This is a genomic window from Sphingomonas oligoaromativorans, from assembly GCF_011762195.1.
Lineage (GTDB): Bacteria > Pseudomonadota > Alphaproteobacteria > Sphingomonadales > Sphingomonadaceae > Solisphingomonas > Solisphingomonas oligoaromativorans.
This window is the reverse complement of record NZ_JAASQK010000005.1, coordinates 1-55,361: the sequence shown is the minus strand read 5'-3', so window position 1 is coordinate 55,361 and position 55,361 is coordinate 1. Positions and strand designations below refer to the sequence as shown.

At 67.5% G+C, this 55,361-nt stretch carries 59 protein-coding genes, 1 tRNA gene, 2 pseudogenes and 1 other annotated feature (1 of these 63 running past the window's edge); of the genes and pseudogenes, 38 read left to right on the top strand and 24 right to left on the bottom strand.

The features are described 5' to 3' along the window. The 12 genes from ftsZ to tatC all read left to right on the top strand — a co-directional run. On the top strand, window positions 1-732 hold the 3' portion of the coding sequence (ftsZ, locus tag FHS98_RS11005; protein WP_167104414.1) for a cell division protein FtsZ. The gene continues 705 nt to the left of window position 1, outside the view; 732 of the gene's 1,437 nt are visible here — the last part of the coding sequence; its start codon lies beyond the left edge, outside the window; the stop codon is at window positions 730-732. Window positions 733-895: 163 nt separating this feature from the next. Continuing rightward, window positions 896-3,106, top strand: a complete 2,211-nt coding sequence (locus FHS98_RS11000; protein WP_167104412.1) for an SPOR domain-containing protein — start codon at window positions 896-898, stop codon at window positions 3,104-3,106. Continuing rightward, entirely contained in the window at window positions 3,103-4,269 is a 1,167-nt protein-coding gene (locus FHS98_RS10995; protein ID WP_167104409.1) for a deoxyguanosinetriphosphate triphosphohydrolase, read from the top strand. Before FHS98_RS11000 ends, FHS98_RS10995 begins: the two co-directional genes overlap by 4 nt. 77 nt (window positions 4,270-4,346) lie before the next feature. Then, a complete protein-coding gene (locus tag FHS98_RS10990; protein WP_341786052.1) occupies window positions 4,347-4,823 on the top strand; it encodes a hypothetical protein in 477 nt (158 codons plus the stop codon). A gap of 74 nt (window positions 4,824-4,897) precedes the next feature. Continuing rightward, complete coding sequence (gene argS, locus FHS98_RS10985) at window positions 4,898-6,619, top strand: arginine--tRNA ligase (protein ID WP_167104406.1); 1,722 nt, start codon at window positions 4,898-4,900, stop codon at window positions 6,617-6,619. Between the two features lie 4 nt (window positions 6,620-6,623). Beyond that, on the top strand, window positions 6,624-7,466 hold the full coding sequence (locus FHS98_RS10980; protein ID WP_167104403.1) for an SPOR domain-containing protein: 843 nt from the start codon (window positions 6,624-6,626) through the stop codon (window positions 7,464-7,466). Window positions 7,467-7,485: 19 nt separating this feature from the next. Continuing rightward, the gene (nagZ, locus tag FHS98_RS10975; protein WP_167104400.1) at window positions 7,486-8,493 is read left to right on the top strand and encodes a beta-N-acetylhexosaminidase; all 1,008 of its coding nucleotides are present in this window, start codon (window positions 7,486-7,488) and stop codon (window positions 8,491-8,493) included. A gap of 20 nt (window positions 8,494-8,513) precedes the next feature. Further along, a complete protein-coding gene (locus FHS98_RS10970) occupies window positions 8,514-9,242 on the top strand; it encodes a segregation and condensation protein A (protein WP_167104397.1) in 729 nt (242 codons plus the stop codon). After that, window positions 9,239-9,817, top strand: a complete 579-nt coding sequence (gene scpB / locus FHS98_RS10965; protein WP_167104394.1) for an SMC-Scp complex subunit ScpB — start codon at window positions 9,239-9,241, stop codon at window positions 9,815-9,817. The genes FHS98_RS10970 and scpB overlap by 4 nt, the downstream gene beginning before the upstream one ends. A gap of 26 nt (window positions 9,818-9,843) precedes the next feature. After that, complete coding sequence (locus tag FHS98_RS10960; protein WP_167104391.1) at window positions 9,844-10,089, top strand: Sec-independent protein translocase subunit TatA; 246 nt, start codon at window positions 9,844-9,846, stop codon at window positions 10,087-10,089. 29 nt (window positions 10,090-10,118) lie between these two features. After that, window positions 10,119-10,511, top strand: a complete 393-nt coding sequence (gene tatB, locus FHS98_RS10955) for a Sec-independent protein translocase protein TatB (RefSeq protein ID WP_167104388.1) — start codon at window positions 10,119-10,121, stop codon at window positions 10,509-10,511. A 5-nt stretch (window positions 10,512-10,516) separates the two neighbouring features. Then, entirely contained in the window at window positions 10,517-11,290 is a 774-nt protein-coding gene (tatC, locus tag FHS98_RS10950; protein WP_167104386.1) for a twin-arginine translocase subunit TatC, read from the top strand. 64 nt (window positions 11,291-11,354) lie between these two features. On the opposite strand, the gene FHS98_RS10945 is transcribed toward tatC, so the two are convergent. The 3 genes from FHS98_RS10945 to FHS98_RS18675 all read right to left on the bottom strand — a co-directional run bounded on the left by FHS98_RS10945 (window position 11,355) and on the right by FHS98_RS18675 (window position 13,559). After that, window positions 11,355-11,492 (bottom strand): entericidin A/B family lipoprotein, encoded by a 138-nt coding sequence (locus FHS98_RS10945; protein WP_243847987.1) that lies wholly within the window; start codon window positions 11,490-11,492, stop codon window positions 11,355-11,357. 295 nt (window positions 11,493-11,787) lie between these two features. After that, the gene (locus FHS98_RS10940; protein ID WP_167104380.1) at window positions 11,788-13,239 is read right to left on the bottom strand and encodes a sensor histidine kinase; all 1,452 of its coding nucleotides are present in this window, start codon (window positions 13,237-13,239) and stop codon (window positions 11,788-11,790) included. Between the two features lie 131 nt (window positions 13,240-13,370). Then, window positions 13,371-13,559: a NepR family anti-sigma factor gene (locus FHS98_RS18675; protein WP_208402209.1), complete on the bottom strand. Its 189-nt coding sequence runs from the start codon at window positions 13,557-13,559 to the stop codon at window positions 13,371-13,373. 265 nt (window positions 13,560-13,824) lie between these two features. Between FHS98_RS18675 and FHS98_RS10930 the strand changes: the two genes are divergently transcribed. The 3 genes from FHS98_RS10930 (at window position 13,825) to FHS98_RS10920 (ending at window position 15,580) form a co-directional block, all read left to right on the top strand. Beyond that, entirely contained in the window at window positions 13,825-14,622 is a 798-nt protein-coding gene (locus tag FHS98_RS10930; RefSeq protein WP_167104377.1) for a response regulator, read from the top strand. A gap of 57 nt (window positions 14,623-14,679) precedes the next feature. Further along, a complete protein-coding gene (locus tag FHS98_RS10925) occupies window positions 14,680-14,817 on the top strand; it encodes a hypothetical protein (protein WP_167104374.1) in 138 nt (45 codons plus the stop codon). A 100-nt stretch (window positions 14,818-14,917) separates the two neighbouring features. Beyond that, a complete protein-coding gene (locus FHS98_RS10920; RefSeq protein ID WP_167104371.1) occupies window positions 14,918-15,580 on the top strand; it encodes a sigma-70 family RNA polymerase sigma factor in 663 nt (220 codons plus the stop codon). Window positions 15,581-15,593: 13 nt separating this feature from the next. Here FHS98_RS10920 and FHS98_RS18670 read toward each other — a convergent pair whose 3' ends face one another. Continuing rightward, window positions 15,594-15,767, bottom strand: a complete 174-nt coding sequence (locus FHS98_RS18670; RefSeq protein ID WP_208402208.1) for a hypothetical protein — start codon at window positions 15,765-15,767, stop codon at window positions 15,594-15,596. 73 nt (window positions 15,768-15,840) lie between these two features. On the opposite strand from FHS98_RS18670, the gene FHS98_RS10915 reads away from it, so the two are divergent. The 7 genes from FHS98_RS10915 to FHS98_RS10885 all read left to right on the top strand — a co-directional run bounded on the left by FHS98_RS10915 (window position 15,841) and on the right by FHS98_RS10885 (window position 23,827). After that, window positions 15,841-18,528: a bifunctional [glutamine synthetase] adenylyltransferase/[glutamine synthetase]-adenylyl-L-tyrosine phosphorylase gene (locus tag FHS98_RS10915; protein WP_167105358.1), complete on the top strand. Its 2,688-nt coding sequence runs from the start codon at window positions 15,841-15,843 to the stop codon at window positions 18,526-18,528. Then, on the top strand, window positions 18,528-19,007 hold the full coding sequence (locus tag FHS98_RS10910; RefSeq protein ID WP_167105355.1) for a peroxiredoxin: 480 nt from the start codon (window positions 18,528-18,530) through the stop codon (window positions 19,005-19,007). The genes FHS98_RS10915 and FHS98_RS10910 overlap by 1 nt, the downstream gene beginning before the upstream one ends. A gap of 8 nt (window positions 19,008-19,015) precedes the next feature. Beyond that, window positions 19,016-19,846 (top strand): ferritin-like domain-containing protein, encoded by an 831-nt coding sequence (locus FHS98_RS10905; RefSeq protein WP_167104369.1) that lies wholly within the window; start codon window positions 19,016-19,018, stop codon window positions 19,844-19,846. Window positions 19,847-20,038: 192 nt separating this feature from the next. Continuing rightward, complete coding sequence (locus FHS98_RS10900; protein ID WP_341786051.1) at window positions 20,039-20,740, top strand: M23 family metallopeptidase; 702 nt, start codon at window positions 20,039-20,041, stop codon at window positions 20,738-20,740. Window positions 20,741-20,783: 43 nt separating this feature from the next. Continuing rightward, window positions 20,784-21,134, top strand: coding sequence for an iron-sulfur cluster insertion protein ErpA (erpA, locus tag FHS98_RS10895; RefSeq protein WP_167104366.1), 351 nt, complete (start codon window positions 20,784-20,786; stop codon window positions 21,132-21,134). A 39-nt stretch (window positions 21,135-21,173) separates the two neighbouring features. Then, window positions 21,174-21,947: an exodeoxyribonuclease III gene (gene xth / locus FHS98_RS10890; protein WP_167104363.1), complete on the top strand. Its 774-nt coding sequence runs from the start codon at window positions 21,174-21,176 to the stop codon at window positions 21,945-21,947. Window positions 21,948-21,964: 17 nt separating this feature from the next. After that, a complete protein-coding gene (locus FHS98_RS10885; RefSeq protein WP_167104360.1) occupies window positions 21,965-23,827 on the top strand; it encodes a M20/M25/M40 family metallo-hydrolase in 1,863 nt (620 codons plus the stop codon). A gap of 7 nt (window positions 23,828-23,834) precedes the next feature. Here FHS98_RS10885 and FHS98_RS10880 read toward each other — a convergent pair whose 3' ends face one another. The 4 genes from FHS98_RS10880 to lptF form a co-directional block, all read right to left on the bottom strand. After that, window positions 23,835-25,004: an N-acetyltransferase gene (locus FHS98_RS10880; protein ID WP_167104357.1), complete on the bottom strand. Its 1,170-nt coding sequence runs from the start codon at window positions 25,002-25,004 to the stop codon at window positions 23,835-23,837. Window positions 25,005-25,078: 74 nt separating this feature from the next. Further along, on the bottom strand, window positions 25,079-25,792 hold the full coding sequence (locus FHS98_RS10875) for a sterol desaturase family protein (RefSeq protein ID WP_167105349.1): 714 nt from the start codon (window positions 25,790-25,792) through the stop codon (window positions 25,079-25,081). A gap of 185 nt (window positions 25,793-25,977) precedes the next feature. Next, window positions 25,978-27,096, bottom strand: a complete 1,119-nt coding sequence (lptG, locus tag FHS98_RS10870) for an LPS export ABC transporter permease LptG (RefSeq protein ID WP_167104354.1) — start codon at window positions 27,094-27,096, stop codon at window positions 25,978-25,980. Continuing rightward, entirely contained in the window at window positions 27,096-28,307 is a 1,212-nt protein-coding gene (gene lptF / locus FHS98_RS10865; protein WP_167104351.1) for an LPS export ABC transporter permease LptF, read from the bottom strand. The genes lptG and lptF overlap by 1 nt, the downstream gene beginning before the upstream one ends. A gap of 128 nt (window positions 28,308-28,435) precedes the next feature. On the opposite strand from lptF, the gene FHS98_RS10860 reads away from it, so the two are divergent. From FHS98_RS10860 to FHS98_RS10850, 3 genes are read left to right on the top strand one after another with little or no spacing between them, the layout of a single operon-like run. Continuing rightward, a complete protein-coding gene (locus FHS98_RS10860) occupies window positions 28,436-28,963 on the top strand; it encodes a DUF2141 domain-containing protein (protein ID WP_167104348.1) in 528 nt (175 codons plus the stop codon). Further along, entirely contained in the window at window positions 28,963-29,934 is a 972-nt protein-coding gene (locus tag FHS98_RS10855) for a diacylglycerol/lipid kinase family protein (RefSeq protein ID WP_167104345.1), read from the top strand. Before FHS98_RS10860 ends, FHS98_RS10855 begins: the two co-directional genes overlap by 1 nt. 6 nt (window positions 29,935-29,940) lie before the next feature. Beyond that, window positions 29,941-30,837 (top strand): hypothetical protein, encoded by an 897-nt coding sequence (locus FHS98_RS10850; protein WP_167104342.1) that lies wholly within the window; start codon window positions 29,941-29,943, stop codon window positions 30,835-30,837. Here FHS98_RS10850 and FHS98_RS10845 read toward each other — a convergent pair. The 10 genes from FHS98_RS10845 to hspQ form a co-directional block, all read right to left on the bottom strand. After that, a complete protein-coding gene (locus FHS98_RS10845; RefSeq protein ID WP_167104339.1) occupies window positions 30,794-32,830 on the bottom strand; it encodes an ATP-binding protein in 2,037 nt (678 codons plus the stop codon). The two genes, FHS98_RS10850 and FHS98_RS10845, sit on opposite strands and share 44 nt — an antisense overlap. A gap of 93 nt (window positions 32,831-32,923) precedes the next feature. Continuing rightward, window positions 32,924-34,168, bottom strand: coding sequence for a serine palmitoyltransferase (spt, locus tag FHS98_RS10840; protein WP_167104336.1), 1,245 nt, complete (start codon window positions 34,166-34,168; stop codon window positions 32,924-32,926). Next, window positions 34,165-34,413, bottom strand: coding sequence for an acyl carrier protein (locus FHS98_RS10835; protein ID WP_167104333.1), 249 nt, complete (start codon window positions 34,411-34,413; stop codon window positions 34,165-34,167). Before FHS98_RS10835 ends, spt begins: the two co-directional genes overlap by 4 nt. An 80-nt stretch (window positions 34,414-34,493) precedes the next feature. Next, window positions 34,494-35,420 (bottom strand): SDR family oxidoreductase, encoded by a 927-nt coding sequence (locus FHS98_RS10830; protein ID WP_341786050.1) that lies wholly within the window; start codon window positions 35,418-35,420, stop codon window positions 34,494-34,496. After that, window positions 35,417-36,544, bottom strand: coding sequence for a glutamate 5-kinase (gene proB / locus FHS98_RS10825; RefSeq protein ID WP_167104330.1), 1,128 nt, complete (start codon window positions 36,542-36,544; stop codon window positions 35,417-35,419). Before proB ends, FHS98_RS10830 begins: the two co-directional genes overlap by 4 nt. A gap of 66 nt (window positions 36,545-36,610) precedes the next feature. After that, window positions 36,611-37,669, bottom strand: coding sequence for a GTPase ObgE (gene obgE, locus FHS98_RS10820; RefSeq protein ID WP_167104327.1), 1,059 nt, complete (start codon window positions 37,667-37,669; stop codon window positions 36,611-36,613). 229 nt (window positions 37,670-37,898) lie between these two features. Next, on the bottom strand, window positions 37,899-38,414 hold the full coding sequence (locus FHS98_RS10815) for a GNAT family N-acetyltransferase (protein ID WP_167104323.1): 516 nt from the start codon (window positions 38,412-38,414) through the stop codon (window positions 37,899-37,901). 200 nt (window positions 38,415-38,614) lie between these two features. Further along, a complete protein-coding gene (gene rpmA, locus FHS98_RS10810; protein WP_167104320.1) occupies window positions 38,615-38,884 on the bottom strand; it encodes a 50S ribosomal protein L27 in 270 nt (89 codons plus the stop codon). A gap of 29 nt (window positions 38,885-38,913) precedes the next feature. Then, window positions 38,914-39,267 carry a 50S ribosomal protein L21 gene (gene rplU, locus FHS98_RS10805; protein WP_167104317.1) on the bottom strand — a complete coding sequence of 118 codons (354 nt, stop codon included), beginning with the start codon at window positions 39,265-39,267 and terminating at the stop codon, window positions 38,914-38,916. Window positions 39,268-39,393: 126 nt separating this feature from the next. After that, window positions 39,394-39,786 carry a heat shock protein HspQ gene (hspQ, locus tag FHS98_RS10800; protein ID WP_167104314.1) on the bottom strand — a complete coding sequence of 131 codons (393 nt, stop codon included), beginning with the start codon at window positions 39,784-39,786 and terminating at the stop codon, window positions 39,394-39,396. A 125-nt stretch (window positions 39,787-39,911) separates the two neighbouring features. On the opposite strand from hspQ, the gene FHS98_RS10795 reads away from it, so the two are divergent. The 12 genes from FHS98_RS10795 to FHS98_RS10740 all read left to right on the top strand — a co-directional run bounded on the left by FHS98_RS10795 (window position 39,912) and on the right by FHS98_RS10740 (window position 48,485). Further along, a tRNA-Ser gene (locus tag FHS98_RS10795) sits at window positions 39,912-40,001 on the top strand. Between the two features lie 165 nt (window positions 40,002-40,166). Beyond that, window positions 40,167-41,477: a tyrosine-type recombinase/integrase gene (locus FHS98_RS10790; protein WP_167104311.1), complete on the top strand. Its 1,311-nt coding sequence runs from the start codon at window positions 40,167-40,169 to the stop codon at window positions 41,475-41,477. 394 nt (window positions 41,478-41,871) lie between these two features. Beyond that, window positions 41,872-42,339, top strand: a complete 468-nt coding sequence (locus tag FHS98_RS10785; RefSeq protein ID WP_167104309.1) for an ester cyclase — start codon at window positions 41,872-41,874, stop codon at window positions 42,337-42,339. Between the two features lie 188 nt (window positions 42,340-42,527). Continuing rightward, the gene (locus FHS98_RS10780) at window positions 42,528-43,196 is read left to right on the top strand and encodes a TMEM175 family protein (protein WP_167104306.1); all 669 of its coding nucleotides are present in this window, start codon (window positions 42,528-42,530) and stop codon (window positions 43,194-43,196) included. A gap of 105 nt (window positions 43,197-43,301) precedes the next feature. Beyond that, complete coding sequence (gene ada, locus FHS98_RS10775; protein WP_167104303.1) at window positions 43,302-44,378, top strand: bifunctional DNA-binding transcriptional regulator/O6-methylguanine-DNA methyltransferase Ada; 1,077 nt, start codon at window positions 43,302-43,304, stop codon at window positions 44,376-44,378. After that, window positions 44,378-44,935, top strand: coding sequence for a DNA-3-methyladenine glycosylase family protein (locus FHS98_RS10770; RefSeq protein WP_167104300.1), 558 nt, complete (start codon window positions 44,378-44,380; stop codon window positions 44,933-44,935). Before ada ends, FHS98_RS10770 begins: the two co-directional genes overlap by 1 nt. A gap of 5 nt (window positions 44,936-44,940) precedes the next feature. Further along, window positions 44,941-45,582, top strand: coding sequence for a hypothetical protein (locus FHS98_RS10765; protein ID WP_167104297.1), 642 nt, complete (start codon window positions 44,941-44,943; stop codon window positions 45,580-45,582). Then, entirely contained in the window at window positions 45,569-46,228 is a 660-nt protein-coding gene (gene alkB / locus FHS98_RS10760) for a DNA oxidative demethylase AlkB (RefSeq protein ID WP_243847986.1), read from the top strand. The genes FHS98_RS10765 and alkB overlap by 14 nt, the downstream gene beginning before the upstream one ends. Further along, on the top strand, window positions 46,225-46,473 hold the full coding sequence (locus FHS98_RS10755; protein WP_167104294.1) for a hypothetical protein: 249 nt from the start codon (window positions 46,225-46,227) through the stop codon (window positions 46,471-46,473). Before alkB ends, FHS98_RS10755 begins: the two co-directional genes overlap by 4 nt. A 101-nt stretch (window positions 46,474-46,574) precedes the next feature. Next, window positions 46,575-47,138 (top strand): methylated-DNA--[protein]-cysteine S-methyltransferase, encoded by a 564-nt coding sequence (locus tag FHS98_RS10750; protein ID WP_167104291.1) that lies wholly within the window; start codon window positions 46,575-46,577, stop codon window positions 47,136-47,138. Window positions 47,139-47,176: 38 nt separating this feature from the next. Beyond that, complete coding sequence (locus FHS98_RS10745) at window positions 47,177-47,884, top strand: 2OG-Fe(II) oxygenase (RefSeq protein ID WP_208402232.1); 708 nt, start codon at window positions 47,177-47,179, stop codon at window positions 47,882-47,884. Further along, window positions 47,874-48,485 carry a methylated-DNA--[protein]-cysteine S-methyltransferase gene (locus tag FHS98_RS10740; RefSeq protein ID WP_243847985.1) on the top strand — a complete coding sequence of 204 codons (612 nt, stop codon included), beginning with the start codon at window positions 47,874-47,876 and terminating at the stop codon, window positions 48,483-48,485. The genes FHS98_RS10745 and FHS98_RS10740 overlap by 11 nt, the downstream gene beginning before the upstream one ends. 739 nt (window positions 48,486-49,224) lie before the next feature. On the opposite strand, the gene FHS98_RS10735 is transcribed toward FHS98_RS10740, so the two are convergent. After that, window positions 49,225-50,055: an aldo/keto reductase gene (locus FHS98_RS10735; protein ID WP_167104285.1), complete on the bottom strand. Its 831-nt coding sequence runs from the start codon at window positions 50,053-50,055 to the stop codon at window positions 49,225-49,227. A gap of 67 nt (window positions 50,056-50,122) precedes the next feature. Further along, window positions 50,123-51,004: an NmrA family NAD(P)-binding protein gene (locus FHS98_RS10730; protein ID WP_167104282.1), complete on the bottom strand. Its 882-nt coding sequence runs from the start codon at window positions 51,002-51,004 to the stop codon at window positions 50,123-50,125. 241 nt (window positions 51,005-51,245) lie between these two features. Between FHS98_RS10730 and FHS98_RS10725 the strand changes: the two genes are divergently transcribed. Further along, entirely contained in the window at window positions 51,246-52,205 is a 960-nt protein-coding gene (locus FHS98_RS10725) for a LysR family transcriptional regulator (RefSeq protein WP_167104279.1), read from the top strand. 186 nt (window positions 52,206-52,391) lie between these two features. On the opposite strand, the pseudogene FHS98_RS18840 reads toward FHS98_RS10725, so the two are convergent. The 4 genes and pseudogenes from FHS98_RS18840 to FHS98_RS10710 all read right to left on the bottom strand — a co-directional run. After that, a pseudogene (locus FHS98_RS18840) lies at window positions 52,392-52,569 on the bottom strand (helix-turn-helix domain-containing protein); the annotation flags it as partial. A 6-nt stretch (window positions 52,570-52,575) separates the two neighbouring features. Beyond that, a complete protein-coding gene (locus FHS98_RS10720) occupies window positions 52,576-52,902 on the bottom strand; it encodes a TonB family protein (RefSeq protein WP_167104276.1) in 327 nt (108 codons plus the stop codon). Window positions 52,903-53,014: 112 nt separating this feature from the next. Next, window positions 53,015-53,674: a prolyl oligopeptidase family serine peptidase gene (locus FHS98_RS10715; protein WP_167104273.1), complete on the bottom strand. Its 660-nt coding sequence runs from the start codon at window positions 53,672-53,674 to the stop codon at window positions 53,015-53,017. Window positions 53,675-53,924: 250 nt separating this feature from the next. Further along, window positions 53,925-55,144: pseudogene (locus FHS98_RS10710) on the bottom strand (IS3 family transposase). Beyond that, window positions 54,750-54,865, bottom strand: a sequence feature (AL1L pseudoknot). It overlaps the preceding pseudogene by 116 nt. Window positions 55,145-55,361 lie beyond the last annotated feature (217 nt).

The following is a 55,361-nucleotide window of genomic DNA, read 5'->3' as shown; positions in this document are numbered from 1 at the left end:
GGCGACAACCGCGCCATCGAGGCGGCGGAGAAGGCGATCGCCAACCCGCTGCTCGACGGCGTGTCGATGAAGGGCGCCAAGGGCGTCATCGTCTCGATCACCGGCGGCGAGGACATGCGCCTGATGGAGGTCGACGAGGCCGCCAACCATATCCGCGAGCTGGTCGATCCCGACGCGAACATCATCTGGGGTTCGGCGTTCAACAACGATCTCGACGGCAAGATCCGCGTGTCGGTCGTCGCGACCGGCATCGAGGCCGAGGCCGGCGCCCATGCCGAGCCTGCCAAGGTGTTCAGCTTCCCGTCCGCCAAGCCACGCGTCGAGGCTGCTCCGGTGGCGCCGCCGCCGGTGGCCGCTCCCGCCCCGGTCGAGGCTCCGGCCGCCGCTGCTCCGGCTCCCGAGCCGCAGCCGGAGCCGGCCGAGGACGAGCTGCTGCTCGGCAGCGAGACCATGCTGACCCCGCAGGCCGAGGAGCCGCAGCCGGAGCACCCGGCCGCCGCCGAAGCCGAGGAGACGCCTGCCGGTCGTCGCTGGCTCAGCTCCGGTGCCGATATCGAGCCGACCCGCACCGCGCGCACCACGGGCACGGGCGGCAGCGGCGGCACGCTGTTCGAGCGCATGTCGTCCATCGCCCGCGGCGCGGCCAAGGCGCAGGTGGACGAGGATCGCCCGAGCGAGCGCCGGGACTCGAACGATCTGCCGGGCTTCCTGAACCGCCAGAACAACCAGTAACTCCCCCTCTGCGGGGATGGTGAGGGCGCCGGGCCGCAAGGTTCCGGCGCCCTTTTCCGTGGGGCCGCCGGCGCATCGGATCGCCGCGCGCGGAAGCGTGCCCGCCGTGAAGCGGGCCGGAGCCCCTTGCGCGCGCCGTCGTCCTCGCCCAAAGCCATGAGCCATGCCGATCCTGCCTTCGTCCGGTGCGCTGCGCCGGTTCATGCTTCCCGTTCTGCTTTTCGCGGCGACGCCCATCGTGCTGGCGCAAGCGCCCACGCCCACGCCTGTCGCGCAACAGAATGAAGACCCGAGCGAGCTGCTCGCCCGCGCGCTGCGCACGCTGGCGACCGAGCCCAACAATCTCGAGGCGCTGACCGTCGCCGGCCATAATGCGCTGGTGCTCGGCGATGCGAACGCGGCGGTGGGCTTCTTCGGCCGCGCGCAGGAGATCTCCCCGCGCGACGGGCGGGTGAAGGCGGGCCTCGGCTCGGCACTGGTGCAGCTCGAAAAGCCGCAGGAGGCGCTCCGCCTGTTCGGCGAGGCAAGCCGGCTCGGCGTGCCGGAGGCCGATTTCGCGGTGGATCGCGGCCTCGCTTACGATCTGACCGGCGATTTCAGGAAGGCGCAGCGCGATTATGCGACGGCGCTGACCGCGCATCCGACGGACGCCACCGCGCGCCGCCGTCTTGCGCTGTCGCAGGGCATTTCGGGCGATCAGGCGGCGGCGCTCGCCACGCTCGATCCGCTGCTCCGCCAGCGCGACATCGCGGGCTGGCGCGACAAGACCTTCGTGCTGGCGATGACCGGCGACGCCAAGGGCGCCAGCGACATCACCCACATCATGATGCCGCAGCAGGCGGACATGTTGCAGCCTTTCCTCGTGCGCCTCGGCACGCTTTCGCCGACGGCGAAGGCGAAGGCGGTGCATTTCGGCGAGATGCCGGCGGCCGGCCACAACTACACGCCGACGCAACTCGCCAATATCGGCGCGCCGCCCACTTATGCGGGTTCGACGGCCACGGCGCCGCGCAGCGACCTAGCGCCGATCAAGCCGGCGACGCCGGGCACGATCGTGGCGTCGCAGTCGAGCGATCTCGCCAATGCGCCGGCGCTGGCGCCCGTCCACACCACGACGCTGCCGCCCGCGACCGCGCCGGCAACCGCCCTCACGCCGCCGCAGGTGGACATCGGGATGCCGAGCCCGGCCGCGACCGGCCATTATGACCTGCCGCATGTCGCCGCCGATCGCCGCACGGTCGGCACGCCGGTCTATCATGGCGACAGCAGCGCCCGCCGCGCCTCGTCCGCGAGCGACGAGGAGGATTGCACCCGCGTGAAGGTACCGGCCGTCCGCGCCACGCGCCATCACCGGGGCAAGCGGGCGACGACCAGGCTGGTCTGCAAGGCATCGGGTTCGAAATCGTCCGGGAGCGCCTCGTCCAGCCGCGGCAAGGCCGATGAGGATTGCACCGCGGTCAGGACGACCTCGAAGGGCAGCCGTCACCACAAGGGCCACACCGTCACGAAGACGGTGTGCAAGGCCCGCAGCGACGACGGCGCGTCGGCGAAGTCGGCCGGCAAGTCGGGCTCGCGCGCCGACGAGGATTGCACGACCGTGAAGACGACCGCGAAGGGGCGTCATCACCACAAGGGCAAGGCCACGACCAAGACGGTCTGCAAGCCGCGCGCGGACGACGATGCCGCGCCGTCCAAGGCCTCGGCGGGCAAGTCCGCGTCGCACGCCGATGAGGACTGCACCACGGTGCGCGTGCGCGCCAAGGGGCGTCACGGGAAGGCGACCACCAAACAGGTCTGCAAGCCCCGCGATGCCGACGACAGCGCCACCGCCAAAGTCTCGTCGCGCAGCACCAAATCCGCGAGCGCGGACGAGGATTGCAGGTCGGTGAAGTCCATAGTGAAGGGGCGCCATGGCAAGAGCCACAGCGTCACCAGGACGGTGTGCAAGCCCGCCGACGACGACAAGACCACCGCGAAGAAGGGCGGCAAGGCCGCGTCCGACGACGCCGACGACAGCAGCGCCAAGGGCAGGAAGGCCACGGCCGCCCATAAGGGCAAGGCATCGGACGATGAGGACGACACCAAGGCTTCCGTCAAGGGCAGCCGCATCTACGTCCAGGTGGCGGGCGGCGCGAACAAGGCGGACATGGACAAGGCCTGGGCGGGCGTGAAGAAGAAGGCGCCCGAGCTGATGAAGGGCAAGTCGCCTTCCACCACGCCGCTGCGCGCGACGCACCGCCTGATGGTCGGCCCGTTCAAGGACGAGGCGGAGGCGCAGGCCTTCGTCAACAAGATGTCGGGCAAGGGCCTTTCCGGCTTCGTCGTCAAGACCAGCAAGGGCCAGAAGGTCGAGAAGGTCGGCAACGGCAAATGAGGTGGACGGCTCCCCAGGCGGCGGACCCGGCGAGGAGCAGGGGCCGCCGTCATGCCGAGCCCGGCGGCGAGACGCGCGGTCCGCGCGACGCCTTCCAGCGCGATCGGGATCGCATCGTCCACGCCATCGCCTTCCGGCGGCTGCGCCACAAGACGCAGGTGTTCGTTGCGCCCGACGGCGACCATTTCCGCGTGCGCCTCACCCACAGCCTCGAAGTGGCGCAGATCGGGCGGACGATCGCGCGTCAGCTCGGATTGAACGAGGATCTGACCGAGGCGCTCTGCCTCGCGCACGATATCGGCCATCCGCCCTTCGGTCATGCCGGCGAGGATGCGCTGAAGGCGGCCACGATGCCGGCGGGCGGCTTCGATCACAACGCCCACACGCTGCGTATCCTCACCAGGCTCGAAAGCCCTTATCCGCGCTGGCCGGGCCTCAATCTGAGCTGGGACATGCTGGAGGGCCTCGCCAAGCATAACGGCCCGGTCCGTCACCCGAGCTGGGCCTTGGCCGAGGCGGACGCGGACTATCCGCTCGAACTCGGCCAATGGGCCTCGCTGGAGGCGCAGGTCGCGGCGATCGCCGACGACATCGCCTATGACAATCACGACATCGACGACGGCCTGCGCGCGGGCATCCTCGATCTCGACGCGCTGTGCGGGGTGCCGCTGGTGGCGTCGCGCTGGCGGGCGGTGTGCGATCGCCATGCGGACGTTCCGCTTGCGAAGCTCCGGCCGGAGCTGGTGCGCGACCAGATCGGCGTGATGGTCAACGACGTGATCGAGGAGAGCCGCCGCCGCATCGCCGAAGCCGGCGTCGAGACGGTGGACGATGTCCGCGCCGCCGGCCGTCAACTCGTCGGCTTCTCGCCCGAGATGGCGCAGGCCGAACGCACGCTCAAGCGCTTCATGTACGCGACGCTCTATCACAGCCCCTCACAGCTCGCGGCGGCCGAGGTGGCGCGGGGGCTGCTCTCGCGGCTGTTCGCGGCTTACGCGGCGGACCCGTCGCTGCTGCCGGATGAGTGGCGCGCCGCGCTTCCCGAAGCGGAGCCGCAGCGGACCCGCCATATCGCCGACTTCATCGCCGGCATGACCGACCGCTACGCCATCGCGCGGCACAAGGAGGTGGTCGGCCCGGTGGATTTGCCGGAGGGCTTCTGATCGTCGTGGCGGAGCGCCTCACCAGTTGTTAATATCGACCTTGGTAGAAGTCTCACCATGGCGGGGAGATTGCCATCGTGACGCCCGCACGGCCCTTGCAACTCGATCATAGCTGGCCGCTGTTCGAACGTGGGCAGCGCTTCGAGCTGGGCTTCGTCGGCGATGGCGAGGGGCTCCTGCTGCCGGAGCCTGTGCCTTTCCCGGCCGATGCGCGCCTTCCGGCCGATCAGGGCATCGGCCTGTGGCAATGCGATCTCGCCGACAACAGCCTCATCTGGTCGGCGGAGGTGTTCGATCTGTTCGGCCTGCCGCGCGACGCCGTGCTGTCCCGCCCGGAGATCGTGGCGCTCTATGGCGAGGGTTCGCGCGCGGCGATGGAACGGCTGCGCGCCTATGCCATCAAGCATCGTCGCGGCTTCACGCTGGATGCCGAAATCCGCACCATCGGCGGCGAGCATCGCTGGATGCGGCTGATGGGCGCGCCGATATGCGCAGGCGGGCGCGTGGTGCGGCTGCACGGCCTGAAGCGGGACGTCAGCCACGAATATCGCTGACGGCCTCTGATTTGCCCCGGCGGCCCGGCCGCGCTAAGGGCGCGGGCTCACTCCATCAACAGAACCGGACGCCCGTGACGCTCTATAATCGCTTCGCCGAGGAGATCGGCCGCATTCTCGACAGCCTCGAAGCCGAGGGGGCTATCCCCGCCGGCCTGTCGCGACGCGCCATCACCATCGAGCCGCCGCGCGATCCGAGCCATGGCGATCTCGCCACCAACGCCGCGATGGTGCTCGCCAAGCCGGCGGGCAGCAATCCGCGCGCGCTGGCGGGGCTGCTCGCGCCGAAGCTGGAGCAGGTGGAGGGAGTCACCGCCGTCGAGATCGCCGGCCCCGGCTTCCTCAACCTGCGCCTCGCCGACGAGGTGTGGCATGAGGAACTGGCGACCATCCTCGGCGAGGGCGGTGACTATGGCCGCTCGACCGCCGGCAACGGCCATCGCGTCAACGTCGAATATGTCTCGGCCAACCCGACCGGGCCGATGCACATGGGCCATTGCCGGGGCGCGGTGGTGGGCGATGCGCTCGCCAGCCTGCTCGCCTTCGTCGGCCATCCGGTGACGCGCGAATATTACATCAACGACGCCGGTGCGCAGGTGCAGACGCTCGCCCGTTCGGCGCACCTGCGTTACCGCGAGGCGCTCGGCGAGGATATCGGCGAAATCCCCGAGGGCTTCTATCCGGGCGACTATCTGAAGCCGGTGGGCATCGCTTTCGCCGCCGAGTTCGGCACCAAATATGTCGATGCGCCCGAAAGCGAATGGCTCGCGCTGTTCCGCACCAGGGCGGTCGCCGCGATGATGGACATGATCCGGGCGGACCTGTCGCTGCTCGGCATCCATCATGACGTGTTCGCCTCCGAGGCGGCGGTGCAGGATGCGGGCAAGGTCGAGGCGGCCTTCGCGGAACTGCGCGGCAAGGGCCTGCTCTACGAAGGCGTGCTGGAAGCTCCCAAGGGCGAACTGCCCGACGATTGGGAGCCGACCGAGATGACGCTCTTCAAGGCGACCGAGTTCGGCGACGATCAGGATCGCCCGGTGCGCAAGTCGGACGGCGGGCTCACCTATTTCGGCACCGACCTCGCTTACCATGCGCAGAAGGCGTCGCAAGCGGACGAGCTGATCGACATATGGGGCGCCGACCATGCCGGCACCGTCAAGCGCATCCAGGCGGCCGTCGCGGCGCTGACCGGCGGCAAGCGTTTCGACGTGAAGCTCGTCCAGATGGTCAAGCTGCTGCGCAACGGCGAGCCGGTGAAGATGTCCAAGCGCGCCGGCACCTTCGTGACGCTGGCCGATGTGGTGAACGAAGTGGGCCGTGACGTGGTCCGCTTCACCATGCTCAGCCGCAAGGCCGACGCGCAGATGGATTTCGACTTCGCCAAGGTGGTCGAGGCGTCGAAGGATAACCCGGTCTTCTACGTCCAGTACGCCCATGCCCGCGTCCGCTCGGTGCAGCGCAAGGCGAAGGAGATGGGGCTGGCGGACGGCGCGTCCGACATCACGCTGCTCGACAGCGAGGAGCTGGAGCTGGTCAAGCTCGCCGCCCAGTTCCCCCGCATCGTCGAGCAGGCGGCCAACACCCGCGAGCCGCACCGCGTCGCCTTCTATCTCTATGATCTGGCGGCGGCCTTCCATGCGCTGTGGAACCGCGGCAACGATCGCCCGGATCGTCGCTTTTTGGTTCAGGACGACCCTGAAATCACCCGCGCGCGGCTTTCCCTCGCCGAAGGCTTGGGGCAGATTGTCCGCAATGGGCTGGCGATCATGGGGGTCGCCGCGGCCGAGGAGATGTAAGCGAATGTCCGATCTGGGGCGTGGCATGGGCGGAGCGGCGGATGAGGATCGTCTGCCGTGGCTTGAGCCTGTCGAAGACGAGGGCGGCGACGAGGGGGTATCCGCGGGTCGGCTGGTGGCCGGCCTGGTGGTGGCGCTGGTCGCGCTCGGCCTGATCGTCGGCGGCGTCTATTGGCTCAAGCAGCGTGCGGACGGTTCGGCGGGCGCGAAGGGCGACCCGACGCTGATCGCGGCGCAGCCCGGCGCCTACAAGGTCAAGCCGACCGAGCCCGGCGGCATGGACGTGAAGGGGCAGGGCGACAGCAGCTACGCCGCCAGCGAAGGCGCGGACCCGGACGGCAAGATCGACCTCTCGGCGATCCCCGAAGCCCCGATCGCGCGCGACACCGGCAAGCCCGCGCCGCAGCAGGCCGCCGCGCCGACGGCCGCTCCGGCCAAGCCGGCCGAGGTGGCGAAGGCCGTGCCGACGCCGACGCCCGTGAAGACGGTTCCGTTGCCGGCGTCCAAGCCCGCACCGGCACCCGCCGTGAAGCCAGAGGTCGCCAAGGCCGCGCCGGTGAAGGCCGAGCCGAAGCCTGCGCCTCTGAAGGAAGAGAAGGCTGCGGCCCCGTCATCCGGTGGCGCGCAAATCCAGCTCGGTGCCTTCTCCAGCGAGGCCAAGGCGAACGAGGCGTGGAAGTCGCTCTCGGGCCGCTTCGGCTATCTGGGCGCGCTCGGCAAGTCGATCGTGCCGGTCACGTCGAACGGCAAGACGGTCTATCGCCTCCGCGCGTCGGCGGGCGGTCAGGCCTCGTCGATCTGCTCGAAGCTCAAGATCGCGGGCGAGGCTTGCGTCGTGGTGGGGTGAGGCTTACCGCCTCACTCTTATGATACCAGCGTTCTTCGGCCTCGCCGGCCCGGCGCTCGGCGAGGCCGAGCGGGCTTTCTTCCGCTCGGTGGAGCCGGCGGGGTTCATCCTCTTCAGGCGCAACTGCACCGACCGGGCGCAGATGAAGGCATTGACGGACGAACTCCGCTCGCTCTCGGGTCGCGACGACGTGCCGATCCTGATCGATCAGGAAGGCGGCCGGGTGCAGCGCATGGGGCCGCCCGAGTGGCCGAAGCTGCCCGCCGCCGAACCCTTCGCCAGACTCTATGAGAAGGCGCCCGTCTCCGCGATGGAGGCGGCGCGGCTCAACGCCAAGGCGATCGCGACGATGCTCCGCGAGGTGGGCGTCAATGTCGATTGCCTGCCGCTGCTCGACGTGCGCCGCCCCGATGCGGACGCGATCATCGGCGACCGGGCGCTCGGTTCCGACCCGATGCAGGTGGCGGCGCTCGGCCGGCTGGTGATCGACGGACTGCGCGAGGGCGGGGTGGTCGGCGTCGTCAAGCATATGCCCGGCCACGGCCGCGCCATGGCGGACAGCCACAAGGAGCTTCCCGTCGTCGAGGCACCCGAGGCGGAGCTGGCGGAGGATGTCGCGCCGTTCGTCGGCTTGCGGGACGCAGCCATGGGGATGACCGCGCACGTCGTCTACACCGCGTGGGACAAGGAACGTTGCGCCAGCCTCTCGCCCGTGGTGATCGGCGAGATCATCCGGGGGCGGATCGGCTTCGACGGGCTGCTGATGTCCGACGATCTCGGGATGCACGCGCTCTCCGGCGGCTTTGCCGAGCGGGCGGCGGGTGTGATCGCGGCGGGATGCGATATCGCGCTCCATTGCTCGGGCGACATGGCCGAGATGGAAGCGGTGGCTGGCGCGCTCGGGCCGATCGCGGCGGTCAGCCATGATCGCCTCCAGCGCGCGATGGCGACGGTGGCGGCGCAGGCTCCGTTCGAGAGCTTCGAGGAACTCGCCGCCCGGCGCGATTCGCTGCTGGCGCTCGCCTGACGCTTTGCTAGGCTCATCCGATGGATGAGACGGGGGATAGGCTCACCATCGATATCGACGGGTGGGAGGGGCCGCTCGACCTGCTGCTGGCGCTGGCCCGGCAGCAGAAGGTCGACCTGCGCGAGCTGTCGATCCTTGCGCTGGTCGAGCAATATCTCGCCTTCATCGAGGGCGCGAAGGCGTTCAAGCTGGAGATCGCCGCCGATTATCTCGTGATGGCGGCGTGGCTCGCCTACCTCAAATCCGGCCTGCTTCTGCCCCGCGATCCCGAGGTGGAGCCCAGCCCCGAGGAACTGGCGCTGCGCCTGCAACTGCGCCTCCAGCGGCTCGACGCGATGCGCGAGGCGGGCGCGCGGCTGATGGGGCGCGACAGGCTTGGCCGCGACGTCTTCCCGCGCGGCGCGCCCGAGGGGCTGAGGGTGGTGCGCAAGGCGGCATGGCAGGCGGACCTGTTCGATCTGATCGCCGCTTACGGGGCCATCACCGCGCGCAACCGGCCGGTGATGCACGTCGTCTCGCGCCGCCCGGTGATGACGCTGGAGGTGGCGCTCCAGCGTGTCGAGGCGATGCTGGGGCAGGCGCTCGACTGGACGACGCTGGAACGCTTCCTGCCCGCCACCGCCGATCCGTCGCTGGCGCGCTCGTCTCGGGCATCGAGCTTCCTCGCGATGCTCGAGCTGGCCAAGCAGGGTCGACTGGAGCTGAGGCAGGAGAGCGCCTTCGACACGCTCTGGGTCCGCGCGGCGTGAACCCGCCGGGGCATGACGAGCGGGCCGTCGAGGCCGTGCTGTTCGCCGCCGAGGCGCCGATGACGCTGGCCGAGATCAAGGCGGCGGCGGGAGAGGGCATCGATGTCGTGGAAGGGTTGCGCGCGCTGGCGGAAAGCTATGCGCCTCGCGGCATCCACCCGGTCGAGCGCGGCGGGCGCTGGCATTTCCAGACCGCGCCGGATCTCGCCCACATCCTCCGCCGCACCCGCGAGGAGCCGCGCAAGCTCAGCCGCGCGGCGATCGAGACGCTCGCCATCATCGCCTATCACGAGCCGGTCAGCCGTGCGGAGATCGAGGCCATTCGCGGCGTCCAGATCTCCAAGGGCACGCTCGACGTGCTGATGGAGGCAGGCTGGGTGCGCCCCGCCGGTCGCCGCGAAGTGCCCGGCCGGCCGCTCATTTACGCGACCACGCCCGCCTTCCTCACCCATTTCGGCCTCACCAGCCGCCGCGACCTGCCCGGCATCGACGATCTGCGCGCCGCCGGCCTGCTCGATCCGATTGATGAGGCGATGCTCAACGTCGAGGTGGAAAGCGGCGACGATGAGGGCTAGATAGATAAGACTTAGGAGAAAGTGTCATGGGTTTCGGTTCGCCAATTCACTGGATCATCCTCGGGATCATCGCGATCGTGCTGTTTGGCGGCGGCCGTTTTCCCTCGATGATGGGCGATGTCGCCAAGGGGCTGAAGAGCTTCAAGAAAGGCATGGCCGACGAGGACGACGATCAGCCCAAGCCGGCGCAGCGCCTTCAGGCGCAGGCCCCGCTGGAGCCGAACGCCGACCGCGATCTTCAGCCGATGCCGGAAGACCGGCCGCGGACCTGAGCGCCATCGACTGACGAAGCGCAGCGCCGATGTTCGATATCGCGCCCTCCGAGATGCTGATCGTGGCGCTGGTCGCGATCGTGCTGATCGGGCCGAAGGATTTGCCGCGCGTGATGCGGGTGGTGGGGCAATGGGTCGGCCGTGGCCGCACCATGGCCCGCCATTTCCGCGGCGCGATCGACGACATGATCCGCGAGTCCGAGCTTCAGGAGATGGAGAAGAAATGGAAGGCGGAGAATGAGCGGATCATGCGCGAGCATTCCGATCTGATCGGCTCCGCCAACAGCACGCCCGAGCCGGCGACCACGGCCCAGCCGCAGATGCTGCCGCTGGAGGCTCCGTCCGCTCCGGCTCCGGCCCCGGAAGCCGCCGATCCCACACCCCCCATCGCGACGCCCGCCGACGCGCAACGCCAGGGCTGAAGACGATGGCCGACGTCGAAGACGAACTCGAAGACACGCGCGCGCCGCTGCTGGATCACCTCATCGAGCTGCGCAAGCGGCTGATCTGGAGCTTCCTCGCGCTGGGCGCGGCGTTCCTCGTCTGCCTCTATTTCGCCAAGCCGATCTTCGCCTTCCTCGTCCAGCCGCTGCTGCACGCGGGGCAGGGGAAGCTGATCTACACAGACGTGTTCGAGGCCTTCTTCGCACAGATGAAGGTGGCCTTCTTCTCGGCGATCATGCTGAGCTTTCCGGTGGTGGCGAACCAGCTCTGGCGTTTCATCGCGCCGGGGCTCTACGCCAAGGAGAAGCGGGCGCTGCGCCCGTTCCTGCTGCTGACGCCGGTGCTGTTCCTGTCGGGAGCGGCGATGGCCTATTTCATCGCGATGCCGCTGGCGCTGCACTTCCTGCTCGGCTTCCAGGGCAATATCGGCGGCGTGCAGCAGGAAGCGCTGCCCGCCATCGGCAACTATCTGGGTTTCGTCACCAAGTTCATGTTCGGTTTCGGCGTGGCTTTCCTGCTGCCGGTGCTGCTGATGCTGCTCGAACGGACCGGGATCGTCAGCCGCAAGCAACTCGTGAAGGGGCGGCGCTATTCCTACGTCGGCTCGTTCGCGCTGGCGGCGGTGCTGAGCCCGCCGGACGCGGTGTCGATGCTGCTGCTCGCGGTGCCGCTCTGCCTGCTTTATGAGCTGGCGCTGATCGCGATCTGGTTCACCGAGCGCAAGCGCGCGCGGGAGGCGGAGGGCGCCACCGCCTGAGCGCAAAAAGGGCGCCGCCGAAATCCCTCGGCGCCGCCCTGCCTGCTGCCTGCCGAAGCGCTGCCTATTTCGCGTTGTCCGCCGCATTGGCGACCGCGTTGCCGGCCGAGGAGACATCCTTGCCCGCCCCGTGGATCGTGTTGCACGCGGTGACGAGCAGTGCGGCCGAGATGAGCCCGGCGCCGATGAGCTTGCGAACCAAGTTCCCACTCCTTCTCATGCACGGAAGTCTGGGTTCCGTTGGGAAGACAATGCGGGGCGTCGCGTTATGGTTCCGTCCTATCGCCGGAAGCGACGGCCAAGCCCTTGATCCCAAAGAATTTGGACCCGGCCACGCAGCCGGGGGGAGGGCGGCGTGACCGGGTCCATTTCATGTGCGGATAGCGAGAGCGGGGGGGCAAAAGGTCGCTATCCGGGGTGCAAAACGGCCCGGCGCGGCGCTGGTTCCCGGCTCCCCCAAATTTATTCGAAGCGGGGGGAGCCGCCGTGCCGTAGCGTCAACGAAGGTTCGGATCGGGCATCACCATGATCTCGATCGCGACGATGCCGATGCCCTCGTCTCGCTCCAGAGGCGAGCGGAGCTGGCGGGCGAGGCCACCGATCACGCGCTCGAACTGCTCGAAATGCGGGTCCACCGGGGCGGCGTCGCGGCGCAGGGCGGGGGATCGCGCGGTCAGCCGGGCGCGCTCGGGCTGATCCTCCACCTCGTCGAGCGAGATGGCGATGCTGGTGCCCGGCACGCGCATCATCGCCGTTTCGATCAGCTCGACGAGCAGGAAAGCCACCGAGACGGCGACATCCTGATGGGCACAGGCCTGCGCGAGATCGAGCGTCACGGTGGGCGACGGCATACCGGCGGGGATGGAGGCGCGCAGATTGGAGGCCAGTTCCCCGATCATCGGGCGCAGGGCGATGCCGTGGTTGACCTCCAGCTCCGCGAAATGGCTGCGGTGGACGATCGCCAGCGCGTCGACACGGCGCTGGATGGTGGCGAAGGCGTCGATCGCCTCGGGCGTCTCGGCGCTGCGGGCGTGGATGTTGAGCAGGCTGGCGATCACCTGGAGATTGTTCTTCACCCGGTGATGCACCTCGCGGGTGAGGCGCGTCTGCCGGGCGAGGCCGTCCTCCAGCTCTGCCTCGTGGCGCGAGATGGTCATGGCGGCGCGCAGGAAGGCGCGGCCCAGCGTGCGGATTTCGAAGGCCGGCGTGGTGAGCGGCGGCATCTCGAAGCGGCCGCTGATGCGGTATCGCTCGATCGCGTCCTGCATCGAGGCGAGGGGGCGCAGGATCAGCCGGTCCACCACAAGCCAGCCGATCGCGGCGCCCGCCACCCACATCAGGATCGGCAACAGCGTCAACAGAATCTCGTTGGCGCTGAGCGGCGCGGTCGCCACCGTCATCGACAGGCGGAGTTGGCCGCCTGCGATGGGAAGGTCCGCCAGCACATCGCGGCCGAGCGGCACGGTCTGCATCGTGGCGACGTTGATCTGCTGCCCGACGGTATCGGAGAGGCGGAGCGAATAGCTGCCGTCGAGCGCGTGCGGGTGGGCGGCCTCGGCGAGCAGATCGCGCGGCAGCTCGGCCATCGCCCAGCCCGGCGTCTCGCTCGAGCTGGCGATGACGCGGACGGTCTCGTCCTCCCCGTCGATCAGGACGATCGGGGCGGTGTCGGTGCGGCGCAGCGGCAGGCTGGCGGTGAGCGGGCGCGAGGAACAGACGAGGCGGCCGGTGCCGTCGAACACGGCCGCCGCCGAGCCCGCGCCGATCGCGGCGATCGCGCGGCGGCATCCTTCCGGCCCCCGCCGCTGGGCAGCGTGGAGGATGGACGTGACCCGGTCGACGGCGAGATTGAAGCGCTCGGCGCTGTCGGTGACGAGAAGCCGGGCGGCGGCCTCCCGGTTGGCGCGATTGGCCTTGGCGGTTTCCAGCGATGCCAGCGATGCGATCATGCCCAGCGGCAGCAGCGCGAGCGACAGGACGATCAGGATCTTGAGACTGGTCGACAGCCGCGTGAACAGACGAACAGCCGGCGATGGTGGCGGCAGCGTCGAACGGGAGGTGGTATGCAGCGGCGCCCCCGCTAGCTGAGCTTGCCCAGCAGATCGAGCAGCTCTGCCGGAATATCCTCGCTTACGGTCCTTGCATAGACGGAACGAAGGGCGTGTCCCACATCCCGATCCGAACCCGCCCGTTCAGAGCCGGACCGGCGCGAGGAGGACGATGTCGGGGCGATGCCCTGGCCCTTGTTGGTCTTTTTGTCGTCGCTCAACGCCAACTCGCCCTATCCCCTGTCGATCGCAGCATGGTGTGCGCCTCTATCCACAGTGACGCGCCGACGACGGGGCGAATAGTCGCTCCATCGGGTCACGCGATAAAATCCTCTCGTGGCCGTGGAAACAAAAAAGTCGCAGGATGGTTCCTCGCTGAACGGCTCCTTACGATATCGGGAGGGGCCGGCCGGGGGAAGCGAGGCATCGCATGATGTCGACCCATCTCCGGTCGAAAAGGGTTTCGCACAGGAGTTGGATAGAAATATGTCGCTTGGACAGGAACTTGCGCCTCACCTCCCGTTCCTGCGCCGCTATGCGCGTGCGCTCACGGGAACTCAGAAACAGGGTGACGCCTATGTCCGTGCGGCGCTGGAGGCGATCGTTGCGGACCCGGAAGAATTTCCCCGCGATGTCGATCCGCGACTCGGGCTCTACAAGACGTTTCAGGCGATCTGGTCCTCGAGCACGGTCGGGACAGGCGTGGACGGCGGGCAGGAGGGCAGCACGCCCGAGGTGATCGCGCAGGCGCGCCTGGCCCGAATCACGCCCCGCTCGCGTCAGGCCCTGCTGCTGACGGCGATGGAGGGGTTCACCAACGAGGATACCGCCTTCCTGATCGGTGTCGGCGATACCGAAGTGGAGGTGCTGGTGGCCGACGCACTGGCGGAGATCGAGCGACAGACCCATGCCGATGTGCTCATCATCGAGGATGAGCCGATCATCGCGATGGACCTTGAGACGATCGTCCGCGATCTCGGCCATGGCGTGACCGGCGTGGCGGTGACCCGCGACGAGGCGGTGACGCAGGCGATGGCGCGGCGCCCCGGCCTGGTGCTGGCGGACATCCAGCTCGCCGACGACAGCTCGGGCATCGACGCGGTGAAGGACATCCTCGCCCAGTTCGAGGTGCCGGTGATCTTCATCACCGCCTTCCCCGAGCGCCTGCTCACCGGCGAGCGGCCGGAGCCGACCTTCCTCATCACCAAGCCGTTCCAGCGGTCGACGGTGAAGGCGGCGATCGCGCAAGCGCTGTTCTTCGACAGCTCCACCGTCCCGGCCTGAACGGAACCGCTCGCATCACCCGACCGTTGGCAGCGCGTGACGATCGGGAGATGCGCGATGGATCAGAGTGGACCGCATCTGTCCGGCACCGAGGCGCGTGCCGGGCGAAAGGCCAACGTGGTGCGCTATGTGCTGGGGATTTCCCTGGCGGCGATCGTCCTGGTCTTCGCCATCATGCTGATTCTCAACCGCTAATATGGATAAAGTGGCGCGCCCACTGGCGCAGGCAGATTCGGCGGACTATCTCAAACGGGAGGATGCAGCCATTGTCCGTGGCAAGGAGCAAGGGGGAGCGATGACCAAGACCGTTCCTTCCGAAGCGAAGAATGAGGATGAGGCTGTCGAGGCTCCGGTCGTTCACACGCCGTTGCCGGATAACGAGTTCAAGGAGCAGCTCGCGCAGGTGATCCCGCATCTGCGCGCCTTCGGCCGCTCGCTGTCGGGCAATCGCGATCTGGCGGACGATCTGGTGCAGGAGACGCTGCTCAAGGCATGGGCGGCGCGCCAGCGCTTCCAGGCCGGCACCAACATGCGCGCCTGGACCTTCATCATCCTGCGCAACCTGTTCCTCAGCCAGATGCGCCGTGCCCGCTTCAAGGGCGAGTGGGACGAGATCACCGCCTCCAAGCTGCTGGCCGCGCCGGCCAGCCAGGATCGACATGTCGAGCTGGGCGACATGCAGCGTGCGCTGTTGCACCTGCCGCAGCCGCAGCGCGAGGCGCTGATCCTCGTCGGCGCGGGCGGCTTCGCTTATGAGGAGGCGGCGGAGATCTGCGGCTGCGCGGTCGGCACGATCAAGAGCCGCGTCGCGCGGGGACGTGTCGCGCTGGAGGCGCTGCTGTCGGAAGGCAAGCTGCCTTCACGCCGCACCCACAAGACGGACAGCAACACCACCGCGCTCCAGACGATCATGGATCAGGTCGACGAACTGAGCCGCGACGGCCCCTCCGATCGATAGATGAAAGGCCGCGTCAGCGGATTTGCGACAGCAGGGCCTGAAAATCCGCCGGCGTGTCGAGCGTGCCGTTGAACGCCCCGCGCAGCGCGTCGCGGATGCCCTGATGCTGGAGGGGCGTCGTCACCGGCTGCGCCCGTTCCGCCAGGCGCCCGGATTGGCCTTGTGATTTTCCGTCGAACCTCATCATGATCGCATAACGCCGGATCGATGAGGGGGTTGCGTGTCGATCCGCGGCCCGGCAACCCGTCGGGATGAGCGACATGAATGCCACAGCCGTTCGCGATGCGCTGGAGCGTGCCCGAGCCCATGCCCCCTTCCTGCGCCGCATGGCCGGGCGGGAGCCCGCGGTGGTGGCGGCGCTGGAAGCGGGCGATCTCGCGGGCGCGCTGGCGCTGGCCGGGGCGCCGGTGGAGGCCGAGGCGACCGTCGCCGCCCAGCTTCGCGGCGAGCGGCGGCGGCTGGCGCTGGCGCTGGCGGTGGGCGATCTCTCGGGCCTGCTGTCGCTGGAGGAGGTGACGCGGCGCCTCTCCGATTTCGCCGACCGCGCGCTGGATCGTGCCATCCGCGCGGCGATCGAGGAGCGCACGCCGGGCGTCGAGGCACGGGGCTTCGTGGCGCTGGCGCTCGGCAAGCATGGCAGCCAGGAGCTGAACTACTCGTCGGACATCGACCCGATCCTGATCTTCGATCCCGAGACCTTGCCCCGCCGCCCGCGGGAAGAGCCGGTGGAAGCCGCCGTCCGCATCGCGCGGCGCGTGGTCGAGCTGATGCAGACGCTGGACGGCGACGGCCATGTCTTCCGCATCGACCTGCGCCTGCGTCCCTCGCCGGAGGCCACCCCGCTGGCGCTGCCCGAGGCGGCGGCGATCACTTATTATGAATCGAGCGCGCTGCCGTGGGAGCGCGCCGCCTTCATCCGCGCGCGGGCGGCGGCGGGGGATATCGCGCTGGGCGAGCGCTTCCTCGCCGCGATCCGCCCTTTCGTGTGGCGGCGCGCTCTGGATTTCGGCGCGATCGGGGAACTGCGCGCGCTCTCGCGGCGCATCCGCAGCCATTATCACGCCGGCCAGCGCTTCGGCCCCGGCTATGATCTGAAGCGCGGGCGCGGCGGCATCCGCGAGATCGAGTTCTTCGCCCAGATCCACCAGCTCATCCATGGCGGCCGCGAGCCGGCGCTGCGCGTGCCCGCGACGCTGGACGCGCTGGCGGCGCTTGGGGACGGCGGACGGATCGAGCAGGCCGACGCGGCGATGCTGGCCGATGCCTATCGCCTGTTCCGCACCGTCGAGCATCGCTTGCAGATGGTCGAGGATCGGCAGACGCACAGCCTGCCGGGCGACGCGGCGGCGCTCGACAATGTCGCCCGGCTCGACGGCCGCGCGGACGGGGCGGCGTTGCTCGATGCGCTGCGCGGGCCGGTCGAGCGGGTGGGGGCGCTGTACGATTCGCTCGATCCGCCGGGGGATCGCGCGCTGCCGACGGATCATGACGCGCTGCTGGCGGCGCTGTCGGAGGCGGGCTTCGCCGATGCCGAGGCCGCCGCCACGCGGATCGTCCAATGGCGCGGCGGCGGGGCGCGGGCGCTGCGTTCGGCGGCGGCGCAGGCGGCGCTGGAGGCGGTGCTGCCGGGGCTGGTCGAGGCGCTCGGCGCCGCGCCCGATCCGGGGACGGCGCTCAACCGTTTCGATGCGATGGTGGCGAAGCTGCCGTCGGCCATCAACCTGTTCCGCTTGCTGGAGGCGCGGCCGCAGCTCGCGCGGCTGGTCGGCGACGTGCTGAGCCTCGCGCCGACGCTGGCCGAGATGCTGGGGCGGCGCCCCGAGCTGATCGACGGGCTGATCGACGCCACCGCGCTTCGGCCGCCGCCCGATGTTCCGGCGCTGGCCGCGCGCTTCGCCCGCACGGGCGACGAGGATTATCAGGCGATGCTCGATCGCGTGCGCCGCGCGGTGGGCGAGCTGCGGTTCGCGCAGGGCGTGCAGCTCGTTTCGGGTAGCAGCGATCCGCTGGAGGTGGCGGGCGGCTATGCCCGCATCGCCGAAGCCGCGCTGGAAGCGCTGGCAAGCGCCACCGTGGCCGAGTTCGAGGCGGCGCATGGCCGCGTGCCTGAGGGCGAGCTTGTCGTGCTGGCGCTCGGCCGCTTCGGCGGGGGGGCGCTGACCCACGCGTCGGACCTCGACATCGTCTATCTCTTCACCGGCGATCATCTGGCGGAATCGGACGGGCCGAAGCCGCTCGGCGCCACGCAATATTTCAACCGCCTCGCCCAGCGCGTCACCGCCGCGCTCTCGGTCGCGACCCCCGCCGGGCCGCTCTACGAGGTGGATACGCGGCTCAGGCCGTCGGGCGGGCAGGGGCTGCTCGCCGTCTCGCTCGACAGCTTCGCCCGCTATCAGCGCGAGGGCGCGTGGACGTGGGAGCATATGGCCCTCGCCCGCGCCCGGCCGGTCTTCGGATCGGAGGCGGCGCGGGGGGCGCTGGGCGGGATCATCGCCGATACGCTCGGCGGCGAGCGGGACGCCACCCGCCTCCTCGCCGACGCGGTGAAGATGCGCGGCGACATCGCCCGCCACAAGCCGCCGGCCGGGCCGCTCGACGTCAAGCTGCTCGACGGCGGGTTGGTCGATCTGGAGTTCGTCGTCCACGTCACCCAGCTCCAGCACCGCACCGGCTTCGCGCCGCAGCTCGATGAAGCGATCGCCAGGCTGACGGGGGCGGGGCTGCTGCCCGCGGCCCTGCTGCCGGCGCATGATCTGCTCACCCGCATCCTCGTCGCGATGCGGCTGATGTCGCCCAACGCGGCCGAGCCTCCGGCCCCCGCGCGCGCGGCCATTGCCCAGGCCTGCGGTCAGGCGGACTGGGCGGCGCTGCTTGCGGCACTCGATGTCGCGCGGCAGAGCGTCGGCGAAGCCTGGCGGCGCATCGCCGCCCAAGCGGGAGAAGAATGATGGTAGCGGACCTCCAGCCGGGCGACATGGCCCCCGACGTCACCCTGACGACGCCCGACGGCGGCGCGCTGACGCTGGCCAGCCTGCGCGGGCGGCCGTTGGTGCTCTATTTCTATCCCAAGGACGACACCGCCGGCTGCACGCGCGAGGCGCAGGATTTCTCCGCCGCGAAGGCGGTGTTCGAGCTGGCGGGGGTGCAGGTGCTCGGCGTCTCGAAAGACCCGCCCGCCAAGCACCGGAAGTTCGTGACGAAATATGACCTCACCGTCAGCCTCGCCAGCGACGAGGACGGATCGGTGTGCGAGGCGTTCGGCACCTGGATCGAGAAGAGCCTCTACGGCCGCAAATATATGGGCATCGACCGCGCGACCTTCCTGATCGACGCGGACGGCCGCATCGCGAAGCTGTGGCGCAAGGTGAAGGTGCCGGGCCATGTCGAGCAGGTGCTCGCTGCTGCCGAGGCACTGGCCAGCCGGTGAATGGGGGCATGAGCGAGGCCGGCCGTTCGGGGGTGATTGCTGCGCGCAGCATCGCGGAGGCGTGCCGCGCGGTGCTGTTCACCGCCGATCCGCGCGAGAAGGCGATGGCGGCGCGGGCGGTGGCGCGGGCGTGGCATTCGGGGCGGCTGGCGCACGTTTTCGACGTCGCCATGCCCGACCGGCCGCTCCGCCCCGAGAAGCCGGAGCTGCTCCCGCCCAACCGGATGCCCAAGCGCGGCCGGGCCGGTTCGGAGCGTGCGCGCATCGCCATGCTGCACGCGCTCGCGCACATCGAATATGTCGCGATCGATCTCGCCTTCGATTGTGCGGGGCGGTTCGGCGCAGCATTGCCGCGCGATTTCGTCGACGACTGGATCGGCGTCGGCGCGGACGAGGCGATGCATTTCGCGCTGCTCGACCGTCGGCTGCGCGCGATGGGCAGCTTCTATGGCGCCCACCCCGCGCATGACGGGCTGTGGGAGACGGCCGAGAAGACGCGCGACGACCTCACCGCCCGCCTCGCTCTGGTGCCGATGGCGCTGGAGGCGCGGGGTCTGGACGTCACGCCGGCGACCGTCGCGCGGTTCGAGGCGGCGGGTGATAGCGCTTCCGCCCGCATCCTGACGCGCATCTATGCCGACGAGATCCGCCATGTCGCGGCGGGAACCAAATGGTTCGAATCATGGTGCGAAATGGCCGGCCATATTCCAACGGAAACGTGGCAGGCCTTGATAGCGCAACATTTTCTGGGGGTTGTGAAACCGCCGTTCAACGACTCAGCGCGTCATGCGGCCGGTTTGACGCTGGACTATTACGGCACACTTGCGGCAGCCCGCTGAGCGGGTCACACCCCTGAAAGCCGGACTGCGGGAGGGGCATTCCACCAGCGGCAAGACAAAAGAAGCGCCACGCGCCGGGGGGAGGGGCCCTCTGACGGGGGTCTGTGCAAGGTGGATCGTATCGTGAGCTTGACAATCAACCATGACATCAACGCGGCCGGCATCGTTCGGTTCCCCGCGCTTCGCCGCTCCGTGAAAATCATTTCCACCGCTGCACTGGCGATGGGCGTGCTGGCGGCGAGCCCGGCGCTGGCCGCCGATCCGGCGACCGCGACCGCCACGGCTTCGGTCGGCGCCTTCGACGCCGTCTCCACCACCACGCTCGGCGCCAAGGCCGATCCCATGTTCCGCTCGCTGTTCGATAGCTGGAAGCGCATGGACGCGGTGCCCCATGGCGGCCTGGTTTCTGTCCCCTCCCAGAAGCCGGTCAAGGAATTCCGCTACACCTCGTCCTTCGGAGTCCGCACCGATCCGTTCCGCGGTACCGCGGCGATGCATCCGGGCCTCGACATGGCGGCGCCGGTCGGCACCCCGGTCTATGCGACCGCCGACGGCATCGTCAGCCGCGCCGAGCGCGCCGGCGGCTATGGCAACCTCGTCCAGATCGAGCATGGCAAGGGCCTTGAGACCCGTTACGGCCATCTCTCGCAGATTCTCGTACATGACGGCCAGCGCGTGCATCGCGGCGACCTGATCGCGCTGATGGGTTCGACCGGCCGTTCGACCGGCAGCCATCTCCATTACGAAGTCCGCATCGACGGCCGCGCCGTGAACCCGATGCCCTTCCTCCAGACCGCCGATTACCTGACCGCCCTCCAGAACCGCACCGCGCCGACCCGCAAGGGCGAGCCGCAGATGGCGATGGGCGGCCCCGAAGACCCCGACGCCGACTGATCGACCCGTTGATCCGACGCCCTCGGGCTCCTATCTCGCTTCCATGACCGAACAGACCGCCATCGACCTGGCTCCGATCGACCTGACCGCCGCCGCCGCCGCCCGCGTGGCCGCGATCGCCGCGAAGCAGGGCAAGCCCGCGATGCTGCGCCTGTCGGTGGACGGCGGCGGCTGCGCCGGTTTCCAATATGTCTTCGGCCTGGCCGATACGGTGGCCGAGGATGATGTCACGGCCATCCGTGACGGCGTGACGCTGGTGGTGGATTCGGTCAGCCTCGATCTCGTGCGCGGCTCGCACGTCGATTATGTGGAGTCGCTCGGCGGCGCGGCCTTCCGCGTCGAGAATCCGCAGGCGGCCTCCGGCTGCGGCTGCGGTTCCAGCTTCTCGATCTGACCCTTCCGGCGGGCGCGTGACCGGGCTAGGAATGCCCGGATGCGTATCGCCACATTCAACGTCAACGGGATCAATGCCCGCCTGCCTCGCCTGCTCGAATGGCTGGAGGAGGCGAAGCCCGACGTCGCCTGCCTTCAGGAGCTGAAGGCCGAGGGCGACAAATTCCCCCAATCCGCCATCGAGGATGCCGGCTATGGCGTCGTCTGGCATGGCCAGAAGGGCTTCAACGGCGTGGCGGTGCTCGCGCGGGGGCAGTTGCCGGCCGAGCGGCGGCGCGGGCTGCCGGGCGATCCCGAGGATGTGCAGAGCCGCTATATCGAGGCGGAGGTGGACGGCGTGGTCGTCGCCTCGATCTACCTGCCTAACGGCAATCCGCAGCCCGGCCCCAAGTTCGACTACAAGCTCGACTGGATGCGCCGCCTCCAGATCCACGCGCGCGAGTTGCTGGCCGAGGAGCGGCCGGTGGTGCTGGCGGGCGACTACAACGTCATCCCGACCGATCTCGACACCTTCTCGGTCAGCGCCATGGCCAGTGACGCGCTGATGCAGCCGGAGAGCCGGGCGGCGTTCCGATCGCTGATCCATCAGGGCTGGACCGACGCGATCCGCGCCCGCCATCCCGAGCCCGCGCGGATGTACAGCTTCTGGGACTATCAGGCCGGTGCCTGGGCGCGCGATGCGGGCTTCCGCATCGACCATCTGCTGCTCTCCCCGCAGGCGGCGGACCGGCTGGTGGACGCCAATATCGACAAGCATGTGCGCGGGCGCGAGAAGGCGTCCGATCACGCGCCTGCCTGGGTAGAGCTGCGCTGAGCGAGGGCGGGCGCGTCGTGCGGGTCGGGGCGCTGCTGCTGGCAGTCCTCGTCACGCTGTTCATCGGCCTCCGGGCGGCGATGCCGCCGTCCGTCGTCCCGGCGTCGGCACCGCCCACGGTCTTCTCGGCCGGGCGGGCGATGGCGGACGTCCATGCGATCGCGATGCGCCCGCATCCCACCGGCAGCGCCGACAATGCGCGGGTTCGGGATCATCTCGTCACCCGCCTGCGCGCGCTCGGGCTGAGCCCGGAGGAGCGGCGCTATCTGATCGATCCGCGTGGCGCGAAGACGCTCCGCCGCTGGACCGGCGCGGAGGTGATCTCCAACGACGTGGTCAACCTGCTCGCGGTGTTGCCGGGACGGGATCGCACGCTGCCCGCCGTCGCCCTGATGGCGCATTACGACACGGTCTGGGGCTCGCCCGGCAGCGGCGACGACAGCATCGGCGTCGCATCGGCGCTGGAGATTCTTCGCGCGATCAAGGCGAAGGGCGCGCCGGCGCGCGACGTGGTCGTGCTATTCACCGACGGCGAGGAGATCGGCCTCTCCGGCGCGCGGGACTTCTGGCCTCGCGACGGCGCGGCGGCGCATGTCGGCGTGGTGGTGAATCTGGAGGCGCGGGGCGCCGGCGGTCGCGCCACCATGTTCGAGACGGGGGCTGCCAACGGCGCGATGATGGCGCTGTTCGCGAAGAGCGTCGCGCATCCGGTGGCCAACTCGCTGTCCGTCATGGCCTATCGCCGGATGCCCAACGACACCGATTTCACGCTCGTGCGCGAGAAGGGGCTGCCGGGCTTCAACTTCGCCATCATGGGGCGGCCGCAATATTATCATTCGCCGCGCGCGACGATCGATCGGCTCGATCCGCGATCCGTGCAGGACATGGGCGATCAGGCGCTGGGCATCGTCTCCGCGCTCGCCTTCGCGCCGACGCTGCCGGGGCGGAGCGCGGATGCCGTCTTCTTCGACATCGGCGGCGCGGGGATGGCCCATTATGGCATCGCGACCGGCTGGTGGCTGCTGATCGGCGCGGCGGTGGCGCTGTTCGTGGCGGGGCTGGGCGTTCGACGGGCGGGTCTGCTGAGCTTGCGATCCGTCGGTGAGGGGCTGGCGCTGCCGGTCTGGCTCATGAGCCACGCGACGCTGGCCCTGAACGCGCTGAACCTGCTCTCCGGCAGTGCCCGGCACCCGAATTATTATGATCGTCTGGCGGCCCTCCCTATGCTGGAGGCGCAGGCGGTGCTGGCCGGTCTGGCGGTGCTGGGCGGCATGGTCCTGCTGCGACGGTCGCGCTATCGGGCGGTGGGCCTGCTGCCCATCCTCGCGCTGGGGCTGCTCGATCTGGTGCTGGGAGGGCGGCTCGGGCTGGTGCTGCCCTGCTTGCTGGCGGGGATGGCGGCGGCGTGGTTCGCGCCTCGTGCAGGGGAAGGGCTATGGGGCGGCTGGCTCGCGCTGATCGGCGTGCTGTTGCTGGGGGCGTTGGGCGCGCAGGCGGCGGCGCCGCTGGCGGCGTGGCTGCTGGCCGTTCCCGCGCTCTTGCTGGCGCTCGTCGCGATGATCGTTGCCTGGGTGGACGCGCCGCTCGCGCGTGCCGCAGGCTGGATGGTCGTCGCCGCGGGCGCGGCGGCGGTGAGCGCACCGCTGCTGCCGCTGGCCCATCTCGCCTTCCTCGGCATCGGCGCGGGGCTGCCGGAGATGGTCGCCCTCTTCCTGCTCGTGCTGGCTGCGGCCTTCTGGCCGCTGGCGCGGTGCGAGCGGGCGCCGCGCTGGGCGCTGGTGGTGCCTGCCGTGCTGCTGGTGATGGCGGGCGCGATCGCGATGCATGTCCGCACCGATCCGATCGCGCCGACGATCCCGGCCTACAGCCTCGACAAATAAGACCCGCTCAGAGCGCCTTGTCGTAGATGCGGTAGACGCGGTTGATATGGCTGTCGATCGCCTCCGCGATCGAGACCATCCCCTGATTGTCTTCCAGGATCCAGCCGATCTCGCCGCGCGAGGCGCCGAACTTGGCGACTGAATCGCGGCGGATATATTCGATCATCATGAAGGCGAGCTGCGAGGCGAGGCGCGTCGCCTGGAGCTTCTTCTTCACGCCCATCAGCGGCACGCGCATCGTGCGCACCTGCGGCTTGCCCGAGAAGCCGCCATTGAGGCGCCACAACAGCTTGATGAAGCCGAACGGGAAGAGTTCGCCGTTCAGGTCCGCCTGCATCTCGTTGAGGTCCGGCAGCGTCATCATGAAGGCGACAGGCTCGCCCTCCACCTCGGCGATGCGGATCAGCTCGTTGAAGACGATCGGCTTCAGCTTCTTGCCGGCATAGGCGATCTCGTCGTCGGTCAGCGGCACGAAGCCCCAGTTGTCCGACCAGGCATCGTTGAGGATCGAGAGCACCAGCGCCGCTTCCTCCGCGAACCTGGTCTTGTCCACCATGCGGATGGTGATGCGCGGATTGCGCTCGCCCGACGCCACGATGCGCTGGATCAGCGGCGGAAACTGCTTCGAGATGTCCAGCTCATAGGTGTGGAGATCCTTGATCCCCTTGTAGCCGGCGGCCTCGATCCACTGTTCGTAGATGGCCTTGTTGTGGCCCATCATCACGGTGGGGGAGTGGTCGTGCCCCTTCACCAGCAGGCCGGGCTCGTCCCAGATGGAGATGGAGATCGGGCCGACGGCGCGGTTCATACCCTCCTTGCGCAGCCACGCCTCGGCATGGGCGATGAGGGCCGCGCCGACCTCGGCATCCTCCGCCTCGAACATGCCCCAGTTGCCGGTGGCTTTGCCGCCGCCTTGGCTTTCGGGCATGTCGGCCCAGAGATGGTCGATCTGGGCGGAGATGCGGCCGACGTCGCGGCCGTCGCGGGTGGCGATGAAGAAGCCGCCATGGCCGTGGCCGAACCAGGGATTCTCGCCCGGCGTGATGAGGCCCATCACCTCGGCCTTGAGCGGCGGAATCCAGGCGGGGTCGCTGGAATTGAGGCGGAACTGGACGTCGACGTAGCGCTTTTTCTCGGCCTTCGTCTTCGCCTCGATGATCTGGATCGCGCCCGCCATTGTCAGTCCCTTAGCTTCCCGTTCTCGGGGCGGAGCCTTAGGCGATGACGGGCGCGTGTCTAGGCGTTTGTTGTTCAGCCGGCCTTGTTGCGGCGGCGGAATTCGGCCGTGGAGGTGATGCCGCCCGAAAGATCGCGCACCTTCGGGTATTTCTCGGCGATCTCGTCGGTATAGCCGAGGTTGAAGACGGTCGGGCTCTTCTTGCGGGCGGACGCGCCGGCATAATAGGTGCCGGCCAGATGGTCCCACCAATAGTTGGTGATGCCGTAATTGCCGTTCTCGTCGTGGAAATGATGCTCCATGTGGCGCTGCTTAATCATCGACAGCCACTTGTTCTTCGGCTTGTACGCGAGGTGCTGGATGCAGTGGAAGAACTCGTTCACGCAGGTCTGGATCAGGCCCGTCGCGAACGCCGCCGCAGCGCCGCCGAAGCCGCCGATCGCGTAACCGACCGGAATGGTCGCGAGAGCGACGGTCGGCACGACGTTGGCCGGCGAGCCGAACAGCACCTCGAGATGGTTCGGATCCTGGTGGTGATCGTAATGGATGCGCTTCCAGGTGCCAGCCAGCCACGGCACCTTCCACATCCACTGCGAATGCAGCACCCAGCGATGCAGGAAATACCAGACCACGGGGAAGAGCAGCACCGACACCGCGATCGCCAGCAGCGAGCGGCCGATCGAGGCGGGCTGATAGAACCAGGCGCCGATCGAGACGGCGGCGAGGCCGAGATAGATGATGATCGCCGGATACTGGAGGTAGGCGACCACCAGATCCTTGAAGGTCATCCGGTCGAGATAATGCGACTGGGACCAGAAGCCTTTGCGGCGGATGGTGGTGGTGCTCACTTACTCAACGTCCTTGTGCCGTGCGCTTGCCTCGACTCCCCAGCCAGGCCCTATGCTCGGGCAATGCGGCGCGATTGGGGCAGGCTTGTGACGGGGATGGCAGCGCGCAAGGCGGCTGCCGCCGGTCATTCCTCGGTGCGGATCAGCACCGTCTCGCCGATGAGGAAGAACAGGAGGAAAGGCGCCCACGCCGCGAGGAAGGGCGGATAGGCGCCAAGATTGCCCATGGCGACGGCGAAATTGTCCGCCACGAAATAGGCGAAGCCGAGCGCCATGCCGATCACCGCGCGGACGAACAGCGCGCCCGATCGCGCGAGGCCGAACGCCGCCACGCCCGCCAGCAGCGGCATCAGCAGCGAGGAGAGCGGGCCGGATATCTTATGCCACCAGCCCGTGCGCAGCGGCCCCGTCGGACGGCCGGCCTCGCTCAGATCGTCGATGGCGGAGCCGAGATCCGACAGCGAGCGCTCGTCGGCGGAAATGTCGGCCAGCGTGAACTGGTCGGGCGTGACGTGGGCGCCGAACGCATAGGTCGGGAATTTCCGCTCGGTGCCGGTGACGACGTCGAACATGGTGACGTCGGTGGCCGTCCAGCCGGCGGTCGTGCCGTTGGGGCCGGGCTTGGCGACGGCGGAGGCCACCTTGAAGATGCGGCGCAGCTCGCCGCCGTCACGATCATAGACGGTCACGCCGGTGAGGTGGACGCCGTTGCCGTGGCCGGTCGCCTGATCGGCATGGACGATGTCGTCCCCGTCGCGCACCCATACGTTGGTGGGGATGCCGCGGCCCTTGGGGGCGGGGCCGTAATTCACGTCCTGCCACGCGTTCAGCGTCGCGGTGGCGCGGGTGACGATGCGCTCGTTGAAGGTGAAGGACAGCACCGCGATGCCCATGCTGGCGATCACCAGCGGGGCGAGGATCTGGTGCGCGGAAACGCCGCCCGCCTTCATCGCGATCACTTCCGAATTCTGGTTGAGCGTCACCAGCGTGATGAGCGTCCCCAGCAGCACCGAGAAGGGCAGGAAGCGCGCGATGATCTGCGGCAGCCGCAGCGCCACATAATGCCACAACTGCGCGTCGCCATTGCCCTGATAGGCGAGGATATCCCCCGATTCGCCGAGCAGATCGAGCGTCTGGAGCACGATCACCAGCGCCGCCAGCACGGCGGCCGAGCGGATCAGGAAGGCCTTGGCCATGTACCAGGAGAGTGTCCTGGACGGGAAGAACTGGAACTCGGGCGTCATCAGGCGGTCACCTGGCTGCGGCGGCGGCCGAAATTGGTCCAGCGCTTGACGAACTTGCCCGTCCGCGCGGCGACGCGCTCCAGCGCGCCGATCGGCTGGCCGCCCGGCTTGTGCGCCAGCGTGTGGTACATCCACCAGATCAGCAGCGAGAACAGCGCGAAGGGCACCCACAGCGCGAGGATCGGGTTGATCTTGCCCAGCGCGGCCACGGCGGCGGCATATTGGTTGATCTTGTGATAGGTCACGATCATCACGATCGACAGGAACACGCCGAGCGCCGAGGACGAGCGCTTGGGCGGCACGGCCAGCGCCACCGACAGCATCGGCAGCAGGAACATGATCGCCACCTCCACCATGCGGAAGTGGAATTCGGCACGGCTCTGCGCGCGTTCCTGCGGGGTCACCTTGCCGCTATGCCCGGTGCGGACCAGCTCGGGCACGGTCAGCTCCTCGTTGATGCCGCCGCGATGGCGAAAGCTGTCCACCTTGGGCAGCTCGACCGGCAGATCGTGGCTGGTGAAGGAGAGCACGCGCGGCGTCTTGAAATTGGGCGCGTTGTTGACGAGCACGCCGTTGTGCAGGCGGAAGATGATCGTGTCGGGATCGTCCGTCGCGAGGAAGGTGCCGTGCTCGGCGGTCACGGCGAAGGTCTTGCCGCCTTCGCCCTCGGCGTGGACGAAGATGCCCGACAGGTCGCGCCCGCCATTCTGGCTGCGCTCGATGCGGAGCGTCTCCTTCCTGCCGAGCTTGGTGAACTCGCCGACCTTGATCGAGGCGCCGAGCGCGCCCGACCGCAGCTCGTAGCGCAGGCCTTCATAGGCATAATGCGAATAAGGCTGGACGAAGCCGACGATCAGCAGATTCACGAGCGCAAGGCCGATCGCGTAGAGATAGGGCACCTTGAGCAGCCGGCCATAGCTCACCCCCAGCGCGCGCAGCACGTCCAGCTCGGAGGAGAGCGCCAGCTTGCGGAAGGCGAGCAGGGTGCCGAGCATCAAACCGATCGGGATGCCCAGCGACATATATTCGGGGATGGTGTTGGCAAGCATCTCCCACACGACGCTCACCGGCCCGCCTTCGCGCACCACGAAATCGAACAGCCGGAGCATCTTGTCGAGCAGCAGCAGCATCGCCGCGAGCAGCAGCGTGGCGACGAGCGGCACTGCGATGAGCCGGGCCACATAGCGATCGTTCAGCGTCAGAAATCTCAAGGTTTGGACGCCTCATGACCATTTTCCGGCCGCAATTGCAGCCGATCTAGCACCCGTGGAGAGAGGACAGGATCGTCGATCCCGTCCGCCCGATCCACGAGCCTATAGCTTCCGGGAGATGCGAGGTCATGTCCAAAGTTCGGGTCCGTGCCGTTGCCGTGATGCTGGCCGCCGCCATGGCGCTGCCGGTCGTGGCGCGCGCCGCTCCGGGCACGACGACCGCGCCCGCCGTCTGCCCCGCCGGCGAACCGGCGATGCTGGTCCATATCACCGGCTTCAAGGCCCGCACCGGCACCATCCGCGTGCAATCCTATGGCGGCGATCCCGAGCATTATTTCGACAAGGGCACCTATCTGAAGCGCGTCGAGGTGAAGGTGCCGGACTCCGGCCCGCTCGACGTCTGCATGACGGTGCCGGGGCCGGGCCGCTATGCGGTGTCGGTGCGCCATGACGTGGACGGCACGGGCAAGACCGGCAAGTCCGACGGCGGCGGCATGTCGGGCAATCCGCACCTTTCGCTGTTCGACCTGATGCTGAAGCGCAAGCCGGCGCCGAGCGAGGTGTCGGTCGAGGTCGGTCATGGCGTGAAGACGGTTCCGATCACGCTCAACTATCTGGCGGGCGGCTCCTTCCGCCCGGTCGAGGCGGCTAGCTGATGGCTCGTGTTGCTCTTCTTTCCAATCCGCGGTCGACCGGCAACCGGTCGCTGTTGCCGCGGGTGCGTGCGTTCTGCGCCGAACATCGCGACGTGTTCCATTATGAGGTCGAGGAGGTCGAGCAGATCGGCGATGCGCTGCGCACCATCGCGCGCGTCCGGCCCAAGATCCTCGTCATCAACGGTGGCGACGGCACCGTCCAGGCGACGCTGACCGAACTCTATCATGGCGACCATTTCGGCACCACGCCGCCGCCGGTCGCGGTGCTGCCCAACGGCAAGACCAACCTGATCGCGCTCGATCTGGGCGCGGTCGGCGATCCGCTGGCCGCGCTGGAGCGGATCATGGAGATCGCGCGCACCGATCTCGCGCCGCATATCGTGGCGCGCGAGCTGATCGCGCTGTCGAACGGCGAGGCCAATCAGCGGCCGGTGCTGGGCATGTTCCTCGGCGGCGCCGGGCTCGCCGATTCGATGCTCTATTGCCGCAACAAGATCTATCCGCTGGGCCTGCCCAACACGATCAGCCATGTGCTGACCGCGGTCGCGATCCTGTTCACGATGATCTTCGGCGTGCGCGCGCATTTCCTGCCGCCCAAGCCCAAGACGGTTTCCGTCTCGGTGCTCAAACAGGGCGTGGTGACCGGCACCTTCGCGCTGCTGATCGTGACGACGCTGCATCGGCTGCTGCTCGGCTGGAAGCAGGCGCAGGGCGACAAGGCGGGCAAGCTCCAGCTCATGATGGTGGAGCAGCGGCCGGGTTCGCTGCTGGGCGCCACCTTCGCCAGCATCTTCGGCCGGCTCGGCCGCCAGCGGCTGAACGGCGTCCATATCGAGCGCGGCGACGAGATCCGCATCGAGGGCGAGCGTTCCAGCGTGATCCTCGACGGCGAGCTGTTCGAGGCGCGCAATGGCGGCGCGATCGTGCTGAAGCCCACCGATCCGGTGCCGTTCCTCAGCCTCGCGGCGTAATTTCCCGTGGCGGAGGCGCTGTCGCGGCTGGTCGCCGCCGAGCTGGCGGAGCCGATCGAGCCGCGCGCGGCGGCGCTCGCGGCGGCGGTGGCGGCCCGCTATCCGGGGGTCGCGAGGGCGGTGCTGTTCTATGGTTCCTGCCTGCGCGAGAGCCAGCTCGACGGGCTGATGCTCGATTTCTACCTGATCGTGTCGGATTATCGCGCGGCCTATGGCGGCGGCTGGCTGGCGACGGCGAACCGGCTGGTGCCGCCCAATGTCTTCCCCTTCGAGGCGGACGGGCTGGCGGCCAAATATGCCGTGCTGAGCGAGGCGGACTTCGCGCGGCTCACCGGGGTGGAGACGGACAATCCCTCGGTCTGGGCGCGTTTCGCCCAGCCGGCGCGGCTGGCCTGGGTGGCCGACGAGGCGGCGCGGAGAGCGGTGATCGCGGCGGTGGCTCGGGCCGCGCCGACATTGATCGCGCGCACATTGCCGACGCTGGACCCGGAGCCTTCGGAACCGCTCGATCTGTGGCGCGCGGCCTTCGCGCTGACCTACGCCGCCGAGCTGCGCGCCGAGCGCAAGACGCGCTCCGGCAGCATCGTCGATGCCGACCCCGAGCGCTATCGCCGTTTCACCGCGCCAGTGCTGGAGGAGGCGAGGGCGCTTCCCACCGCGAAGCAGCCGCGCGACGCCGCCCTCAAGGGCTGGCGGCGGACCCAGCGGCGCGGCAAGCGGCTCACCTTGCTGCGGCTCGCCAAGGCCAGCGCCACCTTCGCTGGCGGGATCGATTATCTGGCGTGGAAGATCAATCGCCACGCCGGCACCGCGATCACAATCAAGCCGTGGCAGCGCCGCTGGCCGATCCTCGGTGCGATCACTCTGCTGCCGCGGCTCCTCTCGGGAGGTGCGGTGCGTTAGCCAGCGCGTCGCCGACGGCGCGTTCAAGCGCGGAGACGGTGAACGGCTTGCGCAGCACGGCCTGCCCCGCGAGATCGCTTTCCCCGGCCTCGCCGGCATAACCCGTCACGAACAGGATCGCGATATGCGGGTGGCGCTTGCGGACGGCGGCGCCGAGTTCCGGGCCGGTCATCCCCGGCATCACCACGTCGGTTATCATCAGGCGGACGTCGCCTTCGCTGGCGAGCAGGTCGAGCGCCTCCTCGCCGCTGGAGCAGCCGATCGCGCGGTAGCCCAGCTCCTCGATGGCGGCGATGGTGGCGACGCGGACGCGCGGATCGTCCTCCACCACCAGTACGGGCTCGCCCTGCGGATCGGTGGGCTCGGTGGCGCGGACGGGCAGCCGCTCGGGCGGGCGCGGGGCGATGGTGGCGGGCGCGATCGCGGGCAACGCCTTGCCGCGGCCGCGCGGCAGGTAGAGCGAGACGGTGGTGCCTTCGCCCACCGCCGAACGGATCGCCACCTCGCCCGCGGACTGGCGCACGAAGCCGAAGATCTGGCTGAGGCCGAGGCCCGTGCCCTTGCCCACCGGCTTGGTGGTGAAGAAGGGCTCGAACACGCGCTCCTGCACCTCGGGCGTCATGCCGGAGCCATTGTCGGTGACGGCGATGCGGACATAGTCGCCCGCCGGCGCCTGCCCCACCTCGCGCGCCGCCAGCGTGCAGTTGGCGACCGCGATCTCGAGCAGGCCGGCACCGTCCATGGCATCGCGGGCGTTGACGGCGAGGTTGAGGATCGCATTCTCGAGCTGGAGCGGATCGACCCACACCGGCCAGACGTCCCGCTCGACGATCGTCTCCACCGTCACGCGCTCGCCCAGCGTGCGATCGATCAGCTCGGACATGCCCTCGATCAGCTCGCTGGGATTGATCGCCTCGGGCAGCAGCGGCTCGGCGCGGGCGAAGCCGAGCAGGCGGCGGGTGAGCGCGGCGGCGCGGTTGGCGCCTTCCATGGCGTTGTCGATATGGCGGCCGACTTCCTCGGCTTCGGTCTCCAGCCGGCGCTTGGCGAGATCGAGGCCGCCGACGACGACGGCAAGCATGTTGTTGAAGTCGTGCGCGATGCCGCCGGTGAGCTGGCCCACGGCCTCCATCTTCTGCATCTGGCGGAGCTGCGCCTCGGCCGCCGCGCGCTCGGTCATCTCACGGTGGAGGCGATCATTGGCGTCGGAGAGGGCGCGGGTGCGCTCGGCGACGGCATGTTCGAGCCACGCGGCACGATCGTCGGCGGCTTCGGCCTCCTCGCGGGCGTGGCGCCGGGTGACGATCGCATTCCACGCCAGCCACGCCAGGATGCCTGCCGCCACCACCAGCAGCACGCCGGTCAGCGACAGCAGCTTGGCGAGATGGTTGGACTGGCTGGCCGCCGCGTCCGACTGGTCGTAGCGGCTCTGGAGGACGTCGCGCTCATGCTCGGTGATGGCGTCGAGCGAGCGCTTGATGTCCGAGATCAGCTTGGAATGGCCGGCATTGTTGAACAGCAGCAGCGCGGGCCAGCCCTGCTTGTAATAAGCGCGCGTCGCCGTGAGGCCGAGTTCGCGGCCCCGCGCGTCGTAGAGCGTGCGGAGCTGGCGGACGAGCCGCGTCTCGTCGGGATCATGGCTCGCCATGTCCTGAAGCTGGGTGATGAGCGTGCCGGCCTGAAGCCAGTCGTTGTAATAGCTCGTGCCCATGCCGCGATCGCCGCTGGTGGCGAAGCGGCCGAGCGAGGCCTCGGCGCGGGCCATGGCGCTGTCGATCGAGCGCGTGACCAGCATGACGTCGTAGCTGTGGCGCTCACGTTCGAGCGCGCGGTCGCGGTCGGTGTTGGAGGCCGCGACCTGGATGATGAGGACGATGATGAATGTGGCAGCCAGCAGCGCGCCGACCAGAAGGCCGACGTTGAGCGGCGTGATCCAGCGGCGATAGGCCGCGGGATCGTCCGTCCCATTCCCGCTGAAGACCGGCTGGTCCACGCGTTCGCTCTCCCCTAGGCCCATATCCCGATTTTAGGCCGGGAAACGCAATTGGGGAAGGCCCGAACCGCAGAGGCGGTCCGGGCTGACCCTTCAGGCGATGCAACCCACGGTTCGGCCGGCCTTGGCGAACATCTCGATGATCTGCCCGACCTGCTCGTCACGGTGTTCCGCGCACAGCGAACAGCGCAGCAGGAAGGTTCCCGCAGGCGTCGCGGGCGGGCGGGCCATGTTCACATAGAGGCCGAGTTCGAGCAGCGTCGCCCACATGCCGACCGCCTGCTCCTGATCGGGCAGGATGACGGCGATGATGGCCGACTGCGCCTCCTCGGTGCCGAGCGTGAAGCCCAGATCGCGCAGGCCCTTGTGGAGGCGGCGGCTGTTCTTCCACAGATGCTCACGCTTGTCCTGCGCGTGCATCAACTTGCGGATCGAGGTGGCGGCCGTCGCCACCACCGACGGCGGCAGTGAGGCGGTGAAGACGTACGGACGGCAGACGAGGCGCAGCACGTCGAACTTCGGATGGTTCGACACGCAGAAGCCGCCCACCGTGCCGACCGACTTGGAGAAGGTGCCGACCACGAAGTCGATATCCTTCTCGACGCCCATCTGCTCATAGACGCCGCGGCCATGCTCGCCGAAGAAGCCCATGCCATGGGCCTCGTCGCACAGGATCATCGCGCCATGCTTCTTGGCGACGGCGACCATCTCGGGCAGCGGCGCGATGTCGCCGAGCATCGAGTAGACGCCCTCCAGCACCACCAGCTTGCCCGCTTCCTTGGGCAGGCGGCCGAGGCGCTTGTCGAGGTCTTCCACCGAATTGTGGCGGAAGCGCACGATCTCGGCATTGCCGAGCCAGCAGCCGTCATAGATCGAGGCGTGGCTGTCGGCGTCGAGGATGATGTAGTCGCCCTTGCCGGCCAGCGTCGAGATCATGCCGAGATTGGCCTGATAGCCGGTCGAGAAGACCATGGCGTGCTCGGTCCCGTAGAACTCCTTGAGCGCGTCCTCGCATTCCTTGTGCGTCTGGTAGGTGCCGTTCAGCACGCGGCTGCCCGTGGTGCCCGAGCCGAACTCGTCCAGCGCCTTCTTGCCGGCGGCGATGACGTCCGGGTCGAACGTCATGCCCATATAGTTGTATGTGCCGAGCAGGATGGTGGGCTTGCCCTGGATGATCGCCTCGGTGGGCGAGAGCACCTTGTCCATCACGATCGCGAAGGGATCGCGCACGCCGGTGGAGAGCAGCGCCTCGCGCTCGGCGATCAGGCCGTCGAACTTCGAGAAGAGGTCCGGCGCCTGCACCGGCGCGTCGGCGGACTGGAGGGCTGTTTCGCTCATGCCTTGGCCTTCAGCGTTTCGACCGCGTCGACGAGCTGGCCGATGGTCTCGATCTCGGCCTGCATGTTCATCGTGATGATGATGTCGAACTCATCCTCGATCGCGGCCACGAAATCCATGACGGTGAGGCTGTCCCACTCCAGATCCTGGGCGAAGCGGGTGGTCTCGCTGAGCGCGATGCCCTTCTTGTTGAAGGGGGCGATCAGCTCCTCCACCTTGGCGAAGGTTTCGGCACGGTCGGTCATGGGGTCAGATCCTTAGTCTCGGCGAGGGCTGCTTGCCAAGCGATTGCGGCGGTAACGGGGCAGGGGCGTGGCGGCGCCGTTCAGGCGAGCAGCCCTTCCTCGCGATAGCTTTCGGCGGCGATGGCCAGCCCGTCGACGGTGGCGAGCTGAGGCCGCCACAGATGCGCGGGCGGGCGGAAATCGGGGTTCACGACCCAGTCGTCGTGCAGGAAATAGCGCACCCGATCCTCGGTCAGCTTGGCGTTGGCGCCGCGCAGCAGGGCATCGATCCTGGCGCCCGCGCGCATCGCCCAGGCGGGGACGGGCTGAGGCCGCACGCGCTTGCCGACCGCGTGCCCGATCGCCTGCGCGAACTCGGCATGGGTCCAGCCGCCGGGGCGGCCGTCGTCGGGTTCGTAGATGGCGGCGTGGCTGTCCTCGCCGTCGGGCAGCACGGCCAGCAGCAGGCGCACCAGATCCTGTGCCGCGATCACCGAGAGATTGCCGCCGGGGGGCAGCGGCACGATGCCGCGCCGGGCGGCGCGGAACAGCTCCAGCATCTCGCGATCGCCGGGGCCGAAGACGGCGGGCGGGCGCACGATCGTCCAGTCCAGCGCGGACGCCGCGACGATGATCTCCGAGCGCGCCTTGGACCAGCCATAATGCGACAGTTTCGGCTCCCGCGCGGCGAGCGAGGAGACATGGACGAAGCGTCGGATGCCTGCGGCGCGCGTCGCATCCACCATCGCCAGCGTGCCCTCGACATTGCCGAGCGCGAAGCCGGCCTTGTCGGGCGCGTTGATCGTGCCGGCGACATGGATCACCGCGTCGGCGCCCGCGACGAGCTGGCCCAGCGCCTGCGGCTTCTCCAGCGAGCCGTAGATCCACTGCACGCCGTCGCGCGGCGGGCGGGGCGAGCGGGTGAGCGCGCGGACGAGATGGCCCTGCGCCAGCGCCGCGTCGATCAGGTGGCGGCCGACAAAGCCGGTGCCGCCGGTGATGGCGAGCGTGCGATACCGGTTCCTCACAGCATCACCATATGGTCGCGGTGGACCAGCGCGGCGCGCGGCGCGTGGCCGAGGATGTCGGCCAGCTCGCCCGTGCGGCGGCCGGCGATCATGCGGGCTTCATCGGTATCATATTCGGAAAGGCCTCGGGCGATGGCATGGCCGTCGGGGCCGAGGATATCCACCACGTCGCCACGATCGAACACGCCCTCGATGGCGGTCGCGCCGGCCGAGAGCAGGCTCGCGCCATTGCGGAGCGCTTCCGCCGCACCGGCGTCGATCAGGATGCGCCCGCGTGCGGTCAGCCGCCCGGCGAGCCATGCCTTGCGCGCGCCCGAACCACCGGCGGCCGGGAAGATCGTGCCGCGCCCGTCGGCGGCGAAGGCGGCGAGCGGATGGTCGCGCCGGCCGGTGACGATGGCGAGGTGCGCGCCCGCCGCATGGGCGATGCGCGCGGCCTGCAACTTGGCGACCATGCCGCCCGAACCCATGCCCGAGGCCGAGCCGGTGTCCGCCATCGCCATGGTGGCGGCGTCGAGCACGGGGACTTCCTCGATCAGCTTGGCGTTCGGATCGCGCTGCGGATTGGCGGTGTAGAGGCCGTCGACGTCGGAGAGCAGGATCACGCCGCCCGCGCCGGACGCCTGCGCCACGCGCGCGGCAAGCCGGTCATTGTCGCCGAAGCGGATTTCCTCGGTCGCGACCGTATCGTTCTCGTTGACCACGGGCACCACGCCCAGCGAGAGCAGGCGCGCGAAGGTGGCGCTGGCGTTGAGATAGCGACGGCGATCCTCCAGATCGTCGAGCGTCACCAGCATCTGCGCGGCGGTGAGGCCATGGCTGCCGAGCAGCTCCGCCCAGCAATGGGACAGCGCGATCTGGCCGGTCGCGGCGGCGGCCTGCGCGTCTTCGAGGCTGGCGCGCCCGCCGCCCGGAAGCCCGAGACGGCGCGCACCGAGCGCGATCGCGCCCGAGGAGACGACGATGATGCGCTGGCCGGCGGCGTGCGCCGCGGCGATATCGGCGACGACGCCCGCCAGCCAGTCCCGCCGGACATGGCCGGCCGGATCGACGAGCAGCGCCGAGCCGATCTTGACGACCAGCACGGGACAGGAAGCAGGGGCAAAGCGTTCGGCGCGAGTCATCGTGTCAGCAGACGCCACCGGCAAGAAACAGGAGGGAACCGTTCGCTTAGGCGGAACGGCGCCGCCTCACAATGGGGACCAGGGCGTCTCTTCGTCCGTCGCGCTCGAATGGGCGCTTTCTGCGGACGTGCCGCCGACCGGACCGATCGCCTCGATCAGCCGGTCGAGCACGGCGGCGAGGCCTTCGCCGGTCGCGCCGGAGAGGGGGAGGGGGCGCACGCCGCTCTCCTCCTCCAGCATGTCCATCAGCTCCTCGCGCATCTCTTCGTCGTCGATCGCATCGATCTTGTTGAGCGCGAGCACCTCGATCTTGTCGTCCAGGCCTGCGCCATAGGCCGCCAGCTCCTCGCGTACGACGCGATAGGCCTCGATCGGGTCTTCGCCATCGGCGTCGACCAGATGGAGCAGCACGCGGCACCGCTCGATATGGCCGAGGAAGCGGTCGCCGATGCCGGCGCCGTCCGCCGCACCTTCGATCAGGCCGGGAATGTCGGCCAGCACGAACTCGCGATCACGATGGCTGACCACGCCGAGCTGCGGGCGCACGGTGGTGAAGGGATAGTCGCCTACCTTCGCCTTGGCATTGGTGACGGCGTTGATGAAGGTCGACTTGCCGGCGTTGGGCAGGCCGACGAGGCCCGCGTCCGCCAGCAGCTTCAGGCGCAGCCACACCCACATCTCCTCGCCCGGCCAGCCCGGCCCGTGCTGGCGCGGGGCGCGGTTGGTGGAGGTCTTGTAGGTAAGGTTGCCGCGCCCGCCATCGCCGCCGCGCAGGAAGATCTGCCGCTGGCCGGGAACGGTGAAGTCCGCCAGCACCGTCTCGCGATCCTCGTCGAGAAGCTGGGTGCCGACGGGGACGCGGATGATGAGATCGTCGCCGCCGCCGCCTGTGCGGTTCGAGCCCGAGCCGCCCTTGCCGCGCGGGGCGCGGAAATGCTGGGTGTAGCGGAAGTCGATCAGCGTGTTCAGGCCGGGTACGGCCTCGAAGACGATATCGCCGCCCTTGCCGCCGTTGCCGCCGTCCGGGCCGCCATATTCGACGAACTTCTCGCGCCGGAAGGAGACCGCGCCGGGGCCGCCGGCGCCGGAGCGGATGAAGATCTTGGCCTGGTCGAGAAAATGCATGGGCGGTCCAACGGTCGGCGTGGCGACAAGGCGGATCGCCCCGGATCGAGCCGGGCGACAAGGCCATTCGTCGCGAAAGGGCGGCCCATAGCGGGAATCGGCTTCCAGCGCCACCCCCGCGGATGCGCAGCGCCGCGCGCCGGCGATTCGCGGATCGGGCGAGGGTAGCCCGCGTCCCGAATCGGTGGCGAGCGAGGCGGGGAGGATGCGCCGCTCCCCGCCGGATCGCTCAGGCGGCGAGGGCGTACATCAGGCAGTCCACCTTCTCGCCCCGCACCGCGCTCCAGCGCTTCTCGACTTCACCCGTGGGAACGAAGCCGAGCTTCTCGAGCACGCGGCCGGACGCGGGATTGTCCGCGAAATGGCCGGACCGCAGCGACCGCAGCCGAAGCCCCTCGCGCGCCATGTCGACCACCGCCTTGCCAGCCTCGGTGGCGAAGCCGAGCCCCCAGCAGGGGCGCGCGATCCAGTAATCCAGCTCCGCGCTGTCCTCGCCATCCTCGCGCAGCGCGATGCCGCCGACGAGCCGGGGCGCGCCGTGCGTGCGGGCATAGATCAGCAGTTCCGGCAGATCGCCCGGCGCCTTGTCCCGCGCGAGATAGGCTTCGGCGTCTTCGGCGCGATAGGGCCAGGGCGTGCCCGGCAGCTTGTCGACGATCGCCTCATCCGCGATCGCGTTGAAAAAGGCCGGGGCATCCTCGCCCCAACCCGGCCGCAGCAGCAGCCGTTCGGTCCTTGCAAACATGGCGGTATCTCTTTTTTGCCTCTCCGCACCCCTCCGCCCGACAACGCCTTTAGGCGAAGGAGGTTACGGGGTTACGACAGAAAGTTTCAGCGGGGAGACAAAAAGAAAGGGAGACGGGGCGACCCGTCTCCCTCTTGGATTCCGCCCTTAAAGCAGAACCCGGAGATCGCCCCTGCGGACGATCCCCATGATCGTCCGACTTACTCGGCAGCCTGCGCGAGCTGGTCTACCGACACATATTTGCGGCCAAGCTTGCCGTCATGGAAACGCACGCGGCCGTCGGTCAGCGCGAACAGGGTGTGGTCCTTGCCCATGCCGACGTTCACGCCGGCGTACACCTTGGTGCCGCGCTGGCGGATAATGATGTTGCCGCCGATGACCTCCTGGCCACCGAACTTCTTGACGCCGAGGCGACGGCCAGCCGAATCGCGACCGTTGCGCGAGGAGCCGCCTGCTTTCTTATGTGCCATTGTCGATTACTCCTTGGGCTCGTTCGCGCTCAGGCTTCCGCCGCCGCGGCGGTTTCGGCCTTGGCCTTCTTCGCCTTCGGGGCCGCGCCGCCGACCGACACGATCTCGAGGATCGTGTGATACTGGCGATGGCCGTTGCGGCGACGATAGTTGTGGCGGCGACGCTTCTTGAAAACGATCACCTTCTCACCGCGCGCCTGCGCAATGATCTTGGCGGACACCGAGAGGCCATCGGTCGCCTTGGCTTCGCCGTTCTCGCCGGCGAACAGAACGTCGTCCAGCGTCACAGTCTCGCCGGCTTCGCCCGCGAGCTTCTCGACGACAATCTTGTCTCCGGCGGCGACGCGATACTGCTTGCCGCCCGTGCGCACGATAGCGAACATGGCTCTCTCTTCAGTTCTAGACTTGGCACGCGGGATGAGGCGGGTCGCCCCGCGGCCCCACGCGGAAAGCTGGCCCGCTAAGGGATTCGGGCCTGACTGTCAATGAAAAGCGACGGTGGATGGCGCTCAGTGGCGATGCTCGCGCCGCAGCGTGTAGCGCCCTTCGGTGAATCCCTCGAACAGGCCCTCGAGCGCGGGATGCTCGACCGGCTCCTCGCTGCGATCGGCCACCAGATTCTGCTGGCTGACATAGGCGACATAGCTCGATTCGGCGTTCTCGGCGAGCAGATGATAGAAGGGCTGGTCCTTGGGCGGCCGGATCGTCTCGGGAATCGCCTGATACCATTCCTCGGTGTTGGCGAAGACGGGATCGATGTCGAACACGACGCCGCGAAAATCGAGCAGCCGGTGGCGCACGATGTCGCCGACCGAGAATCGCGCATGGACGATGCTGGGCGCCGCCAGCAGGGCTTCGGGGGCGTTGGAGGGGCGCACGGCAATGTCGGAATGAGTGTCCATGGATCTTATCTAGGGCGCTTATTGTGCGAGGCAAGCGATTGACGCTTGGCAAGCCCGGAAAGTGTCGCTAATGGCCGCGCCTCACGACCATGACGGCGCCTTTGACGGCCCGTCAGCGATCTCGCGGAGAGGTGCCAGAGTGGTCGATTGGGACGGTCTCGAAAACCGTTGTGGGTGCAAGCTCACCGTGGGTTCGAATCCCACCCTCTCCGCCATTCGCTCGTTCCCAGGGGTTCGCCCCAGTCCACCCACATTGACAAAAAGTTCCGGTTTCCGGAGGGTTTCGGGGCCTCGTCGGCCCTGAGCGTTCGCACGCCTCCACGCGAACCGAGGGTGTCAGGCGGGGTATCGATTCCTGGAAATGGGGTATCGGATCGCCAATGCTCTCGGATGCCAAGATACGAGCGGCCGCGCCGCGCGAGAAACCCTACAAGCTCTTCGACGCGCATCAGCTCTACCTCGCCGTCTCGCCCGCCGGTGGCCGCCATTGGCGCTGGAAGTATCGCTTCGATGGGAGGGAGAAGCTCCTCTCGATCGGGGCCTATCCGCTCATCAGCCTAGCGGCTGCTCGCGAGCAGCGTGATGAGGCGAGGCGATTGCTCTCGGCGGGGCTGGATCCGGGCGTCGCGAGGAAATTGAGGAAGCAGGCTAACATCGAGGCGTCGCGACTGACTTTCGAGAAGGTTGCTCGGGAGTGGCATGACATCAATGCGTCGCAGTGGGCGAAGGTGCATGCGGCCGATATCCTTCGAAGTCTGGAGCGCGACGTTTTTCCGAAGATAGGCTCCTTGCCGCTCCGCGATCTGACACCCCCTGTGATTCTCCAGGTGCTCCGTTCGATCGAAGATCGCTCGGCGATCGAAACGGCCAGGCGGACGCGGCAGCGAATCTCGGCTGTCTTCTCTTACGCCATCGCCGGTGGGCTGGCGGATCACGACCCGGCGGAAAAGGTGGGGGCGGCCTTGAAGCCCATGCCCAGGAAGGGGCGGCAGCCAGCGATTACCAATATCGTGGCGCTCCGGAAGATGCTGGCGGCGGTGGATGAAGATCCCGCCAGACCGGTGACGAGGCTGGCGCTGAGATTCATTGCGCTGACAGCCGTGCGACCGAGCGAACTACGCGGTGCCGTCTGGGACGAGTTCGAGGAACTCGACGGGAAGGCTCCCCTATGGCGGATCCCCGCGAGCCGGATGAAGGGGACGTTGGATCGCAAGGACGAACTGGATGGGGATCACCTCGTGCCGCTCGCACCGCAGAGCGTCGCAGTGCTGAGAGAGGTGCGGCGAATTAGCGGTGGAGGGAAGCTCGTGTTTCCGAATGCGCGCCATAGCCACAGGCCGATGAGCGAGAATGCCTTGGGCTATCTCTTGAACCGCGCGGGTTACCACGGCCGCCATGTTCCTCATGGGTTTCGCGCTGTCTTTTCCACCATCATGAACGAGTGGGCGCAGCGGCACGGACGACCTGATGATCGAGCGGTGATCGACCTCATGCTCGCGCACGTTCCAACCAATAAAGTCGAGAAAGCCTATAACCGGGCGGCCTACATGCCTCGTCGCCGTGAATTGGCGAACGCGTGGGCAGACATGATCGCTGCAGATCTTGTCGCTCCAACCGAACTGATCCAGTTGTCTCGCAGGCACAATATCCGCGGCATCGACGATATGCCGCGGAGGGCGGTGCGCGCTTAGAACAGCCCAATTTGACATCGGTCGTGTTCAATTGTGCATCAGGCCCGCAACTGTTCGCGGCGACTTGTACGGCATTTGAATGCGATGTTTGAGGAAATGTCTCGCCTTTAGGGGCGCGTTGATCTGAGTCTCGATGGCACCCTCTGGGACGGGGCCGCCATTCCCCATGACGCCCGTCAACGGTAGCTTCCGTCAGAAGCGGACATCCCCCGCTTGAGCGTACCGTGGCCGGATATGGCCCAGAGCAGCATCGAGCGCATTCTCGATTACAAACCAGCTTTCGATTGCGGGGCAAGAACCGGAGTTCTGTCGGTTCGGTCCGCGTCTAGCTCCCGGCTAGGCGCGGCGGACTTTCCGAGGTGCCTCGCGAGACACCCACGAGGGAGAAATTTCCATGAGCAAGGAAGAAGGCAACAAGGCCATCGTTGTTCGCTGGTTCACCGAATTCTGGGGCAAAGACGTCGACCTTTCGGTCGTCGACGCGATCGCCGCGCCGGATATGCTACTTCGATATTCGCTGCACGAGCCGCGCCGCGGCCATGACGACATCAAGGCGTTCATGACCGATTTCCGCGCGGCTTTCCCCGATCTCAATTTCTGGGGCACGGCCGATCTGATTGCCGAGGGCGACTATGTCGTCGGCCAGTGGGAAGGCGGCGGTACCCATACGGGGCCGGCCTTCGACGACTTCCTGGTCGGCGGCCTGCCGGCGGCGACCGGCCGCAAGATGCACTTCACCGGCACCACCGTTCTCAAGGTGGTGGATGGCAAGATCGTGGAGGAGATCGGCCTCGACGACGGCGTCACCGCGCTGACCCAGCTCGGCCTGATCGCGGCCGTTTCAGGCGTTCCCGATGCTTAAAGCCATAGACAGTCCGACAACCTTCGGGCGCCGGATCAGGCTCGCGCAATCGCGTGAGCCTGATTTGTTTCACCTAGCCAGGGTCGCTCTATCGACGGGGGCAGAATTCGATTTGAAAGCAAGGGCCGGAGCGTGGGTCTGACATCCCGCAGGCAGAGTCCCCGACGTCAAATGAAGGGGGAAACGTTATGTCCACGCCAATCGAATCCGAGACCACGCAGGTCAGCCGATATGAACCTTTCGAGCTACCCGAAACCGGCCGCCTGATCGGCTTCAGCGACGCGGCTTTCTCAATCATCATCACCTTGCTGGTGCTGGAGATCCATCGCCCGCAGGCGGCGCCCGGGCATCTGGGCGCGGAACTGCTGGCCGAATGGGCGTCCTATGCAGCCTATGCGGTGGCCTTCATCTATGTCGGCGTGATCTGGCTCAACCATCATTATATGATCGACCGGATCTGCAAGATCGACCCGTCGTTCAACTGGATCAATCTCGGGATCGTCGGCACCACCGCGCTGATCCCTTTCTCGACCGGCGTGCTGGCCGATGCCTTTCGCGAAGGCGATCTCGCCGACCAGAAGGCGGCCGCGCTGCTCTATGCCCTGATCGCCGCCATGATGTCGGCGGCCTGGATTCCGGCCTTTCGCTACCTCTACCGGCATCCCGAACTCATGAAGCCGCACCTGCCACGGACGGTCTTCGTCGCCCAGGTCTTGCGGCCCGTCATCGGCATCGGGCTCTACGCCATTGCCGCTGCGTTGGGCTGGTTCGTTCATCCCTTGCTTGCGGTCGCGATCTTCGTCGCTGTCGTCGCCCTCTACGCCTGGACGAGCCAAGGCATACATGCCGGGCGCTGAAAGCCGCCGCGCGATCCGACGATCGATTCAAGGTCAAGGATCGGAGTGCGCAAAATCGAAAACGACGCCATCGTCTCCGCAGACAAGCGTAAGAAGTGCAAAGCAATGACCAAGCCGAAAGCCCCTCAGCCCATATCCTCTTCCGTCACGGATGATCCGCGCTGGGCGCGCATCGTCGCGCGCGACAAAAGTGCCGATGGCCAATTCTGGTTCTCGGTCGCGACCACCGGCATCTATTGCCGCCCGTCCTGCCCCTCGCGCACCGCCAATCCGAAGAATGTCCAGATCCACGACACGCTCGAAGATGCGAGGGCGACAGGTTTCCGGCCGTGCCAGCGCTGCAAGCCGGAAGGGCTGACGGTCGAGGCCGAGAATGCGGTGCTGATCGCCAGAGCGTGCCGGATCATCGAGGAGAGCGAGGAAGAAGCTTCGCTGGAGGCATTGGCGGCAGCAGTCGGCCGCAGCCCGAGCTATTTCCATCGCTTGTTCAGGGCAACGACCGGGCTGACCCCCAAAGACTATGCCGCCGCGCATCGCGCGAAGAAGGTGCGCGAGGAACTGGCGGCCGGCAGCACTGTCACGCAGGCGATCTATGGCGCGGGCTTCAACTCCAGCGGGCGTTTCTACGAGAAATCGACCGACATGCTGGGCATGACGCCGACCCGCTACCGCGACGGTGGTGTCCATGAGGAGATCAGGTTCGCGGTCGGGCAAACCTCGCTGGGCGCCATCCTGGTCGCCTCCAGTGACAAAGGCGTTGCCGCGATCCTGCTCGGCGATGACCCGGAGGCCCTGGTCCGCGATCTTCAGGACCGTTTCCCGAAGGCGCGGCTGATTGGCGCCGATCCAGACTACGAGGCGCGGATCGCGAAGGTGGTCGGCTTCGTGGAAGCGCCCGGCACAGGTCTCGACTTGCCTCTCGATGTCCGCGGCACGGCGTTCCAGCAGCGCGTCTGGCAGGCGCTGCGTGACATCCCCACCGGCGAGACCCGATCCTATGCCGCGGTGGCGCGGGCCATCGGTTCGCCGAAATCCGTTCGCGCGGTCGCGGGCGCCTGCGCGGCGAACAATCTCGCGGTCGCCATTCCCTGCCACCGCGTGATCCGCAACGACGGCGCGCTGTCGGGCTATGCCTGGGGCGTCGAACGCAAGCGCGTCCTCCTCGACCGCGAGATGCGGTGATGGGCCTGAATGAGGCCGCGCGATATGCGGAATCGACTGCGTTCCTTGCGGCTCTCGATGACGATTGGGCCGCGCTGATCGACCGGGTCGGACCTTGCCGACACGATCCCAAGGCCGCGCGCGAGCCCTATGAGGCGCTCGTCCGAGCGATTGCCTACCAGCAGCTCACCGCCAAGGCCGGCGACGCCATGATCAATCGATTGAAAGCGATTGCCCCCGAGGGCGGCTTCCCGGCACCGCAGCATCTTGTGGATGCCGAATTCGATGCGCTGCGTGGGTGCGGCTTCTCCGCAGCCAAGATCGCGACGATCAAGGGTATCGGCCGTTGGACCGTGGAGATGCTGCTCATGTATTCGCTGGAACGCCTCGACATCTTGCCGGCAGACGATTTCGGCGTGCGGGAAGGCTATCGCGTGCTCAAGTCGCTGGCTGGGCAGCCCAAGCCCAGGGAATTGCGCAAAACGGCTGAGCAGTGGGCGCCGCACCGCACTGTCGCGGCTTGGTATCTTTGGCGCGTCCCCCCCCCCCCCCCCGCATGCGGCATCGCGCTGGAATAGTAGCGATGCCTCTCCAGAACCGCGTGACGCCCTTCGGCGAGATCGTCGCAATTGCCCAGCGCGGCCTGTTCACCGGCAATCGCGGCATCCTTCACGATCCGGCGACGAGGACGTTGCTGAAGCGCCGCTGGGCGAGCAAGGCGTGGCTTGTCTGCAGTTGCACCTATAGGAGCCGCCGCCGATCGGTCATGGGCGGGCGGAGCTGGACCGAACTGTTCTTCCTCGATGAGGCGATTGCGCTCGCGGCCGGGCATCGTCCCTGCTTTCTCTGCCGGCGCGAAGCGGCCGAACGATTCCGGAATGCCTGGGCGACGGCCCGGAGCGAACCTCGTCCACTCGCGGCGGCCATGGACAGCATCCTGCACCAGGAACGGATCGCGGACGGCCGCAAGCGTGTTCATCGCATTATGGCGTCCCTGGATGCGCTCCCCGATGGCTCTGTCGTGGCAGTGGGGGAATGCGCCTATACGCTGCGCGCGGGTCATGCATATCGCTGGACGCCTGAAGGCTATGCGGACCCGAGGCGGCTCGATCGGGCCGATGGGCTGTTGACGCCGCCCTCGACGCTGGGTGCGCTGGCGGCTGGCTATCGGCCAATGCTCCATCCTTCCATCGCCGCGCCAAGAGAGGGGCATGGCCATGCTTGACCTGCTCGACGGTCTGCTGCCACCCGAGCCGGCCCAGGAGACCATCGGCGACGGCGCCATGCTGCTGCGCGGTGCCGCGCTGCCTTATGAGGCGGCGTTGCTGGTCGCGCTGGACCGTATCACGACCCGGTCGCCCTTTCGGCATATGGTCACGCCCGGCGGGTTCCGCATGTCGGTCGCCATGACCAATTGCGGCGCGGCCGGATGGGTCACCGACCGGACGGGCTATCGCTATGATGCGATCGACCCGGAGACCGGATTGCCGTGGCCGCTCATGCCGGACTGTTTTCTCGACCTTGCGATTACCGCGGCGTCGCAGGCCGGCTATCCGGCCTTCCGCCCCGACGCCTGCCTCGTCAATCGCTACGAGCCCGGCGCACGCCTGTCCTTGCATCAAGACCGGAATGAGCATGATTTCGCACATCCTATCGTCTCGGTGTCGCTGGGACTGCCGGCGACCTTCCTGTTCGGCGGGCTGACGCGGGGCGATCCCGTGACGCGCTTCGCGTTGCGGCACGGCGACGTTGTCGTGTGGGGTGGCCCTTCGCGTCTGCGCTATCATGGCGTGGCCGAACTGAAGGAGGGCACCCACGAGCTGCTTGGCCACAGGCGCATCAACCTGACGTTTCGCAAGGCGCTCGCATGATCCCGCGCGATCCGATCGAGGTAGACGCGCGACGGCGGCTTTGCGGGACCAGGGCGACGGACGATCCTTTCTCCGAAATCGCGCGGGGCGATCCCGACAAGGCCGCCGTGATGCGTTGGGTCGCCGGGCTGGTCGCCGATGGCACTGCCGAATGGGACACGCTCGACAACGGGAATATACGGCTCCGCTTCAAGTCGGGCGAGATCTATCTCCTTGCCGACAGGCGCGTCGTCCGGGTCGCCTGACTGGGCGGCGACATTCTTCGATTCAAAAGCAAGGACCGGAGTTAGGGCAGTCCGAGGCCCGACTAATTCCTCTCAGGAACACAGAGCAAGGAGTTAGATCGATGTCCCTGATGACTGCACAGAACGTCTCGAAGCCCACGCGCCGGGCGATGCCGGGCGCCGCGACCGCAACCCTTTCCTATGCCGTGGAAGAGACGGCGATCGGCCAGATCCTCGTCGCACGCAGCGCGCAGGGGGTTTGCGCGATCCTGATCGGTACCGATCGCGACGAGCTGGAAGTCGACCTCGCGGCACGCTTCCCGGGCGCGAACCTGACCCCGGACGAAAGCCTCGTTCATGACGATCTCGCCAAGGTGACGCACTTCGTGGACAAGCCCGCCGATGGTCTCGACCTGTGGCTGGATATGCGCGGCACGGATTTCCAGCGCCGCGTCTGGGAGGCGCTGCGCGCGATCCCGGTCGGCACCACCACGACCTATACGGAGATCGCGAACTGGATCGGTTTACCGCACGCGGCTCGTGCTGTCGCTAGCGCCTGCGCCGCCAATCCGCTGGCGCTCGCCATTCCCTGCCATCGTGTCGTGCGCAGCGACGGCGGCCTCGCGGACTATCGCTGGGGCGTCGAGCGCAAACGCGCCCTGATCGCGAAGGAGATGCAGGCGTGAACGCGTCGGCAGCCTCCTCTCTCCCGGTCTCCGCGGCGATGCCCGCGGAGGTGCGGGTCGCCGCCTATGATTGGCGGGCGCTCACGGCCGAGCTCGACGGTTTCGGCTGCGCGATCCTGCCCAAGCTGCTATCGCCCGACGAATGCCGGGCGATCGCCGGCCTCTATTCGGACGAGAGCCACTTCCGCAGCCGCGTCGTCATGGCCCGGCACGGCTTCGGGAAAGGGGAATATCGCTATTTCAGCTATCCGTTGCCCGATCTGATCGGCGACCTGCGGACGGCGATCTTTCCGCACCTTTCCGGTTTGGCCAACGCCTGGAACGAGAGGATGGGGATTGGCCAGCGTTATCCGCAAGATCACGCTTCCTATCTCGCGCGCTGCCACGAAGCGGGCCAGGTGCGACCGACGCCGCTGCTGCTCCAATATGGCCCTGGCGACTATAACTGCCTGCATCAGGATCTCTATGGCGACCTTGTCTTTCCGATCCAGGTCGCGATCCTGCTCTCCGAGCCAAGCGAGGACTTCACCGGAGGCGAGTTCGTCCTGACCGAGCAGCGGCCGCGCATGCAGAGCCGGGCCGAAGTGGTGTCGCTTCGCCGAGGCGATGCCGTCGCCTTCGCGGTCAATAATCGCCCGGTGCAGGGGACGCGTGGCACCTATCGCGTCAACATGCGCCACGGGGTGAGCCGAGTCCGCACCGGCACGCGCCACACCGTCGGGATCATTTTCCACGATGCACCATGATGATGGGGAGACGTTCGGCGTCTCCCACCACGGCGCCCGAACCGGGCAAAATCAAAAGGTGGAAACGATGCAAGAGACCATCCGCTTCGCATGGGGAACGAGTTCCCTCGGAAACTTCCTGGCTGCCCTGTCCGACAAGGGGATCGTTGCCCTCGAATTCGGCTCGAATCGTCCGGTAATGGAGCAGGCCCTGCGCGCCCGTTTTCCCGAGGCCGATATTGTGGAGAGCCAAGAGGATTTATCAACCATCCTCGCCGGGCTGACCCGCGCGATCGAAGAGCCGGGATTCGATCCAGGCATGCCGCTCGATCTGCGCGGGACGTCATATGAGATCGGCGTCTGGGAAATGCTCCGCGAAATTCCAGCGGGCGAGACCACCAACTACGGCACCTTCGCCGCCAGGCTCGGCACACGCGACGCGCGCGACGTGACTGCTGCAATCGCCAACAATTCGGTGGCGGTCCTGGTGCCGTGTCATCGCGTCATCAAGAAGGACGGCTCCATCTCGGGCTACCGCTGGGGCTTCAAGCGGAAACGCGAGCTACTGGCACGTGAGCAACGCCGTGGGATCTTCCAACTCGTCCCGCCCAAGGATCAATGATCGTCACAAGAATTGGTATTCAGTCCATGTATTCTGGAGAAAGGGCCGGCACTCATGTCAATCACCGGAAGCAACAGCTTAGTGCCTTGAACGACCCGCGAGGACGGACGTTACCAAGTTGAGCGTATAGCTCGCCTTCGCACAGGCGCGCTAAACGGCGACAGTTGGGGCGCGTTGGTATCTGGCGGGTTTGCAAGAGACGAATGGCAGGTTCCAGCACGAGCGGTCGTTCAATCCCCAGCCGCTGAAGGTCTAGTGTTGGTCGTGGGGCGTCGCGCGGACCTCGCTCAAAGAGTTTCAATTAAATTGGCCCTATCCCGAGCCGAGCAGCCCGGCTGGTGAGCGTCTCAAGTCGGCCATAGCGGCGCTCTTTAGCCGCCCCCCATTGCCGACCGTCTGGTCTTCGGCGGTTTGCACGGTGGCGATGGCCCCGGGAACGCCCGAGTTTGGGAAACATTCTTGCCATTCCCGCCGTACGCGGTGAACGGCAGCTCACGGCAGGAGAAGACGTTCGCGCGATTGTTCGACCACACCGATCTACGAGCAGAGCTGGCCGGTTGCAGTCGGGCAGGTTTCGGGGTGAGATAAGGATAGCCGCCGCTCTTGGCTTCTGTGGGCCTGAATGTGATCTGCGCCGTCGTCCCCGGCGGCGGAAGACGACGGTGTCGGATTCGCCGAGGATGATTGGCGTGTCCTGGTTGCTGTGACCTGAATCCGCGATCAGACCGGTCAGTGGCGGTCAGGCGCGCGTGGCGTCCCAATCTGGTGCGAAGGGCGGCCGGACGTATCGCTGATCCTTCGGCAGGCTCGCGATTGCCGCACGGTCCTCGTCGTCCAGTCGGATCTTGAGCGCATCGAGATTGGACTGCTGGCTTTCCTGACGCGCTGCCTTGGGGATCGCGATGACGCCCTCCTGGTCGAGCAACCACGCGATCGCAATCTGAGCTGCCGTTGCGCCGTGCTTTTTCCCGATGCCGGCGAGTGTGGGGTTGTTGGCGGCGCGGCCTTGGGCCAGGGGCGCATAGGCCGTCAGCGGGATGCTCCGGCTGCGCAGATAGACTAACATGGCGGTCTGCGCCAAGAACGGGTGGTATTCGATCTGGTGCGCAGCGATGGGCGCGCCGATCTCGTCCACGGCGCGTCGGATCATCGGCAGGTTGAAATTGCACACGCCAATGGCCCGAGTGCGGCCGCTTTCACGCAGGGCCATCAAGGCCTCCAGCGTCGTCGCCATGTCCATATCCCGCGCCGGCCAATGGACCATATAGAGATCCACATAGTCGATCCCGAGCTTGGCCAGGCTGTCATCAAAGGCGCGCCGCAGGGCGTCGGGCGCCAGTTGGTCGTGCCATACCTTCGTGGTCACGAAAAGCTCATCCCGCGCGATACCAGAGGTGGCGAGGGCCGCTCCCACCGCGGCTTCGTTTTCGTACATGGCGGCGGTGTCGATATGCCGAAAGCCGAGGGCCAGGGCCGTTTCAACCACTGGCTGCGCTCCGCCGCCCGGCATACGGAATGTGCCAAAGCCCAGGCGCGGGATAGTGATGCCCTGCGTTTTGATGGTGTCCAAGTGAACCTCCATTGTTGAGGTGAGCGCCGCGCGGCGGGGTTGGGACGTGTCGAGACGGCGACCCGCCTCAGGCGGGCTGGGCCGGCTCGACGTGTGCCACAAGACCGCGGATCACGTCTGCCAATGACGTCCGCCCCCGGACACGCCGGGAGTCATCCTCTCCGAAGCGAATCCAGCCTTCGTTGAAGCCGTCGATCATGCGGATCCGTGGGATCGGGTGCCGCATGCCTTGCTCCCGGAACAGATCCTCCCAGGTTTCGCGAGGCGCGACCTCCACCCTGACGGGCCTGCCGAGCGCCTCGGCGAAGGCTTGGGCCAGATCATTGGGCGACACCCGGGCCGGGCCTTCCAATTCGACGATCCGCTCGCCCGTCCAGCTCTGCTGGATCAGCTCAGCCGCGACGCATCCGACGTCGCCGGTCGCCACCATGGGGAAGGCCTTGTCGGCGGGCTGTAGAAAGCTTCTGAGCACGCCTTCGTCACGAGCGGCGGGAACATCCCATGCCGCATTCTCCATGAACCAGCCGGGGCGCAGAAATGTCACCGGAAGATCGAGCCGGCGCAGCGCCGCTTCCATCAGCGTCCGCTGGGAAAGAAGATTGTCGTGCGGAGCGTCCGCCCCGATCGTCGACAGGCAGAGCACGCGGCCGGGGCGCGCGGCGGCGAGCGCCGTCACGACGGCGTCGATCACCTTGCGGGCCTCCGGGTAGCCGGGCTGCGGATCAAAGTCGGACGGCGGCAGGATGAACACGGCCTCCGCGCCGTGGAAGGCGGTCGTCAGCGTCGCGGCGTCCGTCATGTCGGCGATGGCCAACTCGCACCCTTTCGCGGCCCAGACGGTGCCCCTGGCTTCGTTGCGCACGACGGCGCGGACGGGCCGGCCCGCCGCCAGCAACGCGCTCGCGAGGGCGCCGCCCACTTTTCCTGTAATTCCCGTGATTGCGTACATGGCTCATCATCCTTGAAGTTGGAGAGAAAACCCGCACGTCGGGCTTCCGAGGGTTCGCTGTGGCGGCCTACCGGCGCGCCATCCGGAAACCGCGCGAGATCCTTAGTCCCGAAACTCAGGATGATGCACGCGCATAAAAATCACTGTTTCGATGATATAGAGTCATCATCCGAGCACCGGCTGACGACCCGATGGGAAGCGCGCCGCGACGCCGGCGCAGATTTGTCGCAGGGAGAGCGAGATGAGTTTCGATGCCCGGCTGCTCACGGGGGTCGGCGTGCTGGCGGCGGTGAACGAGGCCGGCAATTTCGCTAGAGCCGCCGAAACCCTGGGCCTGACGCCCTCCGGCGTCAGCCGGGCCATCGCGCGACTGGAGGCGCGGGTCGGCGTCCGGCTGTTCGACCGCAGCCCGCGCGCCGTGACCCTCACCGAGGAAGGGGCGCGTTTCCACGCTCAGGTCATGCCGCTGCTGGCCGGCCTCGAGGAAGCCGCCACGGAAGCTGCAGGCGCCGCGGTGGCGATCTGCGGACGCCTGCGGGCCAATGTCGATCCCTGGTTTGCGCGGATGGTGCTGGCGCCGCGGCTCCCCGAGTTCATGGCGCGCCATCCGCTCCTGTCTCTGGAGCTGACGGTGAGTAATCATCGTGAGGAGATGATGAAGGGCATGGACGTCGCCGTGCGATTTGGTCCGCCGGACGCCCCCTCGCTGATCGTGCGCAAGCTGGGCGACACCCGGGTTCTCACCTGCGCCGCGCGGAGCTATCTGGCTCAGCATGGAACGCCTCGGACGCCGCATGACCTGGCCCATCACGAAGGCGTGCTGTTCCGCGATCCCCAGACCGGGCGGCCCTTCGCCTGGGAATTCCATCGCGGCGCCGAGATCGTGACGGTGAGCCTTCAGGGGCGCGTGAACATGGACGATCCATCGGTCGCCGTCGCCGCCTGCGTAGCCGGGCAGGGCGTCTTCCAGAGCCTCGAGATCGGCTTGCGTCCCTGGCTGGACCGTGGGGACTTGGTCCAAATTCTCCCGGAATGGGCTGATGAGCGATTTCCGCTCTACGCCTACCACCCGTCCCGACACCTGCCGCCGGCCAAGGTTCGGGCCTTTGTCGACTTCGCGCGGGACATCGTGGCGCAGGACGCGGCCATAGCCGGCCGTGCGCCTAGACCTCGACCGGATGCGCGTCGCCGGCATCATTGAGCTTTGCTGGATCGCCAAATGGGGATCGGCAATACTCGCGACGCGAAGTCGGATGGAAAGTGTCAAATATGGCGGGACCGGGTGGATTTTTGCCAGATCGCTCTTGGCGATTATCCTGTTTGCAGCGGTCGGTCCGGTTCAGACCGTCACGCTGAGCCCCTACAACGATCTGCCGGCAACCGTGCCAGCGGCTTCCTTGCTGCTCGTCACCTTCAACTTCCGGCGCGCGTCGCGAAGGTGCTTGTTGACGGTGTGGATCGACAGGTCAAGACGGGGGGGCGATCGACTTCGCGTCGTGGCCGACCAGAAGGAGCCTGAGCGTCTCCTTCTCACGCTTGGTAAGCGAATCGATGCCGTCGACCACCAAAGGTCAGCCTCCAGGACGTTCCATGGGGACATGGAAGCGGACGCGGCGCACGCAGCCGACGTGGCCGACATCGCTGGTCTGAATCTTGGCGCTGAACAGCGCGTTCCTTGCCGCCTGACCGAAAGCCTGATCGGGCTCCGACGCGATGACATGGACATTGCCGATCGCGCCCCAAGGCGCCGTGTCGTAGCCGACGATCGCATAACCCTCAATCCGACGGGCAGCCTCGGCGGTCGGATAGGCATTCCCGTTGAACAGCGTCGAGATCGTCTTCGGATCGATCGAGCAGGCCGGGATCTCGCCGTTGTCGGCTGGGGCATCCGCCGGCATCGGAGGTGCCGAAACGGGCGTTCCTGAAAGCCGATAGTAGTGATAGGTGCAGCCGTGCAGTGCGCGCCCGGGCGCGTAGCGGTTCTGAGACAGCGCTTTGGCGCCGCCACGGTCAAGTGCCGTATTGCCCGACGACGCAAGGACCGAGGCCGAGGCGGAACTCGTCGTCGGGAAGCTGGAGCAGGATCGGCACGTCGATGCGATCGGCATTGGCGGCGAGCGAGTATCGCCGCCAGAACGTGGGATTCGCGGTGCCCAGTTCGGGATAGCCCCAGGCGGTGGTGTCGTTGAGGTAACCGAGGCCGGCGGCGAAGTGGACGCTGCTCGGATCGTCGCAGCACGAGCTCATCGCCGCCGCCCGGAACCGGGTTGAATTGATGAGTGCGAACTGGACGCTCACCGCGCCGTCGCTGAGGCCCGAGATGCCGATCCGGGCGGGATCGACCACGCCCAATGCGATGCTCCGGTCGATGCCGGTTTCGATCGCCGACAGCATGCGCCTGCGCTCGGCGAATCCGGTCATGCCGATCCGGATGAAGCCGGCCAAGTCGCGCGCGCCGGAATCGCTGGCATAGGGCCGGACGCGGTTGAAGCTCAGCACCGCGAAGCCGCGGCTGGCCAAGGCATGGATCGGATATTCGTCGCCGGTCCCGCCACGCAGGAAGCCGCGGCTCTGGTATTGGACAATGACGAGCGGTGCCGGTCGCCGGGGCGATGCCCGGGCGGAAGAACGAGATCGCCATAGCCGGCGACGCCTTGCGTGTCCGTCCATCGCAGCCGCTGGACGTGGCCGACGTGCAGCCGTCCGAAGGCGGGATTGGGATCGTAGATCGTCGTTGAATGCCCCGTGTCCGGGTCGAGGCTGACGATCACCCGCGGATGCGTCGGCGTCTCGCGCGCGCAGATCAGGCATCGGGCGAGAAGCTGGCAGCCGATCAGGGCATCGCTGGTGGCGAGCTCAGACTAATGTTCCGAAGACGATATGAACCGCCCCGGGTTCGTCGGAGGCTCCAAGGGTTAAGTTAGGCTGCCATGCGGGTGTCGTCGAGCATGGCATAGTATCGCTCTTCGGCCTCGGTAGGCGGGATGTTGCCGATGGGCTCGAGCAGGCGGCGGTGGTTGAACCAGTCGACCCATTCGAGTGTGGCGTATTCGACGGCTTCAAAGCTGCGCCACGGCCCGCGCCTGTGGATCACATCGGCCTTGTAGAGGCCGTTGATCGTCTCGGCCAAAGCGTTGTCGTAGCTATCTCCGACGCTGCCGACCGACGGCTCGATCCCGGCTTCGGCGAGGCGCTCGGTGTACTTGATAGACACGTATTGCGACCCACGATCGCTATGGTGGATGAGGCCGCCACGGTGCGCCGGACGGCGATCATGCAGCGCCTGTTCATCGAGGACGAAACTGGCATGCGCCCTCCTGCTGGCCTGCCACCCGACGATCCGCCTGGCGTAGGTATCAATGACGAAGGCAACGTAGACGAACCCCGCCCAGGTCGCGACGTAGGTGAAGTCCGACACCCACAGCATGTTCGGGGCTGGCGCATAGAACCTGCGATTGACGTGATCGAGCGGGCACGGCGCAGCCTTGTCGCTGACCGTCGTGCGAACCGGCTTGCCCCGGATTACACCTGCCAAACCCATCTCGCGTATCAACCGCGCGACCGTACAACGGGCGACCGGAAAGCCCTCCCGCATCATCTGCCGCCAGACCTTGCGTACGCCGTAGACCGCGAAGTTCTCGGCGAACACGCGTGCGATCTCGGGCTTGAGAGCCGCATCCTGTCGTGCCCGCGTCGACAGGCGTGTTGGATCCTGCCGTTTCGCGACGCGCTCGTGGTAGGTGGATGGGGCGATCGGCAGAACACGGCAGATCGGCTCGACCCCATAGGCATCGCGGTGATCGTCGATGAAGGCGATCATCGCCGGAACGGGCGGTCGAGCTCCGCCTGCGCAAATATGCCGACGCCTTGCGGAGAATCTCGTTAGCCTGCCGCAACTCGCGGACTTCGCGCTCCAGCGCCTTCACCTTGTCCGCAACTTCGGTCGGGACGCCAGCCCGCTTGCCTATCGACCTCGGCTTTCTTCACCCATTCAAACAACGTCTGCGGAACACAGCCGATCTTCTCTAAGATCGAAACGATAGCAGCCCAGCGTGAGGAATGATCAGCTTCTTGGTCCAGCACCATCCGCACTGCGCGCTCGCGGACCTCAGGCGCAAATTTGTTCGTCGTCTTGCTCATACAGGCTCCACCTTCCCAGGAGTTGGAGCCTCCGGCAAACCCGGCGCGGTTCAGTTACGCGTAACCGCCATTCGTGCTCGGGCGTAATCTCGATTGCGATGGCGTTTTGGAAAGGCTGTTACCTAGGTTGCGTTGACAAAGTGGATTCCCAAACGGCCTGAAGTTTGATTCAAGGCAGCTCTTTGCGGGGAGCAGCGATGGCGCGTGGGGATCTGAC

Coding starts and splice junctions, on each gene's coding strand:
- FHS98_RS10880 (WP_167104357.1), bottom strand. CDS start 25,004: ATGGCGGGCGCGATCCAGATCATCGAGGCGAAGACGAAGGCCGAGAAA.
- FHS98_RS10925 (WP_167104374.1), top strand. CDS start 14,680: ATGGATCAGAGTGGACCGCATCTGTCCGGCACCGAGGCGCGTGCCGGG.
- FHS98_RS10720 (WP_167104276.1), bottom strand. CDS start 52,902: ATGCCGGCGGATGCCCCAGCCGACAACGGCGAGATCCCGGCCTGCTCG.
- rpmA (WP_167104320.1), bottom strand. CDS start 38,884: ATGGCACATAAGAAAGCAGGCGGCTCCTCGCGCAACGGTCGCGATTCG.
- FHS98_RS11000 (WP_167104412.1), top strand. CDS start 896: ATGCCGATCCTGCCTTCGTCCGGTGCGCTGCGCCGGTTCATGCTTCCC.
- FHS98_RS10995 (WP_167104409.1), top strand. CDS start 3,103: ATGAGGTGGACGGCTCCCCAGGCGGCGGACCCGGCGAGGAGCAGGGGC.
- tatC (WP_167104386.1), top strand. CDS start 10,517: ATGGCCGACGTCGAAGACGAACTCGAAGACACGCGCGCGCCGCTGCTG.
- FHS98_RS10940 (WP_167104380.1), bottom strand. CDS start 13,239: ATGATCGCATCGCTGGCATCGCTGGAAACCGCCAAGGCCAATCGCGCC.
- FHS98_RS10765 (WP_167104297.1), top strand. CDS start 44,941: ATGCCTCTCCAGAACCGCGTGACGCCCTTCGGCGAGATCGTCGCAATT.
- FHS98_RS10915 (WP_167105358.1), top strand. CDS start 15,841: ATGAATGCCACAGCCGTTCGCGATGCGCTGGAGCGTGCCCGAGCCCAT.
- xth (WP_167104363.1), top strand. CDS start 21,174: ATGCGTATCGCCACATTCAACGTCAACGGGATCAATGCCCGCCTGCCT.
- FHS98_RS10790 (WP_167104311.1), top strand. CDS start 40,167: ATGCTCTCGGATGCCAAGATACGAGCGGCCGCGCCGCGCGAGAAACCC.
- alkB (WP_243847986.1), top strand. CDS start 45,569: ATGGCCATGCTTGACCTGCTCGACGGTCTGCTGCCACCCGAGCCGGCC.
- FHS98_RS10970 (WP_167104397.1), top strand. CDS start 8,514: ATGGATGAGACGGGGGATAGGCTCACCATCGATATCGACGGGTGGGAG.
- obgE (WP_167104327.1), bottom strand. CDS start 37,669: ATGCATTTTCTCGACCAGGCCAAGATCTTCATCCGCTCCGGCGCCGGC.
- lptG (WP_167104354.1), bottom strand. CDS start 27,096: ATGACGCCCGAGTTCCAGTTCTTCCCGTCCAGGACACTCTCCTGGTAC.
- FHS98_RS10875 (WP_167105349.1), bottom strand. CDS start 25,792: ATGACCTTCAAGGATCTGGTGGTCGCCTACCTCCAGTATCCGGCGATC.
- FHS98_RS10780 (WP_167104306.1), top strand. CDS start 42,528: ATGTCCACGCCAATCGAATCCGAGACCACGCAGGTCAGCCGATATGAA.
- ada (WP_167104303.1), top strand. CDS start 43,302: ATGACCAAGCCGAAAGCCCCTCAGCCCATATCCTCTTCCGTCACGGAT.
- FHS98_RS10740 (WP_243847985.1), top strand. CDS start 47,874: ATGCACCATGATGATGGGGAGACGTTCGGCGTCTCCCACCACGGCGCC.
- FHS98_RS10725 (WP_167104279.1), top strand. CDS start 51,246: ATGAGTTTCGATGCCCGGCTGCTCACGGGGGTCGGCGTGCTGGCGGCG.
- tatB (WP_167104388.1), top strand. CDS start 10,119: ATGTTCGATATCGCGCCCTCCGAGATGCTGATCGTGGCGCTGGTCGCG.
- FHS98_RS10960 (WP_167104391.1), top strand. CDS start 9,844: ATGGGTTTCGGTTCGCCAATTCACTGGATCATCCTCGGGATCATCGCG.
- hspQ (WP_167104314.1), bottom strand. CDS start 39,786: ATGGACACTCATTCCGACATTGCCGTGCGCCCCTCCAACGCCCCCGAA.
- FHS98_RS10750 (WP_167104291.1), top strand. CDS start 46,575: ATGTCCCTGATGACTGCACAGAACGTCTCGAAGCCCACGCGCCGGGCG.
- FHS98_RS10855 (WP_167104345.1), top strand. CDS start 28,963: ATGGCTCGTGTTGCTCTTCTTTCCAATCCGCGGTCGACCGGCAACCGG.
- FHS98_RS10980 (WP_167104403.1), top strand. CDS start 6,624: ATGTCCGATCTGGGGCGTGGCATGGGCGGAGCGGCGGATGAGGATCGT.
- FHS98_RS10930 (WP_167104377.1), top strand. CDS start 13,825: ATGTCGCTTGGACAGGAACTTGCGCCTCACCTCCCGTTCCTGCGCCGC.
- proB (WP_167104330.1), bottom strand. CDS start 36,544: ATGACTCGCGCCGAACGCTTTGCCCCTGCTTCCTGTCCCGTGCTGGTC.
- FHS98_RS10730 (WP_167104282.1), bottom strand. CDS start 51,004: ATGTACGCAATCACGGGAATTACAGGAAAAGTGGGCGGCGCCCTCGCG.
- FHS98_RS18670 (WP_208402208.1), bottom strand. CDS start 15,767: ATGATGAGGTTCGACGGAAAATCACAAGGCCAATCCGGGCGCCTGGCG.
- FHS98_RS10920 (WP_167104371.1), top strand. CDS start 14,918: ATGACCAAGACCGTTCCTTCCGAAGCGAAGAATGAGGATGAGGCTGTC.
- spt (WP_167104336.1), bottom strand. CDS start 34,168: ATGAGCGAAACAGCCCTCCAGTCCGCCGACGCGCCGGTGCAGGCGCCG.
- rplU (WP_167104317.1), bottom strand. CDS start 39,267: ATGTTCGCTATCGTGCGCACGGGCGGCAAGCAGTATCGCGTCGCCGCC.
- FHS98_RS10815 (WP_167104323.1), bottom strand. CDS start 38,414: ATGTTTGCAAGGACCGAACGGCTGCTGCTGCGGCCGGGTTGGGGCGAG.
- FHS98_RS10910 (WP_167105355.1), top strand. CDS start 18,528: ATGGTAGCGGACCTCCAGCCGGGCGACATGGCCCCCGACGTCACCCTG.
- erpA (WP_167104366.1), top strand. CDS start 20,784: ATGACCGAACAGACCGCCATCGACCTGGCTCCGATCGACCTGACCGCC.
- FHS98_RS10860 (WP_167104348.1), top strand. CDS start 28,436: ATGTCCAAAGTTCGGGTCCGTGCCGTTGCCGTGATGCTGGCCGCCGCC.
- nagZ (WP_167104400.1), top strand. CDS start 7,486: ATGATACCAGCGTTCTTCGGCCTCGCCGGCCCGGCGCTCGGCGAGGCC.
- FHS98_RS10715 (WP_167104273.1), bottom strand. CDS start 53,674: ATGGACGGACACGCAAGGCGTCGCCGGCTATGGCGATCTCGTTCTTCC.
- FHS98_RS10785 (WP_167104309.1), top strand. CDS start 41,872: ATGAGCAAGGAAGAAGGCAACAAGGCCATCGTTGTTCGCTGGTTCACC.
- FHS98_RS10745 (WP_208402232.1), top strand. CDS start 47,177: ATGCCCGCGGAGGTGCGGGTCGCCGCCTATGATTGGCGGGCGCTCACG.
- FHS98_RS10835 (WP_167104333.1), bottom strand. CDS start 34,413: ATGACCGACCGTGCCGAAACCTTCGCCAAGGTGGAGGAGCTGATCGCC.
- FHS98_RS10770 (WP_167104300.1), top strand. CDS start 44,378: ATGGGCCTGAATGAGGCCGCGCGATATGCGGAATCGACTGCGTTCCTT.
- FHS98_RS10905 (WP_167104369.1), top strand. CDS start 19,016: ATGAGCGAGGCCGGCCGTTCGGGGGTGATTGCTGCGCGCAGCATCGCG.
- FHS98_RS10755 (WP_167104294.1), top strand. CDS start 46,225: ATGATCCCGCGCGATCCGATCGAGGTAGACGCGCGACGGCGGCTTTGC.